Below are 57671 nucleotides of genomic sequence, written 5' to 3' on the forward strand. Positions count from 1 at the left end.
TTCTGGGCGGCGGGCTGAAGGGTTCGCTGGATCTCGCTGCTGCTGGTGGTCTTGATGTGGCGGATGCTGCGGGTATCGCGGCTACGGCGTTGAAGGTGTTCAACCTTCAGGGGTCGGACATGGGGCATGTTGCGGATCTGCTTGCGGCCGGTGCAGGCAAGGCGATGGGTGACGTCTCGGACCTGGGTATGGCTCTTCAGCAGAGCGGTCAGGTGGCTGCGGCTACTGGTTTGACGATTGAGGAGACGACGGCGACCCTGGCGGCGTTCGCGTCTCAGGGCTTGCTTGGGTCGGATGCGGGTACGTCGTTCAAGACGATGTTGCAGCGTCTCACGCCGCAGTCTGCTGAGGCTGCGGCGAAGATGAAGGAACTCGGGTTCACGGCGTTCGATGCGACGGGCAAGTTCGTCGGCATGGAGCAGGTTCAGAAGAACCTTCAGGCGTCGTTGAAGGGTCTGACGGATGAGCAGCGTAACTCTGCTCTGGCGACGATCTTCGGTGCGGATGCTGTGCGTGGCGCGAACGTGCTGTACAACGACGGCATTGTCTCGATTGGGCGGTGGACTGACGCGGTGAACGATCAGGGTTTCGCGGCAGATACTGCCAAGGAACGTATTGACAACCTGATGGGTGACTGGGAGCAGTTCACTGGGGCGTTGGATACGGCCTTCATCAGCATGGGCGAGGGGGCTAATGGACCGCTGCGTGATCTGATCCAGGGTCTTACTGGCCTGGTTGATGGCTTCAACGATCTTCCTGAGGGCGGCAAGCAGGCGGTTCTTTGGGTCGGTCTTGTGACGGCTGGCGTGGGCCTTCTGGGCGGTGGCGCTCTGGTTGCGATCCCCAAGCTTGCGGCTTTGAAGATCGCGTTGGATACGCTGAGTATTACGGGCGCGTCTACTCGTGCTGGCCTGTTGCGATTCGCGTCGTTCTTGACGGGGCCGTGGGGTATCGCGATCGTTGCGGCCACTACTGCGGTGATGGCGTTGACGTCCATGCAGGACAAGTTGCGTACGTCGACTGAGGCTTTCCAGAACGTCATCAAGAACGCGAAGGGTGTGGATGAGCTGTTCAACGCGGCTGATTCCGCGTTGCCGGTGTTCTCGCAGTTGGAGGAAGCGACGAAGGACGCGAAGACGTTCAAGGAGAACCTTGACATCATCGCGCACAACGACTTTCTACGTGGTCTGCGTGGTGAGACAAGCCAGTTGTCTGCATCGTTGACGACGATCGGTGAAGAACTGTCGAAGACGGCTCAGGAGGATGCGCCCGCTGCGGCGAAGTCATTCAAGATGCTGGCCGATCAGATGCAGTTGTCGAAGCATGAGCAGATCGATTTGCTGAATGCGATGAAGCCGTATCGGGATGAGTTGGTGAAGCTCGCCAACGCACAGGACGTTGATGTGACGACCAAGGGCGACCAAATTGACATGAACGCTCTCCTCAGGTTCGCGCTCGACGGTGCCACCACCGCAACAGGCTCAGCTTCCCGCGCAACTCAAGACCTTGAGGCTGCTGCGGCTGAGGCTGTGGGCACTCTCGATGACATGAAGCGTGCTCTGGATGACGTGGCGGGGACGGCCATTTCGATGGCTGAGGCACATGACAGTGCGCTGTCTGCGATCAATGGGCTTGTGGATGCGGCGGCGGCTGAGGGCGTGACCTTGGATGGCACGAACGATGCGTCGATCCGGTTCCGTGACTCTGTCCGTGAGGTGGAGCAGGCGCATCGCGATTCGGCTGCGGCGATCCTCGAGAACGGCGGGACGCTTGCTGCTGCACAGTCTGAGTGGCAGGCGGGCCGCGAGAAGGTCATTGAGATGCGTGTGGCGATGGGGGAGTCGCGGGAGGAAGCAATCAATTGGGCGAATCAGAATCTTGGTTCGGCTGAGCAGGTTGTGGGTGCGATGGCGGATGTGTCTACGGCTGTCAACGCGGTCCCGGATAACAAGAACATCAACATCACGCTGTCTGGTAGTGCGGTGGCGATCTCGCAGATTCAGGCGATCAACGCACAGTTGGACAGTCTGCCGCAGTACAAGGGCATCACGGTTGGTGTGAATGGTGGCGTGTCGGGTCTGGAAACGGGTGGGCTGCTGACGTATAAGCAGTTCGCGAATGGTGGCATGAACTCGGGTATCTATCCGGGTGGTGCGGAGATCCATAAGTTCGCTGAACGGACGTTGCCGTGGGAGGCGTACATCTCGCCTAAGTCGGATCAGCGTCAGCAGAACTATGGGACGTGGATGGAGGTCGGCAACCGACTGGGATTCATGCAGTCTCAGCCCGCATCTACCAACAGTGCACCGATCTACAACCTGACCGGCGACATCTACGGGCAAGACCCTGAAGAGATCGCCCGCGAGGTCAACAAGCAGATCAGCCGTGGCGTCAGGACCGCGGGCATTCGAAAGACAGTAGGTGACTGACCCGAGGTGTACATACACCTCAAGGCCCGTCCTAGCTTCGGCTGGGGCGGGCCTTTCTGCGTTCACGGGGGGTGCACCTCGAGGCCGCAGAGTCCGCAGATAGTCCGCAGAATACTCAATCAGCGCCATTCCCGCCCATCACCAGCCAACAGGAAAACACCTGGTCAAGCATGACCTACGATGTTCGCCAATCATGGCCAATAACCCAGGTTCAGAACCCGGCGTACAGGTCGGCCCATTCGCACCTCTGATGCTGGTCACGCCGGCGTACGCGCGGTAGGTTTCGTCCATGTCCTATCGTGCACTCTCCCGGGTGGCGCTTGTCGCCGGTCTCGCGGTCGTCGCGCTGACGGGATGCACGGCTCCCGAGCCGAAACCTGCTGCACGCACGCCCGCAGCGGTTCAGCCGTCGCCGGCGCCGACAGCCGCCCTCGCGCAGGCTGAGGCAGCCGAGCCCGTCGACACCGGCTCGATCGACGGCGCGGAGGGCGAGCCCGTCTTCCACGAGGACGCGCTCGTCGGCTACGTCGTCACCTACGGCGACATCATGAGCGCGATCGAGCAGAGGTTCGGCGTCGACCGGCTGGCGTCTCTCAACGGCGTCGCCCCCGAGACCATCGCGCCGGGAGACCGCCTGCTTCTGCGCAGGGGCGCCGTCATGCCCGATATCAGCGGATGCATCGAGCGGACGAAGCTGGGATTCCTGGACGGCGGCGGAGTCGACGGGCATTGGGTCTTCTGGACCGGCCCCGAATTGGTCGACCGAGGCGGGAGCGATGGGGCGGCCGGGACTGTCGCGACGGATTCCAGCGGACGCATCGTGTCGTACACAGTCGCAGCCGGCGACGGAGAGTTCGCGATCGGCGACCGGTTCTGCCTGGAACCGTATTCGTTCATGAAGTACAGCGGGCTGGAGTGGCCCGTCGACCCCGGCGACGTGGTGAAGCTGGCGGTGGAGCCGGCCGACCTGTTCGAAGCCGCCCGGTAGGCGAGCGTCACACGGCGAAGGCCCCGCTGCAGCGCAGCGAGGCCTTCATCGTTGATGCGGGGGTGAGTCTCAGTCGCCGGCGAGCGAGGCTGCGCCGATGATGCCCGAGTTGTTGCGGTGGATGGCCGGGACGATCGGCGTGTTGAGCTCGAGGAGCGGCAGGAAGTCGCCGGCGTTCTTCGAGACGCCGCCGCCGACGACGAAGAGGTCGGGGCTGAAGAGGAACTCGATGTGCGTGTAGAAGGCCTGCAGGCGCTCCGCCCACGCCTCCCAGCTGAGTCCTTCGCGCTCGCGCGCCGAGGTGGCGGCCCACGTCTCCACGGAGTCGAACTCGCGGAAGTTCAGGTGCCCGAGCTCGGAATTGGGGATGAGCACGCCGTCGTAGAGCAGGGCGGATCCGATGCCGGTGCCGAGCGTGGTGAGCAGGGTGAGTCCGCGCACGTCGCGCGCCGCGCCGTGCCGCGCCTCGGCGACGCCGGCGGCATCCGCATCGTTCACGAAGACGATGTTGCGGCCGAGCCCATCGCGGAAGAAGCGCTCGGCGTCGAAGTGCAGCCATTCCTTCGAGACGTTGGCGGCGGACAGCGTCTTGCCGCGCTTGACGATCGCGGGGAAGGCGACGCCGAGCGGAAGCGTGGACTCGTGCACGTCGAGCGTCCGGAGCACCGTCTGCACGGCTGTCAGCACATCCTGGGGCGACGCGCCCTCAGGAGTGGGTACGCGCACGCGGTCGGACGCCATGGTCCCGTGCTCGAGGTCGACGATTCCTGCCTTGATACCCGTGCCGCCGATGTCGACGCCGATCGCTTTTGCCATGGTCGCTAGCTTAGCGACAGGCGTCAGCGCCAGTAGGATCGATGACATCACGGGAAGAAGGAGTGCTCATGTCGACTGGCGACGAGAAGTACTGGTACAACCTGGCCACCGGGCAGGTCGAGTTCGGCATGATCTCGCCTTCCGTCGATCGCGTCGGGCCCTTCGACACCGAGGCGGAGGCGGCGAACGCCCCCGCGCTGCTGCGAGAACGCGCCCGTGCCTGGGCGGATGAGGACGCGGCTGAAGACGCCGCCAAGGGCCAGGACGCCGAGTGAGCATGGACAAGCAGCGTGATTTCGTGCTCCGCACGATCGAAGAGCGGGGCGTGAAGTTCGTCCGTCTGTGGTTCACGGATGTGATCGGCACTCTCAAATCGGTCGCGATCGCCCCGGCCGAGGTCGAGGGCGCTTTCGCCGAGGGCATCGGCTTCGACGGGTCTGCCATCGAGGGCCTCACCCGCAGCTATGAGTCGGACCTGCTCGCGCAGCCCGACCCCACGACCTTCCAGATCCTGCCGTGGCGTGGCGAGATCGACCCCACGGCGCGCATGTTCTGCGACATCACGACCCCCGACGGGCGCCCGGCCGTCTCCGACCCGCGCCACGTGCTCAAGCGCACACTCGCGAAGGCCGCAGACGCCGGTTTCACGTTCTACACGCATCCCGAGATCGAGTTCTACCTTCTGAAGTCGTCGTCGTTCGGCCCCGAAGGACCGGTACCCGTCGATTCGGCCGGCTACTTCGACAACGTGCCCGGCGGCACGGCGCACGACTTCCGCCGGCGTTCGGTGCGGATGCTGGAAGACCTCGGCATCTCGGTCGAGTTCAGCCACCACGAGGGCGGTCCCGGCCAGAACGAGATCGATCTGCGGTACGCCGATGCGCTGACAATGGCCGACAACGTCATGACCTTCCGCACCGTCATCAAGGAGGTCGCGATCGAGCAGGGCGTCTATGCGACGTTCATGCCGAAGCCTCTGAGCGGGCACCCGGGCAGCGGCATGCACACGCACATGTCGCTCTTCGAAGGCGAGCGCAACGCCTTCTACGAAGAGGGTGCGAAGTATCAGCTCTCCAAGACCGGGCGCCACTTCATCGCGGGTCTGCTGCGGCATGCCAACGAGATCGCGGCTGTGACCAACCAGTTCGTGAACTCGTACAAGCGGCTCTGGGGCGGAGACGAGGCCCCGAGCTTCGTCACCTGGGGTCACAACAACCGCTCCGCCCTTGTGCGCGTGCCGATGTACAAGCCGAACAAGGGCGGCTCGACGCGTGTCGAGTACCGCGCGCTGGACTCGGCCGTGAACCCGTACCTCGCTTACGCGCTCATGCTCGCGGCCGGCCTGAAGGGCATCGAAGAGGGCTACGAGCTGCCGCCCGAGTCCGAGGACAACGTGTGGCAGATGACCGACGCCGAGCGTCGCGCGCTCGGGTACTCGGCGCTTCCCGCGAGCCTCGACCACGCTCTGGAGTACATGGAGACCTCGGAGCTGGTCGCCGAGACGCTGGGCGAGTCGGTCTTCAACTACGTGCTGCGCAACAAGCGCATGGAGTGGGAGGCCTATCGCGGTCAGGTCACGCCGCTGGAGCTGAAGAACAACCTCGAGCTCCTCTGAGGCGCGCATGGCTCGTTCGGACGAACCCGGCTCGCTCTCTGCCCTGGCGAGACTCGGCTTCGCGGGACTGAGCGAGGCGGCCGGCTCGCTCGACGAGCTGGCGGGCCTGCTCGGTCTCGACCGTGCAGCGCTTCTCGACGGCGCGCAGGCCGCAGACCCCGATGCCGCGGTCGAGGGCATGCTCCGTGTGGCGAGGCGCGACGCCGGTCCGCTCAAGGAGCTGTTCCTCGATGCGGACTCGCGTCTGCGGGCTTGGCGCGTGTTCGGGTCGTCGCCGGGCCTGGCCGGATTTTTCCTGCGGCATCCGTCCGAGCTCTCGGTGCTGTCCGCGCAGAGGGATCGCCTGCCCACCGCGATCGAGCTGCGCGCGCGCCTGCTCGAGGCCGTCGGGGTCGTCGACGGATTCGCCGCCACGGCCGGCGACAGCGCGCTCGTGGCGCTGCGCGTCGCCTATCGACGAGAACTCGCTGGGATCGCCGCGTTCGATGTGAGTCATGAGCGTCCGGTCGACGTGGTGGGCGACGTGGCGGCCGCTCTCGCCGACATCGCGGGGGCGGCCCTCGAGGCGTCTCTCGCCGTCGCGCGCACCCAGGTGCGATCCGCGTTCCCCGGCGAGGAGATCGCGGCGACTCAGCTCGCCGTCATCGGCATGGGCAAGGCGGGAGCGCGCGAGTTGAACTACGTGAGCGACGTCGACGTCATCTTCGTCGGCGGCACTTCGGACGAAGACGCCGTCTCCGAGGCCCGTGCGATCGACATCGCGACCCGCCTGGCCCGCGAGACCATGCGAGGACTGAGCGGCATCGAGGCGGAGCCGCCGCTGTGGGAGGTCGACGCAGCCCTCCGGCCGGAGGGCAAGCAGGGCGCGCTGGTGCGCTCTCTCGCCTCACACCTCGCCTACTACGACCGGTGGGCGAAGAGCTGGGAGTTCCAGGCCCTGCTGAAGGCGCGTCCTCTTGCCGGCGATGCGGCTCTCGGCGCCGCCTACATCGAGGCAGTGCAGCCGAAGGTGTGGTCGAGCGCGGCGCGCGAGAACTTCGTCGACAGCGTGCAGCGGATGCGCGAGCGGGTGATGGAGCACATCGACCCCGAAGACGCGCCGTATCAGCTCAAGCTCGGCGCCGGCGGTCTCCGCGACATCGAGTTCACGGTACAGCTTCTGCAGCTCGTGCACGGACTCACAGACCCTACGATCCGCACCAGAGGAACGCTCGAGAGCATCGACGCCCTCGTCGAAGGCGGCTACATCGGCCGCGCGGAGGCGGCGACTTTCGCAGACGACTATCGCGTGCTCCGGCTCATGGAGCATCGTCTGCAGCTGCGCGAGCTGAGTCGCACCCACCTCATGCCGCGCACGCCGGCAGGACTTCGTGTGCTCGCACGCAGCACGGGCCTCGCCGAATCAGGCGAGGCGATCTGGCAGCGCTGGGAGAGCGTGCGCCGCGAAGTGCGCGAGATCCACATCCGCCTCTTCTACCGTCCGCTGCTCAGCGCGGTCGCGTCGCTGCCTGAAGACGAGCGCACGCTCTCGACCGCGCAGGCGCACGACCGCCTCGCCGCCATCGGCTTCCGGGATCCGACCGGCGCGCTCCGGCACATCGGCGCGCTGACCACGGGCCTCAGCCGCAAGGCGACGATCCAGCGGCATCTCATGCCGGTCATGGTGCGCTGGTTCGCCGACGGCAGCGACCCCGATTACGCGCTCATCGCCTTCCGGAGGATCAGCGAGCGCCTCGGCGACACCCCGTGGTTCCTGAGGATGCTGCGCGACTCCTCGGGTGCCGCGGAGAGCCTGACCAGACTGCTGTCGTCGTCACGGTACATCGGCGAGCTCATGGAGTGGATCCCCGAATCAGTCGCCTGGCTGGACAGCACCGAACTGCTCCGCCCGCGAAGTCGCGCGGCGATAGACGAGGAGGCCCGCGCGATTCAGACCAGGCACGACAGCGTGCAGGGCGCGCTGCGAGCCGTTCGGGCCCTTCGACGGCGAGAGCTGCTGCGGACAGCCATGGGCGCCGTGCTCGACGTCCTCACGATCGAGGAGGTCGCGACCTCTCTCACCGAGATCACCGACGCCACGATTCAGGCGGCGCTGCGGGCGGTCTACCGCGAAGTCGTTCCCCCCGAAGACAGCGCGCTCGACTTCGCCGTGATCGGCATGGGCCGTTTCGGCGGTGCCGAGCTGGGATTCGGATCGGATGCCGACATCCTCTTCGTCTATGACGCGAACGGCGTCGATCCCGAACGCGCGCGGAAGCTCTCGATGCTGATCGTCAACGGGCTGCGCGAGCACCTCAGCGACAATCGGGTGCCTCTCGACCTCGACGCGGACCTGCGCCCTGAGGGACGCAACGGCCCCGTCGTGCGTTCGATCGAGGCGTATGCCGAGTATTACCGGCGCTGGTCGCTTTCGTGGGAGGCGCAGGCACTGCTGCGGGCACGCGGTGTCGCAGGCAGCGCCAAGCTCACGAGCCGGTTCATGGCTCTTGCCGACAGCATCCGCTATCCCGCGGCCATCGACCTGCAGGGCACGCGCGAGATCAAGCGCATCAAGGCGCGCGTCGAGGGGGAGCGGCTTCCGCAGGGAGCTGATCCGCGCCGGCACCTCAAGCTCGGCCCTGGCACGCTGAGCGACGTCGAATGGCTCGTGCAGCTCTTGCAGCTCCAGCATGCGCACGACGTGCCCGCACTGCGGACGACCTCGACCATGGCCGCCCTCGATGCGGCCGTCGAGGCGGAGCTGGTCCCTGCGGCATCCGCCGACCTGCTGCGAGAGGCATGGCGTCTGTCGAGCCGACTGCGATCGGCGATCACGCTGTTCACCGGCCAGACGAGCGACGTGCTGCCCACCGAGCCGCGACAGCTCGACGCCATCGGCATCCTTCTGGGCTATCCCGAGCGTTCTGCCACCGTGCTGGAAGACGACTACCTCGGCGTGACCCGACGAGCCCGAAAGGCGTTCGAGACGCTGTTCTACGGCTGATCACCGGTTTGCGATATCGGCGTCTCTCGCCCAAGCTGGCCACATGACGATCTCTAGACTCGGCGTGATCTGGAACCCTTCGAAGATCGACGAGGAGCAGCTGCGCACAGCGGTCGCCGAATCGATCACCGGCGAGGTTCTGTGGTGGGAGACCAGCGAGGACGACCCCGGTCGGGGCATGGCGGCCGCGGCCGTCGATGAAGGCTGCGACGTGGTCGTCGCGGTCGGCGGCGATGGCACGGTGAGGGCCGTGGCCGAGGTTCTGGCCGGGAGCGGCGTCGCGCTCGGCATCGTGCCGCAGGGAACAGGGAACCTGCTCGCACGGAACCTCGGTGTGCCTCTCGACGATCTGAACGCCGCGCTCGAGCGGGTGCGCGACGGAGAGCCCCGCACGATCGACATCGGCTGGGTCGAGTTCGGCGGGGAGAAGCGCGCATTCACCGTCATGGTCGGCTTCGGGGTCGACGCGCAGATGCTCGTCGAGACGAGCGACGACCTCAAGGACCGCGCCGGCTGGCTGGCGTATGTGGAGGCCATGGGACGCGCGCTCGCTGGCACCGAGATGACCGACATCATGCTGACCCTCGACGACGGCGAGGCGCAGGAGGTCAGGGGACACACCATGATCGTCGGCAACTGCGGGATGCTGCAGGGCGGCATCCGTCTGCTCCCCGACGCGGTGCTCGACGACGGTCAGCTCGATCTGCTCCTCGTGAGCGCAGACGGCGCACTGCAGTGGCTCGACACGGTCCGATCTGTGGTCTGGGACAACGGCATCCGGCGCGTCTTCGGCGGCGTGACCGAAGCGGTGAGCACGGAATCGACCCGCCACGTCGCGGCGCAGACCGTGTCGGTGACCCTGGAGTCTCCTCAGCAGTTCGAGGTCGATGGCGAAGAGGTCGGCGAGGTGTCGTCCTTCGTCGCCAGCGTTCAGCCGGGAGCGCTCATCGTGCGATGACCTCGGGCGGCACCGTCTTGCGGTCCTGGGCGGGGAACAGCACCTTCTGCACGATGATGATGATGCTCGCCGCAACCGGGATCGCCACCAGGGCGCCGGCGATCCCGCCCAGTGCGCCGCCGGCCACCGCCGCGATCACGACGAGGGAGCCGGGTACCGCCACAGCCTTGCTCATGATGCGGGGCGAGAGCACGTATGCCTCGATCTGCATGTAGACGAGGTAGTAGGCGAAGGCGATGATCGCCGTCACCGGGCTCACCACGAGGCAGATCAGGGCGTTGATGATCGACGCCGAGAGCGTGCCGACGAGCGGGATCATCGAGCCGATGAACGCGATGAGCGCGAGGAGCGCGGGCACGGGGGCGCCGATGATCGACAGCATGACAAGGCTCAGGATGCCGTTCACGAGCGCCAGGCTCACCTGCCCGATCACGTAGCGACCGACCGCGCCGGAGACGTCCTCTACGAGGCTGCTGAAGGTGTCGCGCTGGTACGCGGGGACGAAGCGAGCGGCGACCTTCTTCATGCTCCGCAGCGACGCCATGAAGTAGAGGGTCAGGATGAGCACGATCGTGACGCCGGTGAAGCCGCCGGCGATGCCGGTGCCCACCGCGAGCACGCCGCCGCTGATGTTCAGGAGGTTCGTCGGATCCTGCACGAAGGTCAGCGCCGACGCTGCGGCGTCTTCGAAGTTCGCGCCGAACTGAGCTGTGAGGTTCTGGTACCAGTCCGCGTTCTGGATGTCCTCCACCATCTGCGGTCCGTTGTCGATCAGGTTGGAGATCTGCGTGACGAGCACGGGGACGATGGCGAGGATGATGCCCGCGAACAGCAGCAGCACGACGGCGACGACGATCGCGACGGCACCGCCTCTGGGCATCGAGAACCGCCGTTCGAGGAACGTGACGATCGGATCGAGGCCGAGCGCGAGGAACACCGCGAAGCCGATGTACACCAGCACTGTGCCGAGCTGGGTGACGATTCCGCCGACCGTCAGCGCGACCAGCACGCCGAGCGCTCCGAGCAACCCGAAGATGAACGGGTTGATCCGCGCGATCGCGGCGGCGGCCGTGGTCGGCTGCGTCTGCGGGCGCGTTCCCTGATAGGGCTGGACGGCTGTCGTCGGCTCGGGTGTGGTGATCGGTCGACGACGTCGCATCGTGCCCCCTCTGTGTCGGATCGGAACTGTCAGTTGAGCAGGCGCGCGCTCCGGAGTCAAGCCGGTTGCGTCCCGCATCCTCTCGCCCTCATAGCGGACGACGAAGGCCCGCCCCGGTGACCGGAGCGGGCCTTCATGCGGTTCGATCAGACGCCGTAGTACAGCTCGAACTCGAACGGGTGCGGACGCTGTGCCATCGGCAGGATCTCGTTCTCGTACTTGTAGGAGATCCAGGTCTCGATGAGCTCCTCCGTGAACACGCCGCCCTCGAGGAGGAAGGCGTGGTCCTCGCGCAGGGCCTCGAGCGAGTCGAGCAGCGAGTTGGGGACCTGCGGGATGTTCTTGGCCTCCTCGGGCGGCAGCTCGTAGAGGTCCTTGTCGACCGGCTCGTGCGGCTCGATGCGGTTCTTGATGCCGTCGAGGCCGGCCATCAGCTGTGCGGCGAAGGCGAGGTACGGGTTGCCCGAGGCGTCGGGAGCGCGGAACTCGATGCGCTTGGCCTTGGGGTTCGAGCCCGTGATCGGGATGCGGATCGCGGCGGAGCGGTTACCTGCCGAGTAGACCAGGTTGACCGGAGCCTCGAAGCCCTTGACCAGACGGTGGTAGCTGTTCAGGGTCGGGTTCGTGAACGCGAGCAGCGCCGGGGCGTGCGCCAGGATGCCGCCGATGTACCAGCGTGCGATGTCGCTGAGCTGGCCGTAGCCGGCCTCGTCGTAGAAGAGCGGCTTGCCGTCGCTCCACAGCGACTGGTGCGTGTGCATGCCCGAGCCGTTGTCGCCGAAGAGCGGCTTCGGCATGAAGGTCGCGGTCTTGCCCCAGAGGTCTGCGGTGTTCTTGACGATGTACTTGAACTTCAGGATGTCGTCGGCCGCGTGCACCATGGTGTCGAAGCGGTAGTTGATCTCCTGCTGACCGGCGGTGCCGACCTCGTGGTGCGAGCGCTCGAGGATGAATCCGGCGTCGATGAGCTTGAGGGTGATGTCGTCGCGCAGGTCGGCCGTCTTGTCGACGGGGGAGACCGGGAAGTAACCGCCCTTGTACGGGGTCTTGTTGCCGAGGTTGCCGCCCTCTTCCTCACGGCCGGTGTTCCATGCGGCCTCTTCGGAGTCGACCTTGTAGAAGCTCTCACCGGCGGTGACCGAATAGCGGACCTCGTCGAAGATGTAGAACTCGGCCTCGGGGGCGAAGAACGCGGTGTCGGCGATGCCGGTCGACGCGAGGTACTTCTCGGCGTTCTTGGCGACCTGACGCGGGTCCTTCGAGTAGATCTCACCCGTGCGCGGGTTGTAGATGTCGAAGACCATGACCAGCGTGCTCGCCTCGCGGAACGGGTCGACGTACGCGGTCGTCACGTCCGGGATGAGCTGCATGTCGGACTCGTGGATGCTGGCGAAGCCGCGGATCGAGGAGCCGTCGAAGAGCTGACCGTTGACGAAGAAGTCCTCGTCGACCGTCGATGCCGGGATGTTGAAGTGCTGCTGCACACCAGGGAGGTCGGTGAAGCGGATGTCAAGGAACTTGACGTCGTTCTCCTTGATGTAGCTCAGTACCTCGGACGAATCTTTGAACATGGACGACTCCTGTAATGCGGATCGAGGGCTTCACGGCCATTGTGCACAGTACGTGCGGAGGATTTCCCCTTGGTGTCCGCTTTGTTTCGGGCATGTTACGCGCCGGTAGGCTGGAGGGGTGACGGATGCTGTGAACACGTACCCCGGCGAGCGACTCGGTCTTCCCGAGAATGGCCCGGGGAGCATCGCCCGTCCCGGCAGGAGGATCGGCGCTCTCGCGATCGACTGGGCGGCGGCCGTGATCATCTCGATCGCCTTCTTCCAGTACGACTCCCTTGCGACGCTGATCGTGTTCGCGATCGTGCAGATCCTGTTCATCCCCACCGCCGGCGGGAGTCCGGGGCATCGGATCCTGGGAATGCGCGTGGTGCTGTTCTCGGGTCCTGGATGGGTCGGGCTGTGGCGACCGCTCGTGCGCACGCTGCTGCTCGTGCTGGTGATTCCGGCAGTGGTGTGGGATCCGGATCAGCGTGGACTGCACGACAAGGTCGCGGGACTCGTGCTCATCAGGGCGTGAGCCCTCTCGGATGCCGGCCGGCTACTGCGCAGCGGCGCTTGCGGCATCCTTGCCTCGGTTGCGGCGCCGTGCTTCACGAGGAGCCTTGCCTCCGACGAACGAGCGCGCGGGGTCGACAATATAGCCCTGGCGCAGTGCTTCGCGCCCGATCAGCATCCGAAATCCCATCTCGTCGCGATTGCTGAGCGTGACCTCCGCCAGCACCTCGCGGTCGTAGAGGCGGATGAGGAGCTCGACCACGAACCGCTGCTGAGCGTGCCCCGATGAACTGCGCACCTCGCGTCGATCCCGCACCGGGCACTCGACCTCCACCGCGTCGTCCTGGCTGTGCTGCCACGGCTTGACCCAGAATCGGACCCAGTCCTCGCCGTCGCGTTCGAACTCGCGGATGCCGAATGCATGCAGTGAGGAGGTCCGCGCGCCGGTGTCGATCTTCGCCTTCAGCCAGTCGACGCCGAGATCGGGCAGGCTCACCCATTCTCGCCACCCGATAAGAGTGTTTGAATGGGATGTCTTACTCACCCGTACATCCTGGCAGGAAATCTCCGTGAAGATCGCAGTGCTGTCCCGTGCGCCTCAGGCGTACTCCACTCAACGACTACGGTCTGCAGCGCTGCAGCGCGGGCACAACGTGAAGGTGCTGAACACTCTGCGCTTCGCGATCGACCTGACAGCCGATGCTCCCGACCTGCACTACCGCGGTCGCCAGCTCAGCGACTACGACGCGATCCTCCCGCGCATCGGCAACTCGATCACCTACTTCGGCACGGCGGTCGTGCGGCAGTTCGAGCAGATGGACGTCTACACGCCGAACACGGCGAACGGCATCTCGAGCGCGCGAGACAAGCTCCGCGCGAACCAGATCCTCTCCCGCCACAACATCGCGATGCCGCCGACAGCCTTCGTGCGCAATCGCGCCGACGTGCGCCCCGCGATCGAGCGAGTGGGCGGCGCGCCGGTCGTGATCAAGCTGCTCGAGGGCACGCAGGGGATCGGCGTGATCCTCGCGCCTCAGGTCAAGGTCGCCGAGGCGATCATCGAGACTCTGCACTCCACCAAGCAGAACGTGCTCATCCAGAAGTTCATCGCCGAGAGCAGAGGGCGCGACATCCGTGCGCTGGTGGTCGGCGACCGCGTCGTCGCCGCCATGCGCCGTTCTGCGGCGGGCGACGAGTTCCGCTCGAACGTGCATCGCGGCGGCTCGGTCGAAGCGGTCACGCTCGACCCCGTGTACGAGCAGACCGCGGTGCGGGCCGCGCAGATCATGGGCCTGCGGGTGGCGGGCGTCGACATGCTGGAAGGCGAGGATGGTCCTCTCGTCATGGAGGTCAACTCCTCGCCGGGCCTGCAGGGCATCGAACAGGCGACGGGTCTCGATGTGGCCGGTGCGATCATCGACTACATCGCCAACCAGGTGAACTTCCCCGAGATCGATGTGCGCCAGCGCCTGAGCGTCTCCACCGGCTACGGCGTGGCCGAGCTCGTGATCCACGCCGGTGCCGAGCAGGTCGGAAAGCAGCTGGGCGATCTCGGGCTGTGGGACCGCGACATCACTGTGCTGACGCTGCACCGCGGAGTCACCGTCATCCCGAACCCGCGCAAGCACGTTCTGCTCGAGGACGAGGACCGCCTGCTCTGCTTCGGGAAGCTCGACGAGATGCGGTCGATGATTCCGGAGCGCCGCCGCCGCCGTGCCAAGGTGCGCCGGCTCCCGAAGGAGTTCCTCGCCGAGGGATGAGACGGACAAGGGCCGCTCTCCTCGGAGAGCGGCCCTTGTCCGTGTGCGACGACTGATCAGCGCGGACGCTGCGAGCGCACCTTGGTCGGATCGATGCCCTTCGGGATCGGCAGCGAGGAGATCGACTGCGAGACCGAGTCGATTCGGCGGATCACGGCGGCCATCGTGGTCTTGTCGATCGCCTTGGGAAGCTTCTTGATGGTCTTCGCCAGATCGGCGATCGAGACGTCGTCGTCGCCGTGTCCTACGTAGAGCACGGTCACCGGGACGCCGTGAGCGACTCGCGCCGCCTTGCTGCGCTCGTCGTTGACGAGACGGGTGAGCCGGCCGCGGGAGCCTTCGCCGACGACCACGACGCCGCCGCGGCCGACGGTGCGGTAGACGGCGTCCTGCGTCTTCGGGTTGATTCCGACGGGAGCCTCGGAGGCCTGCCAGTTTCGGCCGAGGCTCGTGCTCAGCACATGGCCGGTGGCGCCCGGCATCCCGTCGATCTTCTGGTACATGGCAGACGTCGACAGCCGGGTCATCAGGAACATCGAGGCGAGGACGCCGAGCATGAGACCCGAGACGCCCCAGAGGACCATGGTCCAGACGTTCACCGGGGGAATGAACGCGCCGATGAGAAGGCCGATCAGCACGCCGCCGATGAGCATGGCGATCTGCGCCCAGGGGAGCCAGGGGTAGATCTCGCGGGTGAACGTGAAGAGGGACTTGATCTGGGAGAAGAACCCAGGACGCTTCTCAGGTTCAGACGTACGGTTTGCCATACCTACCAGCCTACCGATTCCCGCTCCCCGGCGATGTCTCGTTCGCGTCGGGCGGATTCGACTCTCCCTGCACATTTCGGAGTTCGGGGGAATCGATTCACATCGGCGTCTTTCGGGCTCCGGTGGCGCTTCGGATGCGCTGTCATGGAGGCATGACACAGACGGAAGGCAGCGGCACCGCCCTGATACCCGGTGCGCACCGGATCATCAGGGCGCTCGGGGTCGACGAGGGGCCGTTCCGCGGGATTCTCGTCACGGCGGGTGAGGCCGTTGCCGTGATGACGGATGCCGAGGTCCTGAGCGGATGGGCGGGCTGGCGCTATGCGGGCAAAGACCATGTCGCGGGTCCGCTCGATCTGGTTCGTCGTGCCGACGGTCATGACGTCCTGCTTCCGTGGTGCACGGAGAGCGTCGACGCCTTTCTGGGGCGGCGCGCCGCAATCGAGGCCCCTCTCGCCGCGGGGGAGGCGAGCACTCTCGTCGTGAGTCTGCTCCGGGGAGTGGGCGAAGTGGCCGACGAGGCCGATCACGGGCGCTGGTGGCTCACCGACGGCGGGAGGCCGGTGTTCGTGGTCGGAGCAGGCGGCGACGTGCGGGACGAGGCCGCAGCGATCGTCGGCAGGCTGCACCGCGAGGGGACCGATCGGGCGCTGGGGCGCCTGCTCGCCGCGGTGCGCGACGGGTTGGCCGAGGGGAAGGCCCGCCCGCAGATGTCTGCGACGCAGCTCGAGCGATGGGAGGCCGAGCTCTTCGAGATGGCCGCGCCGCGGGCGCTCGACACCGCTGTGCATGCTCCGGAGCGTGTGCGCGGGATCGAGATGCTCCGCGACGACGGTCGGCGCCCGCCCGCGACCCGGCGGGCGGCGCGTGGCGGTGGACGGCGGGGCGGGCTCGGCGAGCGGCTACGGTCGGAGCTCGCGGATGCCGCTGAGCGCGTGCATCGCGGCCTGCAGGTGCTGTCCGCCAGGGGTCGGCGGCGTGACCGTGACGGACCCCGGCCGGCGCCTGGCACGTCGTCCTCATCGTCCCGAGGCAGGATCGCGATCGCTGGCGCCGCTGCGGTCGCTGTGATCGCCGGCGGACTGCTGTGGCCTGGGGGAGCCACGGGGGAGGCGCCGCCATCGGCCCCTGCGTCCGCACGCTCGGCACCCGAAGCCGGGCAGGGCTCCGCCGCGCCGTCCGCGAACCCGAACGCGGAGCGACCGGGGGAGCCCGTGGAGTCGACGGAGCCTGCGAAAGAGACCGAGGGCCAGGGAGACCCCGACGATCCCGTCGGGGCTACGAAGGCGCTGCTCGACGCCGTCCTGGTCTGCGCGTCCCAGGAGGATCTCCTCTGCGAGGGAGCCGTGGCGAACGGTTCGGCGGGAGTCGTGGAGGCGCTGCGCGCCCCGCTGTCGGCGTCGCACCCGCCGGTCGCCGAGCTTGTCGACGCCTACGGCGACATCGCTGTGATCAGGCTCTCACCGGCAGACGCAGGCTCTGAGGAGGCAACCGGCGAACTCATGCTCGTGCTCGTGCGCATGAAAGACGAATGGCTGGTCCGCGACGTCTACGGCGTCGCGGACCAGCCAGGTTGATCGTGTCGTCAGGCTCCCAGCACCGCTGCGAAGTCCGCGGCCTCCAGACGGGCCTTGACGGCGCCGAGGAAGCGTGCGGCGTCCGCACCGTCGATGATCCGGTGATCGTAGGAGATCGCGAGGAACACGTAGGAGCGCACGGCGATCGCATCCGCACCGTCGACCGTGACCACACCGGGGCGCTTGAACACCGTGCCGGTGCCGAGAATCGCCGACTGGGGCAGGAACACGAGCGGAGTGTCGAACAGCGCGCCACGCGAACCGGTGTTGGTCACCGTGAACGTGCCGCCGGCCAGCTCATCGGGCTTCAGCTTGTTGTCGCGAGTGCGCGCCGCGAGATCGGCGATCTCGTGCGCGAGCTGAGCGAGGTTCTTGCCGGCTGCGTCGCGGACGACCGGGGTGAGCAGGCCACGCTCGGTGTCGACCGCGATCGAGATGTTCTCGGATGCGGGATAGACGATGCTGTCGCCGTCGACCGTCGCGTTGATGATCGGGAACGCCTGCAGCGCCTCGGCGGCGGCCAGTGTGAAGAACGGCAGGAACGACAGCTTGTCGCCCGTCTTCTGCTGGAACGAGACCTTCACGCTGTCGCGGTATGCCGCGAGGGCCGTGACGTCGACCTCGACGAACGTCGTCAGCTGAGCCGTCTGCTGCATGGATGCGACGGCACGCTCCGCGACGACCTTACGCAGACGCGACATCTTCTGAGTCGTGCCGCGCAGCGGCGAAACCTCGAGCGCGGGGGCGGCCTGGGCGGCCGCCGCTGCCGCGGGAGAGGCAGCGGTCGTGGCGGCGTTCAGGACGTCCTCCTTGCGGATGCGTCCTCCCACGCCTGTTCCCTTGACCGTGCTGAGGTCGACGCCCTGCTGGGTAGCGAGGCGACGCACGAGCGGGGTCACGTACAGGTTGTCGCTGTCAGCTGCCGGGGCAGGAGCTGCCGCCGGAGCTGCAGCGGGTGCCGCGGCGGCCGGAGCCGGAGCAGCAGCAGGTGCGGCGGCCGGAGCCGGAGCAGCGGTCGGAGCCGGAGCGGCAGCAGCCGGAGCCGGAGCAGCAGCGGGTGCAGGCGCGGACTCGGCGGCAGGTGCCTGCTCAGCGGTCGGCGCGGGCTCCGCGGCAGGAGCGGCAGCGGGAGCCGCGCCCGATCCGACCCGAGCGAGGACGGCGCCGACTTCAACGGTCTCATCTTCGCCCGCGACGATCTCCTGCAGGACGCCGGCGACCGGCGACGGGATCTCGGTGTCGACCTTGTCGGTCGAGATCTCGAGCAGAGCCTCGTCGACCGCCACGGTGTCGCCGACCTGCTTGAGCCAGCGAGTCACGGTGCCCTCGGTCACGCTCTCGCCGAGTTCGGGGAGCACGATGTCGGTCGCGTCGCCGCCTGCGGCCGGAGCTGCCTCGGCTGCGGGAGCAGCAGGCTCGGCCGGGGCCTCGGCTGCCGGGGCCGGCGCAGCCGGCTCGGGCGCTGCTTCTGCGGCAGGCGCAGCGGCGGCGGGCGCATCTGCCGCAGGGGCGGTGCTGCTGCCGTCGCCGATGCGGGCGAGCAGGGCTCCGACCTCGACGGTCTCGTCCTCGGCGACCAGGATCTCCTCGATCACACCGGTGACGGGCGACGGGATCTCGGTGTCGACCTTGTCGGTCGAGATCTCGAGCAGGCCCTCGTCCGCCTGCACTGTGTCACCGACCTGCTTCAGCCAGCGGGTGACCGTACCCTCTGTGACGCTCTCACCGAGAGCGGGGAGGACCACGGATGTGCTCATGACGGAGTCTCCTTCAAGATGTTGTATGACGCGTGTCTAGCTTAGTGAACTGCGCACCGATTGGTGCTCAGAGGGCGTGAAGCGGCTTTCCGGCCAGCGCCAGGAACGCCTCGCCGAGCGCTTCGCTCTGCGTGGGGTGCGCATGGATCAGCGGAGCGATGTCCTCGGGATGCGCCTCCCACACGACGGCCAGCTGGCCCTCGGTGATGAGCTCTCCCACACGGTCGCCGAGCAGGTGCACGCCGAGGACGGGGCCATCCTTCAGCCGCACGACCTTGACGAGGCCGCCGGTGCCGATGATCTCGCTCTTGCCGTTGCCGGCGAGGTTGTACTCGTAGGAGACGACGGCATCCGCGCCGAGCGCAGCGACCGCCGACTCCTCGCTCAGGCCGACAGACGCGACCTCCGGGCTCGAGTAGGTGACCTTCGGGATCTGCGAGTCCGGGATGGTCACCGGCGAGAGGCCGGCGATGCGCTCGGCCACGGCGATGCCCTGCTGGAAACCGCGGTGCGCGAGCTGGAGACCCGGGACGATGTCGCCCACGGCCCAGATGCCGGGCACACCGGTGCGGAGGTTCTGGTCGACGGTGACGAAGCCGCGGTCAAGCGCGACGCCCGCCTCTTCGAAGCCGAGGTCAGCGGTGACCGGCCCGCGGCCGACGGCCACGAGCAGGTAGTCGGCGGTGAACTCCTTGCCGTCCTCGAGGGTGACCGTGACGGAGGTGTCGTCCTGCACGGCCGAGGCGAAGCGGATGCCGAGGGAGTACTGGATGCCGCGTCGGCGGAACGCCCGCTCGAGTCCCTTGCTGAGCACGACGTCCTCATTGGGGACCAGGTGCGGCAGCGCTTCGATGATCGTGACCTCTGCGCCGAAGGAGCGCCACACGCTCGCGAACTCGACGCCGATGACCCCGCCGCCGAGGATGAGTACCCGCTCGGGGATCACATCGAGCGACAGCGCCTGCTCGCTGGTGAGGATGCGTCCGCCGATGTCGAGACCGGGAAGCGTGCGACTGTACGAGCCCGTCGCGAGGATGACGTCGGAGCCGACGTACACGTCGTCGCCCACGCTCACCGAGCGGTCGGGGTTGAGTCGGCCCATGCCCGCGACGGTCGTGATGCCGCGCGCTTTGACCAGCCCCTCCAGACCCTTGAACTTCTTCGCGACGATGCCCTCGCGGTAGGCGCGCACGCCCACGGGATCGATGCCTTCGAGCGTGGCGGTGATGCCGACGTGCGCGGCGTCGCGGACGTGCTCGGCGACCTCGGCCGCGTGCAGCAGAGCCTTGGTCGGGATGCAGCCCCGATGCAGGCAGGTGCCGCCGACCTTGTCCTTCTCGATGAGAGCGACGGACTTGCCGAGTTCGCTGGCGCGGAGGGCGGCGGCGTAGCCGCCGCTGCCGCCACCCAGGACGACGATGTCGAAGGTGTGGGTTGTCATGGTCATGCCTCCTGGTGGGATGCGTCGGCGAAGGCGATGATCGATCGGACCATCGCCCCCGTGGGGCCCTTCTCGATGAAGCCGTAGGGTGCGCCGCTGTGCTCGCTGGAGCCGGCGATGTCGAGATGCACCCACGAGATGCGCGGCGCGTCCGCGGCATCCGATGTGCGACCGATGAAGCGTCGCAGGAACAAGCCCGCATATGAGGCGCCGCCCATGCGGTCGCCCATGTTCGCGTTCTGCAGGTCGGCGATGGGGGAGTCCATGAGGTCCTCCATGTGCTCGGGCAGCGGCATGTGCCACACGAGCTCGTCGCTCGACGACGCGGCGGCGAGGAACTCTGCGACCGTCTCATCGTCGCCGAACACGCCGGTGTGGCGGTGCCCGAGGGCGGCGATGATCGCGCCGGTCAGCGTCGCGACGTCGATGATCACGTCGGGGTGCTCACGGCTGGCCGCGACGAGTCCGTCGGCCAGCACCAGACGGCCCTCGGCATCCGTGTTCGTGACCTCGACAGTCGTGCCATCGAGCATGCGCAGGACGTCACCGGGGCGGATGGCCCGGCCCGACGGCATGTTGTCGGTGATGCAGAGCCATGCCGTCACGCGAACCGGGAGGCGGAGGGCCGCGATCGCACGAAGGGCGGCCAGAGCGGTCGCCGCTCCTGCCATGTCGAACTTCATTCCGACCATGGATGCCGCGGGCTTCAGCGACAGTCCACCGGTGTCGAACGTGATGCCCTTGCCGACGAGCGCGATGTGGCGCTGCGGATTCGCAGGGGAGTAGTCCAGGCGCACGAGACGCGGCGGACGGTCGGACCCCTGTCCGACGCCGAGGATGCCGCCGAAGCCTTGTTCGGCGAGCGCCTTCTCGTCGAGGATCTCGACCGACACGTCGAGGTCGGCGACGCTGTCTGCGGCGCTCTGCGCGAGCTGCTCGGGGCTCTGCCACTCCGCGGGGACGTTCACCAGGTCTTTCACGAGCGCGACGGCTTCGCCGACGGCTGTCGCACGCGCCACCGTGCTGTCGTCGATATCCGCGTGCAGCACGACCGCTCGTGCGCGCGGCTTGGGCGGGTCGGCCTTGTAGCCGTCGAACCGGTGACCGCCCAGCACGGCGCCCTCGGCAGCGGCATCCGCGAACTCCTCGAGGCCCGGCGCGAGCGTCAGCGAGACGGTCTCGAATCCGGTCAGGGTGCGCAGCGCTGCGCCGACCGCGTTGCGCACCGCCTCGGCCGTCGGGGACCCACCGACGCCGACCACGGCGAGCGGCAGGGAGGTCACCTCGGGCGCGTAGACGCGTGCGAAGGCCGATGCGGCGCCCGTGAACCCGATGGCCGCGAGGCTCTCGGCGAGGCCGGGGTAGGAGGCCACGGATCCGGTCGAGTCGGCGATGTCGGGCACGACGAGCACTGCGGCATCTGCAGCGCTTCCGGGGAAAGAGTCAGTGGTGCGTGAGAGCGCGGGAAGCGTCATGTCTCCATCCTAGAGAGCCTGCGCGCGGCGGCCGGCCGGAGGAGGCCGTGGCGTGTTCGCTGTCAGCAAGACCTCCGCCGCCCTCACGGGCGACACGGCTCGTAGCATGGAAGCATGCCCCACCCTTCAGACATCCACGAACGAGTAGCGAACGCCCCGGCCGTGCCGCACGGGCTTCCGCTCGTCGTTCTGCTGACCGGATTCACCGACGCGGGCAGCGCAGTGTCTGGGCTCATCGACCACCTGCGCGACAGCGCCGACCTGCAGCCCGTCGTCGTGTTCGACAATGATGCGCTTCTCGACTACCGAGCCCGCCGTCCCGTGATCTCCTTCGACCAGGATCACCTGACGGAGTTCCGTCCCCAGCGGCTCGAGCTCTCGCTCGGCACCGACGCGCTGGGCCAGAAGTTCCTGCTGCTCGCCGGATACGAGCCCGACTTCCTCTGGAATCAGTTCGCGCGCGTGGTGCTCGAGCTCGCCGACGAGTACGAGGTGTCGGGCTTGAACTGGGTGCACTCGATCGCGATGCCGGTGCCGCACACCCGCCCCATCGGGACGACGGTCAGCGGCAACCGGCGAGAGCTCACCGTGGCGCACTCGGTCTGGCGGCCGCGCACTCAGGTTCCCGCGACGGCAGGGCACCTGCTCGAGTTCCGCTTCGCCGAGCGCGGCGACCGGGTGGTCGGCTTCGTTCTGCTCGTTCCTCACTATCTGGCCGAGACGGAGAACCCGGATGCCGTGATCACGGCGGCCGAGCGACTCATGGCATCCACCGGCCTCGTGCTGATGCTCGACGAGGTGCGCGCCCGGCGTGAGGACTACCTGGCCCGCGTGGACGAGCAGGTCATCGGCAACGACGAGCTGCAGCAGATGGTGCTGGGTCTCGAGCGCCGCTACGACGCCTACATGGCCGGCCGCGACCCGGAGGACGGCTCGTACGACGAGGGCGGATTCAACGAGCGCGACCTTCCCAGTGCCGACGAGCTCGCAGCCGAGCTCGAGCGCTACCTCGCCTCGCGCCCCTCCGGCGATGACGACAAGCCGGGGCGCGGCTGAGCTTCGAGGCCAACACGGCGCGAATGCACCCGCACCCGCTCAGGTGTGCGATACTAGGTGTCTGACCCGTTGTCAATCAGTCTTTTCGAAGACCGGACTTGACAAGGGTCTTACTAGTGTCCGAAAGTCCCGGGGCGATGCAGCTGCCCCGTGAAAGGCGAAACGTGACTCCTGCCACGACAAACAAATCCCGGACGAAGAAGACCGCCGACGCCCCCGAGACCGACGAGCAGATCGACGCGGTCGAGGAGAAGGCCGTACCCAAGACGGCAGCCCAGCGTGCGGCCGCGAAGCGCGCTCCCGTCAAGAAGAAGAAGTCCGACGACATCGTCGAAGACGACGATGCACCCGCCGCGCCGGCCGACGAGGCCGACGACGAGGAGGACGACGCCAAGCCGAAGTTCACCGAACCCCTGCCGACGGGTGCGATCGTCATCTCGTCGAACGACGACGAAGACGTCCCGGTCTACTCCACGCAGATCACGGGCGCCACGGCCGACCCCGTCAAGGACTACCTGAAGCAGATCGGAAAGGTCGCGCTCCTGAACGCGGCCGAAGAGGTCGAGCTCGCGATGCGCATCGAGGCGGGCCTGTTCGCCGAAGAGAAGCTGTCGACCATGACGGCGGCCGAGAAGACCAGTCAGCTGGGCCTCGACCTGCAGTGGGTCGCACGAGACGGACAGCGTGCGAAGAGCCACCTTCTGGGCGCGAACCTGCGTCTGGTGGTGTCGCTCGCCAAGCGCTACACCGGCCGTGGCATGCAGTTCCTCGACCTGATCCAGGAGGGGAACCTGGGCCTCATCCGTGCGGTCGAGAAGTTCGACTACACCAAGGGCTTCAAGTTCTCCACGTACGCCACATGGTGGATCCGTCAGGCGATCACGCGCGCCATGGCCGACCAGGCCCGCACCATCCGCATCCCCGTGCACATGGTCGAGGTCATCAACAAGCTCGCGCGCGTGCAGCGTCAGATGCTGCAGGACCTCGGTCGCGAACCCACTCCTGAGGAGCTCAGCCGCGAGCTCGACATGACGCCCGAGAAGGTCGTCGAGGTGCAGAAGTACGGCCGCGAGCCCATCTCGCTGCACACGCCTCTCGGTGAGGACGGCGACAGCGAGTTCGGAGACCTCATCGAGGACACCGAGGCTGTCGTGCCCGCCGACGCGGTGGGCTTCACCATGCTGCAGCGCCAGCTCGAGCAGCTGCTCGACTCGCTCTCCGAGCGAGAGGCCGGCGTGATCCGGATGCGCTTCGGACTGGGCGACGGTCAGCCCAAGACGCTCGATCAGATCGGCGACACCTTCGGCGTGACGCGTGAGCGCATCCGCCAGATCGAGTCGAAGACGATGGCGAAGCTGCGTCACCCGAGCCGGTCGCAGTCGCTGCGGGACTACCTCGAATGATGTCGGGCGCACCTCAGGCGCGCTCGGCAGGCATCCGCTACGTCTTCCCCGTTCTCGCGGGCAAGCTCGCGCGGTTCGCCACGCGTCTGCGCGGCGGTGGGTCGGCGTTCCCCGGATACCTGACCAACCGGCTCGCGCCGACGCTGCTGCCCACGCTCGCCGGGCAGTTCCGCTACGGCGTGGTCTTCGTGCTCGGCTCGAACGGCAAGACCACGACCACGCACATGATCAGCGAGGTGCTGCGTGCGCACGGGCTGCGGGTCTTCACGAACCCGACGGGGGCGAACCTCCCGCAGGGCGTGACGAGCGCGCTGCTGGCGGATGCGACTCTCACCGGCCGCATCAAGGCCGATGTCGCGGTGCTCGAGATCGACGAGGGCTACGCGGCCGACCTGGCAGACCGGCTGTCGCCGTCGGTGATCCTGTCGCTCAACGTCCAGGTCGACCAGCTGTACCGCTTCTACGAGACCGAGCGCGTCGCCGACATGATGCTCGAGGCGTCGAAGCGCGCGTCCGCGCACGTCGTCGTCAACCGCGACGACCCCTATCTCAGCAAGATCGATGTGGGCGCAATGCGCGGCGAGGTGTCGTTCTTCGGCGTCTCCGGCGAACTGGTCGCCGCGTCGGCGCACGGCCTCGCCAACGCGGCCGACACGCGCAGCGGCAACGCGGGGATCCTCGATCACGATGCGTTCGCCGAGGTCGTCAGCACTGAGGGTCGCAAGGTCGTCGTGCGCGTCGACGGCACGGATGCCGCGATCACGCTTCCCGCACGGGGTCTGCATTACGCAGCCGACGCCGCCGCCGCGCTGGCCGTGGCCGCGCGTGTCCTCGGCGCCGAGTTCGCTGTGGAGAAGGCCGCGAACGGCTTCGCGAAGATGGCTCCGGCGTACGGACGCGGCGAGGTCATCCCGCTGCGCCGCGACCCTGAGGGCGAACAGGTCGAGTTCGTGATGTTCAAGAACGCGCCGAGCCTGCAGATGAACCTCGACGCGCTCGAGGCCACGCCCGAGCGCGCCCTGATCGCGATCGACGAAGGCACCCCCGATGTGTCGTGGCTCTACGACGTCGACTTCGATGTGCTCAAGCGCATCGACGTCGTCACGGGCGAGAAGGCCTACCAGCTCGCGCTGAGCCTCGAGCACGCCGGTGTCGAGATCGGCGTGGTCGAGCCCGACATGGAGAAGGCTGTCGCGCTCATGCGCGCGCTCGCCCCGTCGTCGTCCGGCACTCAGACGTGGTTCGTCAACTACGAGCTGATGATGATCGGGCGCCGGCTTCTCGGCCACGGAGACCAGGAGATCGCGCGCCGATGACCGACGCAGTCCGTATCGTTCAGCTCTACCCCGTCGAGCTCGGGATCACCGGCGACCGCGGCAACGTCCGCGCCCTGCAGGTGCGACTCGAGCGCGCCGGCGTCCCTGTCGAGGTCACGCGCGTCGGCATCGGAGAGGCGATCCCGGCGGATGCCGACATCCTCGTCTTCGGGAACGGCCCGCTCTCGGCCATGCGCCTCGTCGTTGACGATCTGCGCGCGCGATCCGCGGAGCTCGAGGCCTTCGTCGCCTCTGGCCGCTCGCTCTTCTCCATCGGCGCCTCGGCAGAGCTGCTCAGCCAGGGAGTCGACCTGCTCGACGGCGACACGCTCGAAGGTCTCGGTCTCTTCCCGTTCCGCGTCGCACGCACTCGTGAGCGCAACGTCGGCTACATCATCGCCGATACCCCCGACGGCCGGGTCATCGGCTTCGAGGATCACGCATCGCGGTGGGCCCTGGGAGCGGATGCCGAGGTCTACGGCACCGTCGTGGCCGGCAGGGGCAGTTTCGCCCACGGTGAGGGCTCCGGCGAGATCGTCCGGCGCGACCAGGCGTTCGCGTCGAACGTGCAGGGTCCGGCGCTGCCGTTGAACCCGCAGTGGACCGACGCGATCCTCACAGCGGCGACCGCTCGTCGGGGGATCGAGTGGTCGGCCGGCGATGCGCACGCGCACTTGAACGAGTACGCCGAAGGCGCTCGCACGACGATCGAGCGCCTCGTCCACAGCAAGGACTTCCGCACGATCGGACTCTGATGCTCCCCAGCAGCGCGCTTCCTCGCGCGGTGATCTCCCGGTCGGCGCTCACCGCTGCCGCCGCAGTCGCCGCCGCGGCTGGCGGGCGTATCGCGGATCTCCGCCATGATGCGTGGGGCCACGGCATCCTCGCGGTCGCGCAGGCGGCGCGGGCTGCGGGGATCGACAGGGTGCTGGTCGACTCGCCGAGCGAGGCCGAGGCGCTGAGCCTCGAAGGGATCGACGCGGTCGTCGGCGTGACCCCTGACGTCAATTCGATGCTGCTGTACGGGTTGCCTGACGCCGACGGTGTTCTGGCCAGCCAGCCGGTCATGCGGCTCTCTGGCCGCGTGATGTCGACCAAGCAGCTGAACCCCGGTGACGCCGTCTCCTACGGCTACACGTATCGGGCCTCCGAGCACACGGTGGTCGCTCTCGTCACGGGCGGTTACGCCCAGGGAATCGTCCGCGCGCTCGGAAACAACGCGCACGTCGAGGTCGAGGGCGTCGAGCGCCCGATCATCGGCAGGGTCGCGATGGACGTGTGCGTGGTCGACCTGCAGGGTCATGAGGCGCCGGTCGGTGCCGACGTCACCTACTTCGGCGGCAAGGGCCCCGCGGCTCCGGCACTTTCGCGATGGAGCGTCGTCACGGGGCTCACGGTCGCCGAACTCGTGGCGGTCGCCGGTGCGCATGCGCAGAGGGAGTGGGAAGCATGACCCGTCCGGAACTCCGACTGAGCAGCAGTCAGCTCGCCACGAACATCGAGGCGGTGCGCGAGCGCATCGCGCCCTCGGCTCTGATGCTGGTGATGAAGGACGACGCCTACGGGCACGGGATCACATGGACCGTCGAGACGGCTGAGCGAGCCGGAGTCGAGTGGTTCGGAAGCTACGATGTCGCGGGTGGTCTGGAGATCAGGCGCGTGCTCGAACGGCCGGCGCACGTGTTCGCATGGGCGACGTCGACCGACTCCGAGATCGATGAGGCGCTGCTGCAGCAGATCGACCTGGGCGTCGGGACAGCCGAGTATCTCGCGCGCATCATCGCCAGGGCAGATATTCTCGGCATCCGAGCCCGCGTCCACCTGAAGATCGACACCGGACTGCACCGCAACGGCATCCTCGTCGAGGACTGGCCCTCCGTCATGCAGATCGCCCGCGAAGCCGAGGCGCACGGCGCGATCGAGCTGGTCGGGGTATGGAGCCACCTCGCGGAGGCGAGTGACCCGGAGGACGACGACGCCCAGCGACTGTTCCTGCAGGCGGTCCAGGAGGCCGCGGAGTCGGGGCCGACGCCGCCCTGGCAGCACCTGACGGCGTCTGCTGCGTCGTGGTGGCGTCCGGAGCTTCGCGGCACGCTGTCGCGCATCGGGGCGTTCTGCTACGGCATCCGCTCAGCCGACGGCCCGGACCTCGAGGGCGTGCGTCCTGTCGCCGAGTTGACGGCGACCGTGATCGATCGGACCGAGGCAGGAGCCGTCGTCGCCATCGGCTCCTTCGACGGACTTCCGTCGACGCTCGCGGGCATGCCCGTGGGTACCGAGCATGGTGTGGGGACGCTGTCGTCCATCGACCTGACGACGGGTGTCGTCTCCGGCGTGGAGCTCTCGATCGGCGATCGGGTCTGGTGCTTCGGCGCCGGGGTGCATGGTGAGGAGACGGCGACCACGCTCGCGGAGCGCATAGGCACTGTGGGCGAGGAGATCCTCACTCGGCTCACCGCACGGGTGCGCCGAGTGATCGTCGACTGACACCTCGAAGGGCCGAGCCTCGAGAAGGGCTGGGCTCCGAGAAGCTCAGGCCTCGATCAGCCGCGCGGTCTCGTCGTGCCAGCTGGTGGCGACGCTGCGGAGCTTCTCTTCGTACTTGCGGCCGTGGTGCGCGCAGAAGAGCATCTCGGTGCCGTTGACCTCGGCGGCGATGTACGCCTGCGCTCCGCAGGAATCGCAGCGGTCCATGGCGGTCAGCCGGTACTCGACGGCGGAGGCCTCACGTTCGGTCGTTGCATTCATCTCGGTGCCTCCTTGAGTATCGGGTTCACTGTCAGGACTTGATCAATACAACCACGCAGAACCTGGGTGCATGCCCGGATCTCGGCGTGTTTCGCTCAGCGCGTACGCGCGGGGGCCCAGGTGAACCCGTCGGGGGAGTGTCTGCGGGGTGCGGCCGGGTGTGGCGAATAGACTCGGAGATTGTGACAGCCGAGTATTCCGCCCATCATCTCCAGGTTCTTGAGGGGCTCGAGGCCGTCCGCAAGCGACCAGGCATGTACATCGGGTCGAACGGCTCGCCGGGCCTCATGCACTGCCTCTGGGAGATCATCGACAACTCCGTCGACGAGGCCGTCGCCGGCAACGGCTCGAAGATCGACATCATCCTGCATTCCGACGGGAGCGTCGAGGTGCACGACCGCGGTCGCGGCATCCCCGTCGACGTCGAGCCGCGCACCGGGTTGACGGGTGTCGAGGTGGTCTTCACCAAGCTCCACGCCGGCGGCAAGTTCGGTGGCGGCTCCTATGCGGCATCCGGCGGCCTGCACGGCGTCGGCGCGTCCGTCGTCAACGCGCTGTCCGAGCGTCTCGATGTCGAAGTGGATCGCGGCGGCAAGACCTACGCCATGTCGTTCCGGCGCGGTGAGCCGGGCATCTTCGATGACAAGGGTGGCGAGAAGCGCCCGGACGCTCCCTTCACGCCGTTCCAGGAGAACAGCGAGCTGCGCATCGTCGGCAAGGCTCCGCGAGGGGTGACCGGAACCCGTATCCGCTACTGGGCGGATCGTCAGATCTTCACGAAAGACGCCGCGTTCCAGCTGGGTGAGCTCGAGACGCGTGCGCGTCAGACCGCGTTCCTCGTCCCGGGACTCGAACTCGTCGTCCGCGACCAGCGTGCGGAAGACCCTGCCACCGGCGCAGGCGTCAACGAGACGTCGTATCACTACGAGGGCGGGATCTCGGAGTTCGTCGAGTACCTCGCCTCCGACGCGCCCGTCACCGACACCTGGCGCATCCAGGGCGAGGGGACGTTCAAGGAGACGGTGCCCGTCCTGCAGCCCGACGGGCACATGGTCTCCACCGAGGTCGAGCGGGTCTGCGGTGTCGACATCGCGATGCGCTGGGGCACGGGGTACGAGACCACGACCCGGTCCTTCGTCAACATCATCTCCACGCCCAAGGGCGGAACCCATCAGCAGGGCTTCGAGCAGGAGCTCCTGAAGGTGCTGCGCTCGCAGGTCGAGCAGAACGCCCGTCGGCTCAAGGTCGGCAACGACAAGCTCGAGAAGGACGACGTGCTGGCAGGGCTCACCGCCGTGCTCACGGTGAACGTCCCCGAGCCGCAGTTCGAGGGTCAGACCAAAGAGGTCCTCGGCACACCGGCCGTGCGTCAGATCGTCGCCCAGGTGCTGCGCAGGGATCTGGGCGAGCGCTTCAGCTCCACCAAGCGCGACGACAAGAGCCAGGCGACCCAGCTGCTCGACAAGATCGTCGCCGAGATGAAGGCCCGCGTGTCGGCGCGTGCACACAAGGAGACGCAGCGGCGCAAGAACGCCCTCGAGTCCTCGACGCTGCCGACCAAGCTCGTCGACTGCCGCACGAACGACGTCGATCGCAGCGAACTGTTCATCGTCGAGGGCGACTCGGCGCTCGGCACCGCGAAGAACGCGCGCAACAGCGAGTTCCAGGCGCTGCTGCCCATTCGCGGCAAGATCCTCAACGTGCAGAAGGCCTCGGTGGGCGACATGCTCTCCAACGCCGAGTGCGCGTCGATCATCCAGGTGATCGGCGCGGGATCGGGACGCAGCTTCGACATCGGCGCCGCGCGCTACGGCAAGGTGATCCTGATGAGCGACGCCGACGTCGACGGCGCGCACATCCGCACCCTCCTGCTGACGCTGTTCTTCCGCTACATGCGCCCTTTGATCGAGGAGGGGCGCGTCTTCGCGGCTGTTCCTCCGCTGCATCGCGTGATCGTGATGAACCCCGGCTCGAAGCCGAACGAGACGATCTACACCTACAGCGAGCAGGAGATGCACGCCCTGCTGGCGAAGCTCAAGAAGGCCGGCAAGCGCTGGCACGAGCCCATCCAGCGGTACAAGGGACTCGGCGAGATGGATGCCGAGCAGCTGGCATCGACGACGATGGACCGCGGCGGCCGCCTGCTGCGTCGGGTGCGCATGGAGGATGCCGAGGCAGCGGGCCGCGTCTTCGAACTGCTGATGGGCAACGAGGTGGCACCTCGGCGCGAGTTCATCATCGACTCCGCCGGCAACCTCTCGCGCGAGTCGATCGACGCCTGAGCACCCGGCGGGTGCGCCGCGGCCTGCGTGTACTGCGGATGCCCGAAGGGCGTCCTGTCAGGATGGGACGATGATCGCGATCGTCTCGGCACCGTCGAACCTGGGGCTGCGCCCGCCGCAGCGCGGCGCTGTTCCTGGCACGGCGAAGGCACCGGAAGCGCTTCGCGACGCCGGGCTGCACGCGGCTCTCGCACCGCACGGCGCGCTAGAGGCCGGTGCTGTGCTGCCCGGCCGATACCTCGACGACGAACGACGTCCTGCCGGTACGGTGCGCAATCAGGATGCCGTTGTCGATCACGCCCGTCGTCTGGCGCATCGCCTGGTTTCGCTGCGCCGCGAGGGGCACTCGCCCCTTGTGCTCGGCGGCGACTGCAGTCTCCTGCTCGCGGCCGGACTCGCCTCCAAGGTCAGCGGCGGAGCAGGTCTCGTGCACGTCGACGGCCACACGGACTTCCGGCATCCGGGTAACAGCGACTCCTTCGGCGCGCTCGCGGGCGAGGATCTCGCCGCGGCGATCGGCAGGCACGTTCCCGCTGTGGCGGACATCGACGGGCTCGGCCCGTACTTCGACGCCGCGCGCACGGCCCATGTCGGGTGCCGACGCGAAGACGAGGAGCTCGACGAGGTCTCCGATGCGATCGCACTCACGATTCCGGCCGACGACATCATCCTGTATGGGGCGGCCCGGGCTGCCTCGCGCATTCTCACCGCACCGGGCCTCGATCGGGGCTTCTGGCTGCAGGTCGACGTCGACGTGCTCGACCCCGCGCATATGCCGGCGGTCGACAGCCCCGACCCTGGGGGTCTGTCCCCGCAGGAGCTCACCGACTTCCTGCGTGCGGTCGCGCCCAGGGCGTGGGGCGCCTCCGTGACGGTGTTCGACCCCGACCTCGACCCAGACGGGACGCACGCGCGCACGATCGCCGCCATCGTCGCTGAGGGGCTCGTGCGCCTCGGTGAGGAGTCCGCGGCGCCCTCCGAGTGATCGGGAGGCCGTGCCGCGAGATCAGACGATGGTGCGGCCGATGGAGCCGATCACGCCCTCGATCGGCTGTCCTGATGCGTCACGACGTGCGCCGGCCTCTGGGAGCTTGCGCACCGCACCCGTCGGATCGACCGCGAGAGCCGGAGCAGGCCCGACCCAGGCGACGGTCAGACGATCCTCGCCCTTCAGGAACGCGTGAGCCCTGACTCCGCCCGTGGCTCGGCCCTTGGCGGGATACTCCGCGAACGCTGAGACCTTTGCACGCCCGGGGTCGGTGCCCGGCAGCGCGCTCTCCGCGCCCGAGACGGTGGCGACAACGGCATCCGTCTCCGGCGTCACCACGCCGAAGAACAGCACCGTGGCGCCTGCGCCGAGCTTGATGCCGGCCATACCGGCGGCCGGGGCGCCCTGCGGCCGGACAGCGGATGCCGCGAACCGCAGCAGCTGCGCATCGGTCGTGATGAACACGAGCTCCGCGTCGTCGGACGCCTCCGCGGCGCCGACGACGCTGTCGCCGGCCTTCATGCCGATCACCTCGAGCTCTGGCCTTACAGGCAGAGCCGAGGGCACGATGCGCTTCACGGTGCCCTGAGCGGTGCCCAGCGCGACGGGGGTGTCGCTGTCGAACCGCACGAAGCCGACGATGCGCTCACCGCGCGTGGTGATGCCGAGATAGTCGCGCAGCGGAGCCCCCGCGGCGAGCTGCACGGAGCTCGAGGGCACGGAAGGCAGGTCGACGGGCGAGAACCGCACCACGCGACCGAGACTGGTCAGCGCACCGAGCTCGGCGCGGACCGTCGTCTCGACGGTCGCGAGGATCGCGTCGTGCTTGCTGCGACGCGCGGGTGCGCTCAGCTCCTGGCCCTCGGCGAGATCCACGCGCACGGCGCGTCCGGTGGTCGACAGCACGAGAACCGTCGGCGCATCGGCGATCTGCAGGTCGGGGGCGCCCTTCGCCGCGCGGGGCTTCGGCGGGGCGGCGTTCATGAGCAGGGTTCGGCGAGGGGTTCCGTAGGCCTCGGCCACGGCGTCGAGCTCGGCGGCCACCGCAGAGCGCAGTCGCGCAGGGCTCCCGAGCAGCTCTTTCAGCGCGGCGATGTCGGCGAGCAGGGCGTCGCGCTCGGCCTCCAGTTCGATGCGCGAGAACCTCGTGAGACGCCGCAGACGCAGCTCGAGAATGTACTCGGCCTGCAGCTCGCTGAGGTCGAACACCGAGCGCAGACGCGCGCGAGCCTGCTCCGAATCATCGGACGAGCGGATGACCTGGATGACCTCGTCGATGTCGAGGATCGCGATGAGCAGGCCCTCGACCAGATGCAGACGCTCTTCACGGCGCGCGAGCCGATAGCGGCTTCGCCGCGTGATGACCTCGAGACGGTGCATCACGTAGACGCTGAGCATCTCTTTGAGGCCGAGCGTTCTCGGCTGTCCGTCGACGAGGGCGACGTTGTTGATGCTGAACGAGTCCTCCAGTGGAGTCAGCCGGTAGAGCTGCTCGAGAACCGCGTTCGGGTCGAAGCCCGTCTTGATGCCGATCGAGACGCGCAGTCCGTGGTTGCGGTCGGTGAGGTCGGTGACGTCGCTGATGCCCTGCAGCTTCTTCGACTGGACCGCGTCGCGGATCTTCTCGATGAGTCGCTCGGGTCCCACCATGTAGGGAAGCTCAGACACGATGATGCCCGTACGGCGCGGCCCGATCTGCTCGACCGAGACCTTGCCGCGCACCTTGAGCGCGCCGCGGCCGGTCGTGTAGGCGTCCTTGACGCCGTCGAGACCCATGAGGATGCCGCCGGAGGGGAAATCGGGGCCCGGTACGAACTCCATGAGCTCTTCGGTTGTGGCATCGGGGTTCTCGAGCAGGTGAGTCGCGGCCGCGACGACCTCGATGAGGTTGTGCGGCGCCATGTTGGTCGCCATGCCCACGGCGATGCCGCTGGCACCGTTGACGAGGAGGTTCGGGAACGCCGCGGGGAGCACGGCGGGCTGCTGGAACTGGCCGTCGTAGTTCGGGATGAAGTCGACGACGTCCTCGTCGAGGTTCTCGGTGAGCGCCATAGCAGGCGACGCCAGTCGGGCCTCGGTGTACCGGGCGGCGGCGGGCCCGTCATCCAGCGAGCCGAAGTTGCCGTGGCCGTCGACCAGGGGCACCCGCAGCGCCCAGTCCTGCGCGAGGCGCACCAGGGCGTCGTAGATCGCGGAATCGCCGTGCGGATGCAGCTTTCCCATCACCTCGCCGACGACGCGCGCGCTCTTCACATGCCCGCGGTCCGGTCGGAGGCCCATCTCGGCCATCTGGTACAGGATGCGGCGCTGTACGGGCTTGAGCCCGTCGCGCGCATCGGGCAGGGCACGCGAGTAGATCACCGAGTACGCGTACTCGAGGAACGATCCCTGCATCTCGCTCTCGAGGTCGATGTCCTGGATTCGCTCCGGGGCGAGCTCGGGCGGCGGGGTTTTCGGCATGGACTTCCTGAAGGGCACGGGGAGCCTGTGACAGACTGGCTCGGATGTCCCTCATGCTACCGTCCGAGTCACCCACGGCCCGGAGCGTCGTCGGGGTGGCGGAGGACCTGTTCGCCGCACTCCGCGGCGAATCCGCGACGCTGCCGCGAGCGGAGTCCGTCGTGCTCGTGCTGATCGACGGGCTCGGCGCGATCAGCCTGCGCGCGCACGCGGGGCATGCGAGGGCGCTGACTGCGGGTATGGCCAAGAAGGACGTCGCCACCTCGGTGTTCCCCTCCACGACGGCGGCGGCGCTCACCAGCATCCTGACGGGGGCCTGGCCGGGCGAGCACGGGCTCGTCGGCTACAGCGTGCTCGACAGGTCGCGGGGCGTCATGGTCAACCAGCTGTCCGGGTGGGAGAGCGCAGGCGTCGATCCGGCATCCTGGCAGGTCGCCCCGACTGTGTTCGAGAAGGCGGCAGCCCAGGGGCGTCAGGCGTTCGCGGTCGGTGTCGCCGCATATGCGGGCAGCGGATTCAGCCGAGCGACCCTGCGCGGCGCAGAGTTCGTCTCGGCGGCTTCGCCTGGCGACCGCGTGGCGGCCGCGTACGACCTCGCCGAGCGGCATCCCGGCTCGCTGGTGTACTGCTACCTGCCTGAAGTCGACAAGGCCGGACACCGGCACGGAATCGCATCCCGGCAGTGGGTCTCGGCTCTCGAGGACGTCGATGCCGCACTCGCCCGTCGCGTGCCTCCGGGTGTCGGAGTGATCGTGACCTCCGACCACGGAATGGTAGACGTCCCGGCGCACAAGCAGTTCGTGCTCGAGGCCGAGCATCTCGCGGGAGTCGGCCACATCGGCGGCGAACCGCGGATGCTGCATGTCTACCTCGACCCCGACGCGGACGCCGATGGAGTCCTGGCGCGCTGGCGTGGGGACCTCGCCGGGGCGGCCGATGTAGGCACCCGTGCCGAGGCGATCGCCTCAGGCCTGTTCGGCGCGCACGTGACGGATGCTGCGGCGTCGCGCATCGGCGACCTGCTCGTCGTGTCGCGGGGCAACGGTGCCGTGTACGACGGCACGGCGCCGGATCAGCGCAGCAGAGGCATGGTCGGGCAGCACGGCGGGATCACGCCAGAAGAGCGTCAGGTGCCGGTCCTCCGCTTCGGGGCCTTTGCCCGCTGAACCTGCGGCTCGATCGATCGGCCGTGACGGTCGACCGCGCGCGAGGTCTTACTCGTCGGTGCGCGCGCCGAAGACGATCTCGTCCCACGACGGCATGGCGTTGCGGCGCCGACGGCGACCGTTGTCGGGCGCGGGCTCCGGTGCGGGAGCGGGTTCCGGCTCGTCGTCCTGATCGCTCTCGAGCGCATCGAAGAGCGCGATGGGGCTCACCTCTTCAGGCTCGTCCCGATCGTCGATGTCGATGATGGGCGAGCTCTCACGCTGGCCGCGACGGCGGCGCAGCGCCTCAAGGAGGTCTGCCGTCTCCGGGCTCGTGGTCTGCGACTCCGGGGCGCGCTTGATCGCGGCATCCTGGACCGCTGAGCCCGACCGCTCAGGCGTCGACGGGTCTTCGCTGTCGGCCTCGGGGGCCGGCACCAGACGAGGACCGAACGCGCCGGAGTCGAAGCGGCTGTCGTCCTTGTAGGGCGAGGTGGTGCGCTCGGCGTCGACGGCCCGCAAGCGGGGGATGAGACCCTCGGGAAGAGAGCCCTGTCGTGACAGCTGGGTGGCGTCGGCATTCAGGGGAGCCAGTGCGCTGCGTCGCGGATCGAAGCTCCATCGCGCGTCGTGCTCGACCTCGTTCGCCGTGAACTCGAGCTTGACGATCCAGCCGCTGTCATCCTTCCAGCTCGCCCAGCGCTCCGCCGTGGCCTCGAGATCGGCCAGCTTCGCCCGGATGGCGGTGCCGAACGTCGGCTGCGCGTCGGGCTCGACCTCGCTGCCGATGAGGACGGGGACGGCGAGAGCCTGCCCGATGATGTGCTCGCGCTCGGCGAGCACCGGACCTTCGAAGCGGATGACGTCGTCGACACCGATCCCGAGGAGTTCGGCGACCTCGGGTGCTGTGAGGCCGGCGCGGATCTGCGCCTGGATGTCGCGCGGACTTGCGGCGAGCTTCTGCGTGACTGGCTCGCCCTGACGCGTGGCGCGACGGATCTCGCGGTGCAGCACGTCGTCGATGGGCAGCGCGAAACGCGTGCCGGATTCGGTCGCGAGTACGAGGACTCCTGCTTCTGTGCCGACGATGGTGACGTTTTCCATGCGAATGCCCCTCAGGAATGGGTGTCCGACCATGGTGTCACGCCGGTTACACAGCAGGCGGGAATACCCTGGGCGTGCCGTCAGTTTGCTCAGTCGCACCCGGCGACATTTGCGAAATCTCTCGCGGTCGTGCAAACTATGGCCGCCGAACCCTGCGGCACAACCCCCCACCACTCGCACCATGAAAGTGGAGACCTACCCAATGGCAACCGATTACGACGCTCCGCGAAAGAGTGAAGACGACTCCGAGTCGATCGAAGCCCTCAAGGAGCGTGTGCCGGACAAGCTGTCAGGCTCGTCCGGCGATGAGGACTCGGACAACCCGTCCAGCTTCGATCTTCCCGGTGCCGATCTGTCCGACCTCGAGCTCGACGTCGTCGTGCTGCCCGCGCAGGATGACGAGTTCACCTGCATGAGCTGCTTCCTGGTGAAGCACCGCTCGCAGCTCGACCACGAGGGCGCTTCCGGCCCGATCTGCAAGGAGTGCGCTGCCTGATCGCAGCGTCGATGCACGCGTCACGCGCCCAGAACCGCACGGTTCCGGGCGCGTCGTCGTTTCCGCCCGAGGCCTGGCCCTGTCGGTCCGGCGGGAGATCAGGCGCCGCGGGCTGCGCGGATCGCGGCGGCGAGGCGGTCGGGTGTGCGCGACGAGATCGTCCACGAGTCCACCGGGTCGTCGGCATCCGTGTTCGGCACGACGACGATCCCGTCGATGCCTCCGCGGATCAGGTGCCAGCCTCGCGCCGGCAGAAGCGGACCGCGGGCCTGGCGGGCTTCGTCGCCCGTGAGCACCACGGGTTCGCCGAGGAACCTCGCGTCGATGTGCGCGCGGCCCGCACGCAGCACGGTGCCGTCGACCGCGACCACGGGAGTCAGCCAGACGAACATCGTGACCAGAGCGGCCGATACCGCCGCTCCCGCGACGAGGGCGATCGTGGAGCCGACCGGCACGAACACCAGAGACACCATGGGGCCGGCGAGCGCGACGGTCACCAGAAGCCGGAGGCTCGGCGACAGCCGCTCGCGATAAAGCGGACGTGTCTCAGCGGTGCGGATCTGCATTAGCCTCATGGGGTGACTGAATCGGTTGACGTCCCCATTATCGCCCCTGTGCTCGATGGAATCGCCGTCGTGCCCGGCTACGCACACCCCGGAGACGCCGGCGCCGACCTCGTCGCCGCCGAGGCCGTGCACCTGGAGCCGGGGGAGCGGGCGCTCGTCGCGACCGGCGTCCGCATCGCCCTGCCGGAGGGATTCGCGGCGTTCGTCGTTCCCCGCAGCGGCCTCGCCGCCAAGCACGGCATCTCGATCGTGAACTCGCCCGGGACCGTCGACGCCGGCTACCGCGGCGAGATCAAGGTGAGTCTGGTCAACACGGACATTCGCAGCGCGTACGATGTCGCCGTCGGCGATCGCATCGCGCAGCTGATCATCATGCCGGTGACCCGCGCCACGTTCATCCCCGTCGAGGAGCTGCCGGAGAGCACTCGCGGCGAGGGCGGATTCGGCTCCACCGGATACCAGGCAGCACCCCACCAGTAACGAAGCAGGACAAAGCTGATGACTGACAACAACGCCACACCTTCGAAGTCGGCACCTGAGAACCGCGCGACCGAAGGGCCGTTGGACGACTCCGAGGCGAACCCGGTTCGCCCGTACATCGATCTCGGCGGGATCAAGATCCTTCCGCGCGAGGGGCTGAACCTGCGTCTCGAGGTCGAGGAGCAGACCAAGCGCATCGTCGCGGTCGGTCTCGACTATGCCGACTCCTCGCTCCAGGTGCAGCCCTTCGCGGCGCCGCGCTCCGGGGGTCTCTGGGACGAGACTCGTGTGCAGCTGCGCGACCAGGTCAAGGCGCAGGGCGGACGGGTGGAGGAGCGCGAGGGCCCGCTCGGCAAAGAGCTCCTCGCCGAAGTCCCGGCATCCGCCAACGAGGGCTCCGAGCTCCGCCTCGCGCGCTTCGTCGGCGTCGACGGGCCGCGATGGTTCCTGCGCGGGGTGATCGGGGGAGCTGCGGCATCCGATCTGGAGGCCGCGGCCAAGGTAGAAGACCTGTTCCGCTCGATCGTGGTCGTCCGCGGCGGGGCGCCCATGCCGCCTCGCGACCTGATCCCGCTGAAGATGCCGGCGACGCCGGGATCCGCGTGAGCACGCCTGAACCCGACGCCGAGCGCGAGCCGTCAGCATCCGAGATCCTCGGTGCGGCCCTCGGCGGCGCCGCGCGCAGGGCAGGCATCGATCCGGATGCCGATGTGTCGACCGGCCGCATGGTCTGGGGCGTCATCGGCGGATGGCGCGGCATCGTGGAGTCGGTGCTGCCGCTTCTCGCGTTCATCGTCACCTACACCGTCAGCAGCAACCTGATCCTCGCGCTGATCCTGTCGGTGGGCTCCGCGGCGATCTTCACGATCATCCGCCTGGTGATGAAGTCGCCGCCGGTCGCCGCGCTGTCCGGTCTTGTCGCGGCGGTCGTCGCCGCCGGGCTGCCGCTGTTCACCGGCCGCGCCGCAGACCAGTTCGTCGTCGGCTTCATCACGAACATCGCATACGGCACCGCGTTCCTCGTGTCAGCCGCGGTGCGCTGGCCCCTGATCGGCGTGGTTGTCGGATTCCTGATGGGCGAGGGCGTCTCCTGGCGTACCGACCCGCGCAAGCGCCGGACGTTCTTCTGGCTCTCCGTCGCGTGGGCGCTGCTGTTCCTCGCCCGGCTCGGCGTGCAGCTGCCCTTCTACTTCTCGGGAGACGTGGCGACGCTCGGCACGGTCAAGATCGTCATGGGCATCCCGTTCTTCGCCGTTCTCCTGGCCACGACGTGGATCGTCGCCAGGCGTCTCTATCCTCGCGAGTCGGATGCCGGAGACGCCCGGCGGTCGTGATAGATTTATCTTGATATCAAGATAAATTGCAGGCTTCCCCCCACGGCCCCGCGGGAGCAGACTGGTTAGGTCTGCCTTGCTAGCCGACCGGGCTCGCTGGCGAGCAAGATGGAGGCGCCTGTCGCTCCCATCCGAATAGAAGGAGACGGATTCGTGTCCACGGTGAACAGCTTCGGTGCCAAGAGCACCCTGACGGTCGGCAGCACCGACTACGAGATCTTCCGCATCGACACGGTGCCCGGTTTCGACAAGCTCCCCTTCAGTCTCAAGGTCCTCCTCGAGAACCTGCTTCGCACCGAGGACGGCGCGAACGTGACCAAGGCGCAGATCGAGGCCCTCGGATCGTGGGATGCCGCGGCCGAGCCGAACACCGAGATCCAGTTCACGCCGGCGCGCGTGGTCATGCAGGACTTCACGGGCGTTCCCTGCATCGTCGACCTCGCCACGATGCGCGAGGCAGTGACGGCGCTCGGCGGCGACGCGAACAAGATCAACCCGCTCTCGCCCGCCGAGATGGTGATCGACCACTCGGTCATCGCCGACCTCTTCGGCACCGAGAACGCACTCGAGCGCAACGTCGAGATCGAGTACGAGCGCAACGGCGAGCGGTACCAGTTCCTCCGCTGGGGCCAGACGGCCTTCCAGGACTTCAAGGTCGTTCCCCCGGGAACCGGCATCGTGCACCAGGTGAACATCGAGCACCTGGCGAAGGTCATCTACGACCGCGACGTCGACGGCGTCCTGCGGGCGTACCCCGACACCTGCGTCGGCACCGACTCGCACACCACGATGGTCAACGGCCTCGGCGTGCTGGGCTGGGGCGTCGGCGGCATCGAGGCCGAGGCGGCCATGCTCGGCCAGCCCGTGTCCATGCTCATCCCGCGTGTCGTGGGCTTCAAGCTCACCGGCGAGATCCCCGCAGGCGTGACGGCGACCGACGTCGTCCTCACGATCACCGACCTGCTGCGCAAGCACGGCGTGGTCGGCAAGTTCGTCGAGTTCTACGGCGAGGGCGTGGCATCCGTGCCGCTGGCCAACCGCGCCACCATCGGCAACATGTCGCCGGAGTTCGGCTCGACCGCCGCGATCTTCCCGATCGACGACGTCACGCTCGACTACCTGCGCCTCACCGGCCGCAGCGAAGAGGCCGTCGCCCTCGTCGAGGCGTACGCCAAGGAGCAGTCGCTGTGGCACGACGCGACTCGCGAGCCGATCTTCAGCGAGTACCTCGAACTCGATCTCGGCACGGTCGTCCCGTCGATCGCCGGGCCGAAGCGCCCGCAGGACCGCATCCTGCTCTCCGAGGCGAAGAACCAGTTCGAGAAGGACATCCTGAACTACGCCAGCATCGACGAGGACACCGTCGAGGTCGAGGGCACGTTCCCGGCATCCGACCCCGGCACCACCCCCGGTGTCGAGAAGGAGCACGTCGCGCAGGATGGCGTCTCGCACCAGCACGAGGGCCAGCACGCCGAGTCGATGCTGCTCTTCAGCGGTGGTCCGCACCCGGCGTCCAAGCCGGTCGAGGTCTCGACCCCCGAGGGCCAGCGCTACATGCTCGACAACGGCGCCGTGACGCTCGCCGCCATCACGTCGTGCACCAACACCTCGAACCCGTCGGTCATGATCGCCGCCGGCCTTCTCGCCCGCAAGGCGCGTGAGAAGGGCCTGAAGCAGAAGCCGTGGGTGAAGACCACTCTCGGCCCCGGCTCGAAGGTCGTCACCGACTACTACGAGAAGTCGGGTCTCGACAAGGATCTCGAGGGTCTCGGCTTCTACACCGTCGGCTACGGCTGCACGATCTGCATCGGCAACTCGGGTCCGCTCATCGACGAGGTCTCGGCCGCCGTCAACGAGCACGACCTCGCCGTGACCGCGGTGCTCTCCGGAAACCGCAACTTCGAGGGCCGCATCAGCCCCGACGTCAAGATGAACTACCTCGCGAGCCCGCCGCTCGTCGTGGCCTACGCTCTCGCAGGATCGATGCACTTCGACTTCGAGACCGACGCGCTCGGCAAGGATGCGGACGGCAACGAGGTGTTCCTGAAGGACATCTGGCCCGCGCCCGACGAGGTGCAGGAGATCATCGACTCGTCGATCTCGCGCGACCAGTTCATCAAGCAGTACGCGACCGTGTTCGACGGAGACGACCGCTGGCGCAACCTGCCCACGCCGACGGGCCCGGTCTTCGAGTGGGACGAGAACTCGACCTACGTGCGCAAGGCCCCGTACTTCGACGGCATGGAGGCGACCCCTGCCCCGGTGACGGACATCAGTGGAGCTCGCGTGCTCGCAGCGCTCGGCGACTCGGTCACCACCGACCACATCTCGCCCGCCGGCAACATCAAGGCCGGAACGCCCGCCGCTCAGTACCTCACCGAGCACGGCGTCGCGCAGAAGGACTTCAACTCCTACGGCTCGCGCCGCGGAAACCACGAGGTGATGATCCGAGGCACCTTCGCCAACATCCGCCTGAAGAACGCACTCGTCAAGGCCGTCAACGGCGGACAGCAGATCGAGGGCGGCTACACGCGCGACTTCACGAAGCCCGAGGGCCCGCAGTCCTTCATCTACGACGCGTCGATGAACTATCAGGCGCAGGGCACCCCGCTGGTCATCTTCGGCGGCAAGGAGTACGGCTCCGGCTCGTCGCGCGACTGGGCGGCGAAGGGGACCAACCTCCTCGGTGTGAAGGCTGTCATCACCGAGAGCTTCGAGCGCATCCACCGCTCGAACCTCATCGGCATGGGCGTGGTCCCGCTGCAGTTCCCCGCCGGCGAGAGCTGGGAGTCGCTGGGCCTTGACGGCACCGAGGTCGTCTCGATCTCGGGTCTCGAGGAGCTCAACAACGGCGTCACCCCGAAGACCGTGCACGTCACGGCGACGCCGAGCGAGCACTCGCCCGAGGGCAAGCAGCCGATCGAGTTCGACGCCGTGGTGCGCATCGACACCCCCGGTGAGGCGGACTACTACCGCAACGGCGGCATCCTGCAGTACGTTCTGCGTTCGCTGGTCTGATCAGCGACACACCGACAGCGCCCCGTCCGGTTTCGACCGGGCGGGGCGCTGTCGTGCGCGGACGGGCATGTCAAGGGTGCCCCGCTCACGGGGCTTTCCCCGCCACGCGCGATAGGATCGCAGAGGCGCCCGAACCGGAAATCGGATGCCGCGCACGGAGCCTGTGAGGAGGCGCAGATGCCCATTCTTCCGAGCATCTCAGGTCCCCGAGATCTGGACGGACTGTCCACAGACCAGCTGACCGAGCTCGCCGGGGAGATCCGCGAGTTCCTCGTCGAGAACGTCTCCCGCACCGGGGGGCACCTCGGACCGAATCTCGGCGTCGTCGAGCTCACGATCGCGCTGCACCGCGTGTTCTCGTCGCCCGATGACCCGTTCATCTTCGATACCGGTCACCAGTCCTACGTGCACAAGCTCCTCACGGGGCGACAGGACTTCTCGGGCCTTCGTGTCCGTGGCGGTCTCGCGGGCTATCCGCAGCGGAGCGAGAGCCCGCACGACGTCGTCGAGTCCTCGCACGCGTCGAGCTCCCTGAGCTGGGCTGACGGCATCAGCCGCGCACTGACGGCCACCGGCCGCGCCGACCGGCACGTGGTGGCCGTGGTCGGCGACGGCGCCCTCACCGGCGGCATGACCTGGGAGGCGCTCAACAACATCTCCGATGACAACGACCGCAACCTCGTGATCGTGGTCAACGACAACGGCCGCTCCTACGCCCCGACGATCGGAGGCATGTCGAGGTACCTGAACCGTGTGCGCACCGCCGCGGCATACAAGGACCTGCATCGCAAGTCCGATCGGCTGTTCCGCGCGCTCGGACCGGTCGGCCGCGCCGTGTTCCGCGGAGTGCGCGGAGGCACCCACGGGTTCCTCTCGCGGTTCACGAACAACGAGGCCCTGTATTCCAACCTCGACATCAAGTACCTCGGCCCGGTGGACGGCCACGATCTTCCGGCTCTCCTCGAGACGCTCGAGCTGGCGAAGTCCTACGGCGCCCCCGTCATCGTGCACGCGATCACGGAGAAGGGGCGCGGCTACCAGCCCGCCCGGGATGACGAGGCCGACCAGTTCCATGCGGTCAACCGCATCGATCCGACGACCGGCGAGCCGCTCTCGAGCAGCGGCCGCGGCTGGACCGACGTGTTCTCCGAGGCGCTCGTCGCCGTGGGGGAGCGCGATCCGAAGGTCATCGCCATGACCGCGGCGATGCTGCGCCCCACGGGCCTTGCGCCGTTCGCCGAGCGGTTCCCTGACCGTGTGTACGACGTGGGGATCGCCGAGCAGCACGCGGTGGCATCCGCCGCCGGTCTCGCGTTCGGCGGCCTGCATCCGGTCGTCGCGCTGTACGCGACCTTCATGAACCGCGCCTTCGACCAGGTGCTCATGGATGTCGCCCTCCATCGCGCGGGTGTCACCTTCGTCCTCGATCGGGCGGGTGTCACGGGTCCCGACGGACCGAGCCATCACGGCATGTGGGACCTGGCGATGCTGCAGATCGTGCCCCACATCCGCATCGCCGCGCCCCGCGACGGCACGCGTCTGGCAGAGGCCCTGGACGAGGCCGTCCTCATCGACGACGCGCCCACCGTCATCCGCTTCCCGAAGGGCGAGGTCGCGCATGATCTCCCCGCGATCGAGCGGCTGGACGACGGTGTCGACGTGCTCGCCCGAGGCGAGACGGAGGACGTGCTCATCGTCGGCATCGGTCCCTTCGCCGCCCTCGGGATGGAGGTGGCCCGCCGGCTCCGGGCGCAGGGGATCGGCGCCACCGTGATCGACCCGCGTTGGGCCATCCCGGTGCAGCCGTCCGTCGTCGAGCTCGCAGCGCATCACCGTCTCGTGATCACGCTCGAGGACGGCATCCGCGTCGGCGGCATCGGCACGAGGGTGCGCCAGGTGCTCCGCGAGGCGGGGATCGACACGGCGGTCGACGAGCTCGGACTGCCTGACGAGTTCATCGACCACGCGTCTCGCGACCAGGTGCTTGCGGATGCCGGACTCACCGCCTCGAAGATCGCGCAAGACGTCGTCGCACAGGTGCTCGGTACCCGCATCCCGGTCGCACGCAACGCGGGGGAGACCGGCGCGATCGACCTGCCGCTGCACGAGCGGCGCTGAGGGCTTCAGTTCAACGCGTGCAGGGCGGCGACCGCCTGCGCGCCGCGATCGGCGTCGCGCAGTGCGGTCGAGAGCAGGTAGCCGTCGGTCAGCGCGTCGCCTGTGACCATCACGCGCACGAGCTCCACGCCGCAGGCGCGGCGGACCTCATCGGCGCTGGCCGCGATCACACGCGTATTGATCTCGTCGTTGTGGGGCAGTTCAGGGCCGTCGAGTCCCCGGATCACGTCTCTGAGGGCCGCGCCGACGATGTTCGAGGCGCGCTCCTTGACGTTCACGACGTCGAGCTCGAAGACGCGAAGATCTCGCCCGGTCGGGATCGGGCGCCATTCAAACGACGCGTGCACCCGGTGCTGGTGACCGGTGGCTCCACTCATGTCCCGTGCCGGCAGGTCGGTGGCGCGGCAGCGCACGTCGATCAGGCGGTACCAGTAGAACAGAGGGAAGGCCCCGTGCGAACCGGGGTCGAGTACGACGACCTCGCCGACGGCTCCGCCGCGGTTGGTGGGACGCCGCTGCGGCCGGTTGCGGATGATCGGCTTGCCGTTGCGCGTGCGGATCGCCGCCCAGCCCTCGTCGACCGTGACGATGAACAGCTTCAGCATGGCGGGGACGATCAGAAGGATCGTGAGCACGGCGGTTCCGGTCTTCAGCAGACCCGACAGACCCTTGCCGCCCAGCATCGTGAGGATCATCTCCATGCCACCACTGTGCCGCCTCCGTCGCCCCTGCGGCGACCGGGAAGCCACCCGTCCGCGTGTGTTCATGCGCTGTTCCACACGCGTTCCCCGCGCCGCCGCGAGACGGATACGCTGCGGCTCGTGCCGAAGCGCGTCAGCATCTGCGCCGTCTCATGCGACGAGAAAGGGACGCACCTCCGTCGTGCGACGGACGGTGCGTCCCCTCGGAGACAGACGCGACTAGCGCTGTTCGATGCCGCGGATCTGCGGGGTGTGGAACGAGCCGCCGAAGGCGCGCTCCGAGGCTCCCTCCCGGTCGAGGTACGGCGATGCGCCGCCGTCGATGAACGGCCATCCGGCGCCCAGGATCAGGCACAGGTCGATGTCCTCGACCTCGGGCACCACGCCCTCGTCGAGCATGAGCTTGATCTCGGTCGCGAGACCGTCCTGCACGCGCTGCAGGATCGTCGCCGCCGACGCCGGAGACTTCCCGACGGCGGGCTTGATGACCTTCTCCGCCTGCTTCGTCCAGCCGGTGACCCGACCGCCCTTGTCCTTCTCGACGACGGCATCCAGTGAGGCGAGCTCATGGAAGTTCTCGTTCGCGTAGAAGCGATCCGGGAACGCCTTCACCATGGTGTCCTGCACGTGCGCGGCGACCTTCCAGCCGACGAGGTCGATGAGCTGGAACGGCCCCATCGGCAGGCCCAGCGGCGCGAAGGCCTTCTCGACCTCGGCGACCGGAGTGCCCTCGTAGACGGCGCGCGCCGCCTCGCCCATGACCTTGGCCAGCAGCCGGTTCACGACGAAGCCGGGAGCATCGGCGGTCAGCACGGCGTTCTTGCCCAGGCCCTTCGCGACCACGAAGGCGGTCGACAGGGCGGCGTCGACCGTCGCCGGCGTCTTCACGATCTCGATCAGCGGCATCACCGCGACCGGGTTGAAGAAGTGGAAGCCGACCAGACGCTCGGGGTGCGCGAGCTTCGAGCCGATCTCCTCGACCGACAGCGATGAGGTGTTGGTCGCGAGGATCGCGTCCTCCGCGATGATCTTCTCGATCTCGCCGAACACCTGCTGCTTGACCCCGACCTCCTCGAAGACGGCTTCGATCACGAAGTCGCAGTCGGCGTACAGGCTCTTGTCGGTCGTGCCGGTTACGAGGCCGCGCAGCTTGTTCGCCGAGTCGGCATCCAGCCTTCCCTTGGCCTCGAGCTTGCCGATCTCGTCGTGGATGTACGCGACGCCCTTGTCGACGCGCGCCTGATCGAGGTCGGTGATGAGCACCGGCACCTGCAGCTTGCGCACGAAGAGGAGCGCGAACTGGCTGGCCATGAGACCTGCGCCGATGATGCCGACCTTCGTCACCTTCTTCGCAAGCGCCTTGTCCGGCGCACCGACGGGACGCTTGGCGCGCTTCTGAACGAGGTCGAACGCATACATGGATGCCGCGAACTGATCCCCTGTGACGAGCTCGGCGAGAGCCTCGTCCTCCCGCGCGAATGCCTCCGCCTTGGTGCCGCTCTTCGCCTTGTCGAGCAGCTCCAGGGCGGCGTACGGCGACTTCGGGACGGTGCCGATCTTCGACTCCAGCATGCCGCGGGCCATCTTGATCGCGATCGGCCACTTGGTGAGGCGCTCGATCTTGCCCGGCTCGTTCTTGCGCTCGACCTTCTTGCCGCCGAGCACCGCATCGGCCCAGGCGAGTGAGTTCTCGAGGTAGTTCGCGGCGGGGAAGATCGCGTCGACGATGCCCAGATCGAACGCCTGCTGCGGCTTGAGCATGCGGTTCTGCTTGAGCGGGTTGGAGATCACGACCTCGAGCGCGTTCTCGATGCCGATCAGGTTCGGCAGCAGGTACGCACCACCCCAGCCGGGGATGATGCCGAGGAAGACCTCGGGGAGGGCGATCGCCGCTGCGGAGGCGTCGACCGTGCGGTAGGTCGAGTTCAGAGCGATCTCGAGTCCGCCGCCGAGAGCCAGGCCGTTCACGAACGCGAACGACGGGACGCCGAGCTCGGAGAGCTTGCCGAGGACCTTGTGGCCCAGTTGCGCGATCAGCCTTGCGTTGTCGCGCGAACCGACCTTGCTGATGTCAGAGAGGTCGGCACCGGCGGCCAGGATGTACTGCTTGCCCGTGATCCCGACGGCCTGGATCTCTCCGGCGGACGCGCGGGCCTTGAGGGCATCCAGGGTCTGACCGAGCTCCGTGAGGGTGGCCGGGCCCAGCGTGTTGGGGCGCGTGTGGTCGCGGCCGTTGTCGAGCGTGATGAGAGCGAGCACCTTGCCGGACGCGAGACGGATGTCGCGAACGGGGGAGTGCGTGACGACCTCGCCCTCGGTGAGTGCCTGGATAGGGGAGAAGTCGACGTCTTCGTATGCCATTACTTCTTCTTCTTTCCGTCGAAGTGCGGGTTCTCCCAGATCACGGATCCGCCCTGACCGAGGCCGACGCACATCGCAGTCAGGCCGTAGCGGACGTCGGGTCGCTCGGCGAACTGCGCCGCGAGCTGGATCATCAGACGGACGCCGGACGCTGCGAGCGGATGCCCGAGCGCTATCGCGCCGCCCCACTGGTTGACGCGGGGGTCGTCATCTGCGATGCCGAAGTGATCGAGCAGCGAGATCACCTGGATGGCGAACGCCTCGTTGAGCTCGAACAGGCCGATGTCCTCGATGGTGAGGCCGGCTTTCTTCAGCGCCTTCTCGGTCGACGGGATCGGGCCGATGCCCATGATCTCCGGCTGCACGCCGGCGAACGCGAACGAGACCATGCGCATCTTCGGGGCCAGCCCGAACTCCTTCACGGCGCCGCCGCCCGCGAGCAGGGACATCGTCGCGCCATCGGTGAGGGGCGACGAGGTGCCCGCGGTGACGCGGCCGTGCGGACGGAACGGCGTCTTGAGCGCGGCGAGGTCCTCCATGGTGGTCTGAGGACGACGGCCCTCATCCTCCGTGGCCAGGCCCCATGCGCCCTCCGCGTCCTTGATCGCAACCGACACGAGGTCGGGCTGGATCTTCCCGGCGTCGTACGCGGCCTGCACCTTGTGCTGGCTGAGCATGCCGAAGCGGTCGGAGCGCTCCTTGGTGAGGTGCGGGAAACGGTCGAAGATGCGCTCGGCCGTGACGCCCATGTTGAGAGCGCCGGGGTCGACCATCTTCTCCGCGACGAAGCGCGGGTTGGGGTCGGCGTTGCCGCCGATCGGGTGGTGACCCATGTGCTCCACGCCGCCGGCGAGGGCGAAGTCGTACATCCCGACGCCGATCGACGCGGCCATGGTCGTGACGCTCGTCATCGCGCCGGCGCACATGCGCTCGACGGCGAGGCCCGGCACGGTCTGCGGCAGCCCCGCGAGGATCGCCACGGAGCGTCCGAGCGTGAGGCCCTGGTCTCCGGTCTGCGAGGTCGCGGCGATCGCGACGTCATCGATCCGGTCGGCCGGTACAGCCGAGTTGCGTTCCATCAGGCCGATGGTCGCCTTCACGGCGAGGTCATCTGCGCGGGTGTTCCAGTACATGCCTTTTTCGCCGGCGCGCCCGAAGGGGGTGCGCACTCCATCGACGAAGAAGACGTCCGAGATCTCGGCCACTCTGCCTCCAAGTTTGTGCGGTGCCCTCAGTCTAAGAAGGCCTCCGAAACGGGAGGAATCGGTTGGGTCGAACCTACGAAGCGGGCGCGGGAGCCTCGTCAGGTGATTGCGCCGCCTCTACAAAGGCGTCGGCGATCTTCTGTGCAGTCTGTGCAATCTGCCACGGGCGTGCGCCCAGCGCCGCGAGTGCGGCACCGATCTCTTCGGGGGTCGTGCCGGGCAGATCCCAGCAGACGCGACGCAGGTACTCGGGTGTCAGCAGATTCTCGGTCGGCATCCCGAGTTCCGCGGCGATCCCCTCGACCACGGGACGCGCGGCCTTCAGCCGGGCATCCGCCTCCGGATTGCGGTCCGCCCATGCGCGGGGCGGAGGGAGCGCGTCGCTCGGGACCCGCTCACGAGGAAGCTCCTCCGTCGCACGGCCGTCGACGATCGCCTGCCACCAGCGATCGATCTGCGTGCGGCTGGCGCGCCCCTGGAACTCCTTGATGCCCGCGAGAGCCGACTTGCTCTGGGGGTTGCCGAGAACGGCGGCGACGAGCGACCGATCAGGGACGAGCCTGCCGGGGGAGACGTCCTGCTCCTGCGCGAAGGCCTCGCGTGCGCGCCACAGCTCTCGCGCGACGGCGAGGTTGCGGGAGCCGCGAACCTGGTGAAGGCCGCTCAGACGCCGCCACGGGTCTTCGCGAGGAGGCTTCGGCGGGCGACTCAGCGTCGCGGCGAACTCCTCGGCGGCGAACTCGGCCTTGCCCTGCTCGTCGAGCTCGGCGATCAGCGCCTCCTGCACGTCGATCAGGTGCAGGACGTCGAGGGCGGCGTATTCGAGCCAGGCAGCGGGAAGCGGACGCGTGGACCAGTCCGCGGCGGAATGCTCCTTCTTCAGAACGATCCCCAGTGTGTCCTCCACCACTGCTCCCAGCCCGACCCGCTCATGGCCGAGGAGGCGGGATGCGAGTTCGGTGTCGAAGATCGTCGCAGGTTCCAGGCCGAGCTCCCGCAGCGACGGAAGGTCCTGGCTCGCGGCGTGGAAGACCCACTGCGCGCTACCGATCGCTTCCTGGAGCGGCGAGAAATCGCCGATCGCGGGCGGGTCGAAGAGAAAGACGCCGGCATCGCGACGGAAGACCTGAACCAGATATGCGCGCTGGGAGTAGCGGAACCCGGATGCACGTTCGACGTCGACGGCCACGGAACCCGTCCCGTCTGCGAGTGCGGCACAGGCCGCGAGGAACTCCTCGGCATCCGAGATCACGGAGTATTCAGTCACGTGCAGCCTTTCGCGCGCCGATCACGGCGATGCCCTCGGAACCGGGCGGAAGACCCGCCAGCATTCCGACCAGCTCGGCCCATGCCTCGACGTGCGGTCGGAAGGGGCCCTCTGGTGTCCAGGACGCCCGCAATTCTATCTGGGCGCCGTCGCCTTCCACGGCGAGGCCGCCGAATCCCTTCGAGAGGGTCTTGGTCGAGGTGCCGGATGCCGAGTGGTACGCGGCATTCCGCGAGTCGAGCGCATCGATCAGCCAGGACCAGGCGACGTCCGCCAAGAGAGGGTCGGTGCCGATCTCGGTCTCCAGCGGCGCCTGTGCGAAGAGCACGATGCGCCAGGTTCCGTCCCATGCGGCCGGGCCCTCCGGATCGTGCAGCAGGACGAACCGTCCGGTGCCGTACACCGACTCGCCGTCGTCGCCGGGGCGGACATCCGCCGCGAGCGCGATCGCGTACGGCGCCAGCCCCTGTGGTGTGGGTATCTCGCGGACCGTGATGTCGGCGCGGAAGACGGTCTCACGAAGCTCCGCCGCGGCGGCCTCGAACTCGCTCCCGGCATCGGGGTGTCCTGTCACGGCAACAGGCTAGAGTCAGGAAGCGATGAAGAGTCTCAGGCACGCCGTTGCGCTCCTTGTCCCCGGGCTTCTGGCCTTCGGGGCGGCCATCGCCGCCCTGCTCGTGTTCGGAACGGCTCGCAGGGTGGTGAGCGTGGGCAAGCGAGTGCCCGACGTCGTGATCCGCTCGGTCGACACGGGCGCTCAGACGATCGAGCTGCAGCGCACGCTCGACACCGAGCTGCCAGGCCGCTACGGGCTGTTCACGACCGGAACCTACGGCTACGTGAAGCTGGGAGCCGTGCTGAGCGCCGATGCCACGACAGTGCGACGCAAGCTGCTCACGCAGATAGAGCCGGGCGCCAAGGTCGATCGGGACGCTCTGTTCAGCGGCTGGTACTACTCGACTCCGAGCGAACTCCACCTGCCCTCCGAGAACGTGCTGATCGGTTCGCCCGCCGGCCCGTGCCCCGCGTGGTTCTTCCCCGGGTCCTCCTCGACGTGGGTGATCCAGGTGCACGGACGCGGCACGATGCGTGCCGAGTGCCTGCGGGCGGTGCCGGTGCTTCACGCAGCCGGCCTGCCCAACCTCGTGGTGTCCTATCGCAACGACGGCGAGGCGCCGCGCAGCCGAGCCGGCGCCTACGCGCTGGGTGCGGCCGAATGGCGAGACGTCGACGCAGCGATCTCCTACGCTCTGCGACACGGTTCCGAGAACGTCATCCTGATGGGCTGGTCCATGGGCGGTGCGATCGCGCTGCAGACGGCTGTCAACTCGGCGAACCGCGATCGCATCCTGGGCCTCATCCTGGAGTCGCCGGTGGTCGACTGGCGCACCGTCCTGCGATTCCAGGCGCGGGAGACCGGGCTGCGCGCGCCACTGCCGGCTCTCGCGATGAGCGCGCTCGAAGTGCCGCTGATGGCGCGGCTCAGCGGCGCAGACGAGGCGATCTCCTTCGACCGGCTCGACATGGTCGCACGCGCAGAGGAGCTCTCCGCGCCGATCCTGATCCTGCACAGCGACGACGACGGCTTCGTGCCCTCGGACGCCTCGCACGCCCTGCAGCTGGCGCGCCCTGATCTGGTCACGATGCCGCACTTCACCGTCGCTCGGCACACCAAGATCTGGAACTACGACCAGAACGCCTGGACCGCCGCGATCGAGGAGTGGCTGAAGGAGCAGGGGCTCAGCGCTTCTGCATGACCTGGTTCTTCGCCCGCATCAGCATTCCGGTCATGCCGCCGATGCGCAGCGGAGAGACGGCCCTCGTCAGCCCGATCGTCTGCGGATAGTCGGACGGGATCGCGAGAACCTCGTCAGGGGTGAGACCCGTGATGCCCTGGACGAGGATGCTGGCGAAGCCGCGCGTCGTGGGTGCCTCGGCAGGCGCGGTGGCGTGCATCGTGACGATGCCGTCCTGGATCTCCAGATGGATGTACACCGGAGACTGGCATTCGGCGACGCGTTCGTACATCTCCGGGTGGGCCGCGACCTCGTCGGATACCGGAGGCAGTTCGTCGGCGAACTCCAGAAGGAGCAGCAGACGATCGGCCTCGGGGGTCTCCAGGAACGTGTCGCGGATCTCGGCGAGGGAGTCAGGAACGTGCGCGGTGCTCATCCCTGCCATTGTCACACGGTCAGAGCGAGCCGGGTTCGGCGCCCGTGACGATCGGCACGCGCACGGCGCTGCCCCATTCGGTCCACGAACCGTCGTAGTTGCGCACGTTCTCGAACCCCAGCAGGTGCTTCAGCACGAACCAGGTGTGGCTCGAGCGCTCGCCGATCCGGCAGTAGGCGATCACGGAGTCGCCCTCGCCGAGGCCGGCTCCGTCGCGGTAGATCTCCTCGAGCTCGGCCCGCGGCTTGAACCCGCCGTCCTCTGCCACTGCCTTGCCCCAGGGCACCGACTGCGCCGTGGGGATGTGGCCGGCGCGGAGCGCGCCCTCTTCGGGATAGGCGGGGGCGGTGGTGCGCTCACCGGTGTACTCCTCGGGCGAGCGGACGTCGATGAGCGGGTTGCCGAGGTGCGCGAGGACGTCTTCCTTGTAGGCGCGGATGACCGAATCGTCGCGCTCGATCACGGGATACCGGGTCTCGGGACGGTTCGCCGGCTCCCGGGTGAGCTCACGGCCCTCGGCGATCCAGCGATCGCGGCCGCCGTCGAGCAGACGCACATCCTGGTGGCCGAACAGCGAGAACACCCACAGTGCATACGCCGCCCACCAGTTGTTCTTGTCGCCGTAGATGACGATGGTGTCGTCGCGCGAGATGCCCTTGCGGCTGAGGAGTGCGGCGAAGCCCTCTCCATCGACGTAGTCGCGCACGACCGGGTCGTTGAGCTCGGTGTGCCAGTCGACCTTGACGGCGCCGGGGATATGGCCGGTCTCGTAGAGCAGCACGTCTTCATCGGACTCCACCACGACCAGGCCAGGCGTGCCGAGGTTCGCGGCGAGCCATTCGGTCGTGACCAGCCGTCCGGGCTCGGCATACTCGGCGAACTTGGCGGAAGACGGATCGAACTCGATGGCCACAGGGATCTCCTCAGACGGTGAGCGCGCGCCGAAGCCGGCGCGCTGACGGCGTAGTGTTGAGCCGTCCCTTTCGACGATAGATCCCCGCTGCACCCCCGGCACCGGATTCGTAAGACTTCGACACAGGAAAATCCGATGACTGACACCGCGAGCAGCCCCCGCGTCGTGCACCTGACCGAGCGCCAGCCGACCGTCACCGGTCCGGAGATGCTGGCGAGTCTGGTGCCCCCGCCCCAGTTCGACGGCGCCACGTTCGACAGTTATCGCGCGGATGCCGCCTACCCCTCGCAGGAGGAGGCGAAGGAGACCCTGATCAGATTCGCCGGGCGGGGTGCGCCGGCGAAGCGCGGCGGGCTCTTCAGCCGCGCGAAGAAGGAGCCCGACGTCAAGCCGGGTGTGTATCTCGACGGCGGGTTCGGGGTCGGCAAGACGCACCTGCTCGCCTCGATCTACCATGCCATGCCTGCACGCCGGAAGTACTTCGGCTCGTTCATCGAGTACACCGCACTCGTGGGTGCGCTGGGTTACAAGAACACGGTCGACCTGCTCAAGGGCGCGGATCTGCTCTGCATCGACGAGTTCGAGCTCGATGACCCGGGCGACACGATGGTGATGACCCGGCTGCTCGGGGAGCTCGTCCCCACGGGGACCCGGCTCGCCGCCACGTCGAACACGCCGCCGAACGCGCTGGGGGAGGGACGCTTCGCCGCACAGGACTTCCTCCGCGAGATCCACGCGATGTCCGACAGCTTCCAGACGCTTCGCATCGACGGCGTCGACTTCCGTCAGCGTGCGCTCGACGGGCACGCCGTGGTGTCCACGCCGGAGGAGTACGAGAGCGCGATCGAGGCGGGCGCTGCTCGCGGCACGGCATCCGACGATTCCTTCTCCGCGGTGATCGCTCATCTCGCTCAGGTGCATCCCTCGCGCTATCTCCGGGTGATCGCGGGCATCGGACTGGTCGGGCTGCGCGATGTGAGCGTGCTGACGGACCAGTCCGAAGCGCTGCGATTCGTCGCCTTCGTCGACCGCGTGTACGACGCGCAGATCCCGATCGTGGCCACCGGCGTCAGTCTCGACCAGGTCTTCGCGGAGGAGATGCTCGGGGGCGGCTACCGCAAGAAGTACCTGCGCGCGATCTCGCGACTGAACGCTCTCACGCACGCTGAACGCTGAATGTGCGGGCTGTGTAACGCGATGTTCACACGAACGGCCCCGCTGTAACCTCGGCGCAACAAACTTCACGCTTTCCGGAAATCGGGCATCGCCACACTGAAGCTCACAGTTTCCCGAATGTGAGGTTTACACATGGATGCACCCGGCAACATCTCCTGGGCGATCACAGCCACAGCCCTTGTGCTGCTGATGACCCCGGGCGTCGCCTTCTTCTACGGAGGACTCGTCAAGGCAAAGAGCGTCGTCAGCATGATGATGATGAGCTTCGGATCGATCGGTCTTGTCGCGGTCCTCTGGATCCTCTTCGGCTTCTCGATGAGCGCGGTGGAGAGCCCGGCCCAGTTCGCCGGCAACCCCTTCGCCGACTTCGGCCTGTCGAACCTCGCAGCCGGTGACGGCTCGAACGTCGCCCTGCTGGGCGTTGCGTACGGCGCAACCTTCGCGATCATCACGGTCGCACTGATCTCCGGCGCCATCGCCGACCGCGCGAAGTTCGGATCCTGGCTGATCTTCGCGGGCGTGTTCGCCACGGTCGGCTACTTCCCCGTCGCGGCCTGGGTCTGGGGCGGCGGCTGGATCATGAACCTCGGCACGACCCTCTTCGGCGAGGACAGCGGCGTCGGCGTCATCGACTACGCGGGCGGCACCGCAGTGCACATCAACGCGGGTGCGGCAGCTCTCGCTCTCGCCATCGTCCTCGGCAAGCGCATCGGCTTCCAGAAGGGCATCCTCAAGCCCCACAACGTTCCCCTCACGCTTCTCGGCGCGGCCCTGCTGTGGTTCGGCTGGTTCGGCTTCAACGCCGGTGCGGAGTGGCTCGCCGAGGACATGGGCGGCGTGGGCCTGATCGGTCTGAACACGCTGGGCGCCACCGCGGCTGCCATCCTCGGCTGGATCCTCGTGGAGCGCATCAAGGACGGCAAGGCGACCTCGGTCGGTGCGGCATCGGGTGCGGTCGCAGGTCTCGTCGCGATCACCCCGGCGTGCGCCAACCTCACCCCGGGCTGGTCGCTGCTGCTCGGCGCACTCGCCGGCGTGCTGTGCGCGGTCGCCGTCGAGCTGAAGTTCCGCCTCGGATTCGACGACTCGCTCGACGTGGTCGGCATCCACCTCGTCGGCGGACTCTTCGGAACCCTGTACCTCGGCCTGTTCGCGACGGGCACCGGCCTGTTCGTCGGCGGTGACATCCGTCAGCTCGCTGTGCAGGCGATCGCGGCGTTCGGAGTGCTGATCTACTCCTTCGTGGTCTCGTTCATCATCGGCTTCGCGATCGAGAAGACGATCGGGTTCCGTATCACGAACGAGGACGAGATCGCCGGTGTCGACCTGGTCGTGCACGGCGAAGAGGGATACGCCCTCGTCGACTGAGCAACCCGTTTCGCGAGCGCCCCGGCCCCGGTGAAGGGTCGGGGCGCTCGTGCGCGCGGCGGCTAGGGTGATGGCGTGGCCAAACCGAATCGCGTCGTGTCGGCGCTCCTCGACATCCTGCTGTCGATCGTCCGTTCAGGGCGAACACCCGAGCGGGCCGGGACACCCGATCGGCCGCACGCGCGGATTCGCAGGGGATCAACGTCAGATGCCGTCGCCGACCCCGGTCGCATCGCCGGCACGGCCACGGTGCGCATCGAGCCCGGCAGCATCCGCGATCTGCGCATCGAATACTCGCCCGACCGCGACGGAGCTCCCGACGCGGGTGAGATCGTCTGGACCTGGGTCCCGTACGAGGAGAACGATGGCCGGGGCAAAGACCGCCCCGTCCTCGTGATCGGCCGCCAGTCAGCCGATCGGGTCTACGCCGTCAGGATGACCAGCAAGGCGCACGAGCGCGATCGCGATTTCCTCTCGATCGGCAGCGGTTCGTGGGATTCGCAGGGGCGGGAGTCCTGGGTCGACATCGAGCAGCTGTACAGCGTGCACGAGAAGGGCCTGCGCCGCGAGGCGGCCGTTCTCGACAGGAGCCGGTACGGCAGCGTCGCCCGCGCCCTCAGCGGGCGGTACGGCTGGTCAGCTGCGGGCTGAGCGCAGGGAGGGCCTGCAGCACCATCTCGACCAGCTCGCTCGTCGGCCGGGTGAGGGGATCGGTGGCCGGCACGCCGAGATCGAGCTCGATCTCGTCGATCGCCTCAGCGAGCTGCGCGTCCGTCAGGTTCTCGTGGTTGACGGTGATGCCGATCACCCGTGTGTCTGCGAACGCCTCGATCAGGGCGACCTCGCTGGAGACGGACGGCATGGGGATCATCGGGAAATCACTGAGCACGCGCCTGCCCGGCGCATGCTGCACGATCACGGCCTCGGGGCGGCTGCCTCGGAGGATGTGAGCGGACGTGAGGTAAGCGGGATGGCTGAGCGCCCCCTGTCCTTCGACGACGATCACGTCGGGATCCTCGCCCTCGAATGCCGCGACGACCTGATCCTCGACCTCTCCTGAGCAGAACTGGGGAACGAGCGCGTCGAGCGCGACGCCGTAGCGCCCTCCCTGGATGATCGTGGTCTGTCCGGTGCCGACCAGCACGGCGCGGATGCCGTGCGTGTTGAGCGCCTGGACCAGAAGCGTCGCGGTGGTGCGCTTGCCGATGGCTCCATCGGTTCCGAGCACGGCGATGCGGGGGCAGGTGACATCGAAGATCCGCCCGGAGAAGAGATGGAGGTCCTTGGTGCTGCGCGGCCGACGCACATCGGTGATCGTCACACCGGCGATGAGCGCGGCGGCGACGAACTCGTCGTCATCGCCGAGGAACTCGTGCAGGCCGCTGATGATGTTCATGCCGTGGGCGATTCCGTCGAGCAGCACCGTGCGCTGGGCCGCGGAGAGCAGGCCGTCGGCTGGCGCGACACCGCAGATCAGGTAATCCGGCACATGCCCGGCGTCGACGATCGACTGGGCGAGGTTCGCCAGGATCGGGATGCCGTTCGGCACGCCGTCGAGGAGCATGCCGGCGTCCTGGAACGCGTGGACGCTGTCGATGACGCTGAGCATCTCGTATCTCTCAGAGTGTCGGACGAGGCCGTTGGCGGTCTTTCCGTCCTGCTCGCCGAACTGCCCTTCGCAGTACACGACTGCGGTGGTGCCGGCGGGGCGGACGGGCAGCTCGCGGGAGCTGAGGGGGCGGGGGACGGGCATGGCGTGCTCCTAGGATCACCCAGAGGAGGCGACGGAGAACGAAATGGCCGATGCGGCCCGTTGGTCGACGAGAAGTCTTCCCTGACGTCGGCGAGATGCCGACACGCTCACCGTAGCAGTGCAGGCTGAGACGACGCCGCGAGGGCCGGTTGCGCATCCGGGCGCCGGAGATGGCCGTCCAATCCGGATTCGCGCGGGCTCCGAACGATGTGTGAGCCGCTCTTGCGCGGCGTACCCAAGGAGGAATCATGCGCTTCATCCCCACCAAGGTCCATGGTGCTCTCGACTACATCGTCGGAGTCGCGCTGATCGCGGCGCCGTGGCTGTTCGGTTTCGCCGGCGTCGGCGGAGCCGCCGTGATCATCCCGATCGTGCTCGGTGTCGGTCTCATCGTCTACAGCCTGTTCACCAGGTACGAATGGGGACCGTTCGGACTGATCCCGATGCCCG

Annotated in this window: 49 protein-coding genes (2 of these 49 only partly in view); 29 read left to right on the plus strand and 20 right to left on the minus strand. The window is 67.8% G+C overall.

Going from position 1 to position 57671, the window contains the following annotated elements:
• Together RS84_RS18760 and RS84_RS14210 are read left to right on the plus strand one after the other, a co-directional pair.
• Window positions 1-2429: the 3' portion of a phage tail tape measure protein gene (locus RS84_RS18760; RefSeq protein WP_052676382.1), read on the plus strand. It extends 385 nt beyond the left edge of the window; 2429 of the gene's 2814 nt are visible here — the last part of the coding sequence; its start codon lies off the left edge, out of view; its stop codon occupies window positions 2427-2429.
• A gap of 289 nt (window positions 2430-2718) precedes the next feature.
• Window positions 2719-3417, plus strand: coding sequence for a LysM peptidoglycan-binding domain-containing protein (locus RS84_RS14210; RefSeq protein ID WP_045258455.1), 699 nt, complete (start codon window positions 2719-2721; stop codon window positions 3415-3417).
• A 69-nt stretch (window positions 3418-3486) separates the two neighbouring features.
• On the opposite strand, the gene ppgK is transcribed toward RS84_RS14210, so the two are convergent.
• Entirely contained in the window at window positions 3487-4233 is a 747-nt protein-coding gene (gene ppgK / locus RS84_RS14215) for a polyphosphate--glucose phosphotransferase (protein WP_045258456.1), read from the minus strand.
• A 68-nt stretch (window positions 4234-4301) separates the two neighbouring features.
• Here ppgK and RS84_RS14220 point away from each other — a divergent pair, with 68 nt between their 5' ends.
• Genes RS84_RS14220 through RS84_RS14235 form a run of 4 tightly spaced genes read left to right on the plus strand, consistent with a single transcriptional unit; the run spans window position 4302 to window position 9789 of the window.
• Window positions 4302-4508 (plus strand): hypothetical protein, encoded by a 207-nt coding sequence (locus RS84_RS14220; RefSeq protein WP_045258457.1) that lies wholly within the window; start codon window positions 4302-4304, stop codon window positions 4506-4508.
• 2 nt (window positions 4509-4510) lie between these two features.
• Window positions 4511-5848, plus strand: coding sequence for a type I glutamate--ammonia ligase (gene glnA, locus RS84_RS14225; protein WP_045258458.1), 1338 nt, complete (start codon window positions 4511-4513; stop codon window positions 5846-5848).
• A gap of 7 nt (window positions 5849-5855) precedes the next feature.
• Complete coding sequence (locus RS84_RS14230) at window positions 5856-8831, plus strand: bifunctional [glutamine synthetase] adenylyltransferase/[glutamine synthetase]-adenylyl-L-tyrosine phosphorylase (RefSeq protein ID WP_045258459.1); 2976 nt, start codon at window positions 5856-5858, stop codon at window positions 8829-8831.
• A 43-nt stretch (window positions 8832-8874) separates the two neighbouring features.
• Window positions 8875-9789, plus strand: coding sequence for a diacylglycerol/lipid kinase family protein (locus tag RS84_RS14235; protein ID WP_045258460.1), 915 nt, complete (start codon window positions 8875-8877; stop codon window positions 9787-9789).
• On the opposite strand, the gene RS84_RS14240 is transcribed toward RS84_RS14235, so the two are convergent.
• Entirely contained in the window at window positions 9776-10948 is a 1173-nt protein-coding gene (locus tag RS84_RS14240) for an AI-2E family transporter (protein ID WP_045258461.1), read from the minus strand. The two genes, RS84_RS14235 and RS84_RS14240, sit on opposite strands and share 14 nt — an antisense overlap.
• A gap of 146 nt (window positions 10949-11094) precedes the next feature.
• Window positions 11095-12519 carry a type I glutamate--ammonia ligase gene (gene glnA / locus RS84_RS14245; protein WP_045258462.1) on the minus strand — a complete coding sequence of 475 codons (1425 nt, stop codon included), beginning with the start codon at window positions 12517-12519 and terminating at the stop codon, window positions 11095-11097.
• 118 nt (window positions 12520-12637) lie between these two features.
• On the opposite strand from glnA (RS84_RS14245), the gene RS84_RS14250 reads away from it, so the two are divergent.
• On the plus strand, window positions 12638-13036 hold the full coding sequence (locus RS84_RS14250; RefSeq protein WP_045258463.1) for an RDD family protein: 399 nt from the start codon (window positions 12638-12640) through the stop codon (window positions 13034-13036).
• A 21-nt stretch (window positions 13037-13057) separates the two neighbouring features.
• Here the strand turns inward: RS84_RS14250 and RS84_RS14255 are convergent, their stop codons facing one another.
• The gene (locus RS84_RS14255; protein WP_045258464.1) at window positions 13058-13558 is read right to left on the minus strand and encodes an ATP-dependent zinc protease; all 501 of its coding nucleotides are present in this window, start codon (window positions 13556-13558) and stop codon (window positions 13058-13060) included.
• Between the two features lie 25 nt (window positions 13559-13583).
• Between RS84_RS14255 and rimK the strand changes: the two genes are divergently transcribed.
• Window positions 13584-14774, plus strand: coding sequence for a 30S ribosomal protein S6--L-glutamate ligase (rimK, locus tag RS84_RS14260; RefSeq protein WP_045258465.1), 1191 nt, complete (start codon window positions 13584-13586; stop codon window positions 14772-14774).
• 56 nt (window positions 14775-14830) lie between these two features.
• Here rimK and RS84_RS14265 read toward each other — a convergent pair whose 3' ends face one another.
• Window positions 14831-15541 carry a DUF4191 family protein gene (locus tag RS84_RS14265; RefSeq protein WP_045258466.1) on the minus strand — a complete coding sequence of 237 codons (711 nt, stop codon included), beginning with the start codon at window positions 15539-15541 and terminating at the stop codon, window positions 14831-14833.
• A gap of 152 nt (window positions 15542-15693) precedes the next feature.
• On the opposite strand from RS84_RS14265, the gene RS84_RS14270 reads away from it, so the two are divergent.
• On the plus strand, window positions 15694-17118 hold the full coding sequence (locus RS84_RS14270) for a hypothetical protein (RefSeq protein WP_045258467.1): 1425 nt from the start codon (window positions 15694-15696) through the stop codon (window positions 17116-17118).
• Window positions 17119-17126: 8 nt separating this feature from the next.
• Here the strand turns inward: RS84_RS14270 and sucB are convergent, their stop codons facing one another.
• The 3 genes from sucB to RS84_RS14285 all read right to left on the minus strand — a co-directional run bounded on the left by sucB (window position 17127) and on the right by RS84_RS14285 (window position 21791).
• Window positions 17127-18875, minus strand: a complete 1749-nt coding sequence (gene sucB, locus RS84_RS14275; RefSeq protein WP_045258468.1) for a 2-oxoglutarate dehydrogenase, E2 component, dihydrolipoamide succinyltransferase — start codon at window positions 18873-18875, stop codon at window positions 17127-17129.
• A gap of 67 nt (window positions 18876-18942) precedes the next feature.
• The gene (gene lpdA, locus RS84_RS14280; RefSeq protein WP_045258469.1) at window positions 18943-20316 is read right to left on the minus strand and encodes a dihydrolipoyl dehydrogenase; all 1374 of its coding nucleotides are present in this window, start codon (window positions 20314-20316) and stop codon (window positions 18943-18945) included.
• Window positions 20317-20318: 2 nt separating this feature from the next.
• Entirely contained in the window at window positions 20319-21791 is a 1473-nt protein-coding gene (locus RS84_RS14285; protein WP_045258470.1) for a leucyl aminopeptidase, read from the minus strand.
• Between the two features lie 114 nt (window positions 21792-21905).
• On the opposite strand from RS84_RS14285, the gene RS84_RS14290 reads away from it, so the two are divergent.
• The 6 genes from RS84_RS14290 (at window position 21906) to RS84_RS14315 (ending at window position 28053) form a co-directional block, all read left to right on the plus strand.
• Complete coding sequence (locus RS84_RS14290; protein WP_045258471.1) at window positions 21906-22847, plus strand: proteasome assembly chaperone family protein; 942 nt, start codon at window positions 21906-21908, stop codon at window positions 22845-22847.
• A 164-nt stretch (window positions 22848-23011) separates the two neighbouring features.
• Window positions 23012-24250, plus strand: coding sequence for an RNA polymerase sigma factor (locus RS84_RS14295; RefSeq protein WP_152641846.1), 1239 nt, complete (start codon window positions 23012-23014; stop codon window positions 24248-24250).
• On the plus strand, window positions 24250-25566 hold the full coding sequence (locus RS84_RS14300) for a MurT ligase domain-containing protein (RefSeq protein WP_052676383.1): 1317 nt from the start codon (window positions 24250-24252) through the stop codon (window positions 25564-25566). Before RS84_RS14295 ends, RS84_RS14300 begins: the two co-directional genes overlap by 1 nt.
• A complete protein-coding gene (locus RS84_RS14305; RefSeq protein WP_052676384.1) occupies window positions 25563-26321 on the plus strand; it encodes a type 1 glutamine amidotransferase in 759 nt (252 codons plus the stop codon). Before RS84_RS14300 ends, RS84_RS14305 begins: the two co-directional genes overlap by 4 nt.
• On the plus strand, window positions 26321-27019 hold the full coding sequence (locus RS84_RS14310) for an alanine racemase (protein ID WP_045258473.1): 699 nt from the start codon (window positions 26321-26323) through the stop codon (window positions 27017-27019). Before RS84_RS14305 ends, RS84_RS14310 begins: the two co-directional genes overlap by 1 nt.
• On the plus strand, window positions 27016-28053 hold the full coding sequence (locus tag RS84_RS14315) for an alanine racemase (RefSeq protein ID WP_045258474.1): 1038 nt from the start codon (window positions 27016-27018) through the stop codon (window positions 28051-28053). The genes RS84_RS14310 and RS84_RS14315 overlap by 4 nt, the downstream gene beginning before the upstream one ends.
• Window positions 28054-28098: 45 nt before the next feature.
• Here the strand turns inward: RS84_RS14315 and RS84_RS14320 are convergent, their stop codons facing one another.
• Window positions 28099-28314, minus strand: coding sequence for a hypothetical protein (locus RS84_RS14320; protein ID WP_045258475.1), 216 nt, complete (start codon window positions 28312-28314; stop codon window positions 28099-28101).
• A 182-nt stretch (window positions 28315-28496) separates the two neighbouring features.
• On the opposite strand from RS84_RS14320, the gene RS84_RS14325 reads away from it, so the two are divergent.
• Together RS84_RS14325 and RS84_RS14330 are read left to right on the plus strand one after the other, a co-directional pair.
• A complete protein-coding gene (locus RS84_RS14325; protein WP_082062202.1) occupies window positions 28497-30596 on the plus strand; it encodes a DNA topoisomerase IV subunit B in 2100 nt (699 codons plus the stop codon).
• A 70-nt stretch (window positions 30597-30666) separates the two neighbouring features.
• Window positions 30667-31581 carry an arginase family protein gene (locus RS84_RS14330; RefSeq protein WP_082062203.1) on the plus strand — a complete coding sequence of 305 codons (915 nt, stop codon included), beginning with the start codon at window positions 30667-30669 and terminating at the stop codon, window positions 31579-31581.
• Window positions 31582-31602: 21 nt separating this feature from the next.
• Here RS84_RS14330 and RS84_RS14335 read toward each other — a convergent pair whose 3' ends face one another.
• The gene (locus tag RS84_RS14335; RefSeq protein ID WP_045258476.1) at window positions 31603-34044 is read right to left on the minus strand and encodes a DNA topoisomerase (ATP-hydrolyzing) subunit A; all 2442 of its coding nucleotides are present in this window, start codon (window positions 34042-34044) and stop codon (window positions 31603-31605) included.
• Window positions 34045-34088: 44 nt separating this feature from the next.
• On the opposite strand from RS84_RS14335, the gene RS84_RS14340 reads away from it, so the two are divergent.
• Window positions 34089-35210 (plus strand): alkaline phosphatase family protein, encoded by a 1122-nt coding sequence (locus tag RS84_RS14340; RefSeq protein ID WP_045258477.1) that lies wholly within the window; start codon window positions 34089-34091, stop codon window positions 35208-35210.
• A gap of 48 nt (window positions 35211-35258) precedes the next feature.
• Here the strand turns inward: RS84_RS14340 and sepH are convergent, their stop codons facing one another.
• Window positions 35259-36293, minus strand: coding sequence for a septation protein SepH (gene sepH / locus RS84_RS14345; protein ID WP_045258478.1), 1035 nt, complete (start codon window positions 36291-36293; stop codon window positions 35259-35261).
• Between the two features lie 202 nt (window positions 36294-36495).
• Here sepH and RS84_RS14350 point away from each other — a divergent pair, with 202 nt between their 5' ends.
• On the plus strand, window positions 36496-36789 hold the full coding sequence (locus RS84_RS14350) for a DUF4193 domain-containing protein (RefSeq protein WP_045258479.1): 294 nt from the start codon (window positions 36496-36498) through the stop codon (window positions 36787-36789).
• 98 nt (window positions 36790-36887) lie between these two features.
• Here the strand turns inward: RS84_RS14350 and RS84_RS14355 are convergent, their stop codons facing one another.
• The gene (locus RS84_RS14355; RefSeq protein WP_235281501.1) at window positions 36888-37364 is read right to left on the minus strand and encodes a DUF3093 family protein; all 477 of its coding nucleotides are present in this window, start codon (window positions 37362-37364) and stop codon (window positions 36888-36890) included.
• A gap of 3 nt (window positions 37365-37367) precedes the next feature.
• Between RS84_RS14355 and dut the strand changes: the two genes are divergently transcribed.
• The 5 genes from dut (at window position 37368) to dxs (ending at window position 44305) form a co-directional block, all read left to right on the plus strand.
• Window positions 37368-37835 (plus strand): dUTP diphosphatase, encoded by a 468-nt coding sequence (gene dut, locus RS84_RS14360; RefSeq protein WP_045258481.1) that lies wholly within the window; start codon window positions 37368-37370, stop codon window positions 37833-37835.
• Between the two features lie 18 nt (window positions 37836-37853).
• Window positions 37854-38441 carry a DUF3710 domain-containing protein gene (locus RS84_RS14365; protein WP_045258482.1) on the plus strand — a complete coding sequence of 196 codons (588 nt, stop codon included), beginning with the start codon at window positions 37854-37856 and terminating at the stop codon, window positions 38439-38441.
• Window positions 38438-39169, plus strand: coding sequence for a DUF3159 domain-containing protein (locus RS84_RS14370; RefSeq protein ID WP_045258483.1), 732 nt, complete (start codon window positions 38438-38440; stop codon window positions 39167-39169). The genes RS84_RS14365 and RS84_RS14370 overlap by 4 nt, the downstream gene beginning before the upstream one ends.
• Window positions 39170-39277: 108 nt before the next feature.
• Window positions 39278-42187, plus strand: coding sequence for an aconitate hydratase (locus RS84_RS14375; protein WP_200892025.1), 2910 nt, complete (start codon window positions 39278-39280; stop codon window positions 42185-42187).
• 177 nt (window positions 42188-42364) lie between these two features.
• Window positions 42365-44305, plus strand: coding sequence for a 1-deoxy-D-xylulose-5-phosphate synthase (gene dxs / locus RS84_RS14380; protein ID WP_045258485.1), 1941 nt, complete (start codon window positions 42365-42367; stop codon window positions 44303-44305).
• 5 nt (window positions 44306-44310) lie between these two features.
• On the opposite strand, the gene RS84_RS14385 is transcribed toward dxs, so the two are convergent.
• The 5 genes from RS84_RS14385 to RS84_RS14405 form a co-directional block, all read right to left on the minus strand.
• Window positions 44311-45006, minus strand: a complete 696-nt coding sequence (locus tag RS84_RS14385; RefSeq protein ID WP_045258486.1) for an SPFH domain-containing protein — start codon at window positions 45004-45006, stop codon at window positions 44311-44313.
• A gap of 219 nt (window positions 45007-45225) precedes the next feature.
• Window positions 45226-47367, minus strand: coding sequence for a 3-hydroxyacyl-CoA dehydrogenase NAD-binding domain-containing protein (locus RS84_RS14390; protein WP_045258487.1), 2142 nt, complete (start codon window positions 47365-47367; stop codon window positions 45226-45228).
• On the minus strand, window positions 47367-48572 hold the full coding sequence (locus tag RS84_RS14395) for a thiolase family protein (protein ID WP_045258488.1): 1206 nt from the start codon (window positions 48570-48572) through the stop codon (window positions 47367-47369). The genes RS84_RS14390 and RS84_RS14395 overlap by 1 nt, the downstream gene beginning before the upstream one ends.
• Window positions 48573-48645: 73 nt before the next feature.
• Complete coding sequence (locus tag RS84_RS14400; protein ID WP_045258489.1) at window positions 48646-49839, minus strand: HRDC domain-containing protein; 1194 nt, start codon at window positions 49837-49839, stop codon at window positions 48646-48648.
• Complete coding sequence (locus RS84_RS14405) at window positions 49832-50413, minus strand: DUF3000 domain-containing protein (protein ID WP_045258490.1); 582 nt, start codon at window positions 50411-50413, stop codon at window positions 49832-49834. The genes RS84_RS14400 and RS84_RS14405 overlap by 8 nt, the downstream gene beginning before the upstream one ends.
• A gap of 25 nt (window positions 50414-50438) precedes the next feature.
• Between RS84_RS14405 and RS84_RS14410 the strand changes: the two genes are divergently transcribed.
• Entirely contained in the window at window positions 50439-51596 is a 1158-nt protein-coding gene (locus RS84_RS14410; protein ID WP_045258491.1) for an alpha/beta hydrolase, read from the plus strand.
• On the opposite strand, the gene RS84_RS14415 is transcribed toward RS84_RS14410, so the two are convergent.
• On the minus strand, window positions 51580-52011 hold the full coding sequence (locus RS84_RS14415) for a SufE family protein (RefSeq protein WP_045258492.1): 432 nt from the start codon (window positions 52009-52011) through the stop codon (window positions 51580-51582). The two genes, RS84_RS14410 and RS84_RS14415, sit on opposite strands and share 17 nt — an antisense overlap.
• A gap of 19 nt (window positions 52012-52030) precedes the next feature.
• A complete protein-coding gene (locus tag RS84_RS14420; RefSeq protein ID WP_045258493.1) occupies window positions 52031-52924 on the minus strand; it encodes a sulfurtransferase in 894 nt (297 codons plus the stop codon).
• Between the two features lie 135 nt (window positions 52925-53059).
• Here RS84_RS14420 and zapE point away from each other — a divergent pair, with 135 nt between their 5' ends.
• The 3 genes from zapE (at window position 53060) to RS84_RS14435 (ending at window position 56119) form a co-directional block, all read left to right on the plus strand.
• The gene (gene zapE, locus RS84_RS14425) at window positions 53060-54100 is read left to right on the plus strand and encodes a cell division protein ZapE (protein WP_045258494.1); all 1041 of its coding nucleotides are present in this window, start codon (window positions 53060-53062) and stop codon (window positions 54098-54100) included.
• A 132-nt stretch (window positions 54101-54232) separates the two neighbouring features.
• On the plus strand, window positions 54233-55468 hold the full coding sequence (locus RS84_RS14430; RefSeq protein ID WP_045258495.1) for an ammonium transporter: 1236 nt from the start codon (window positions 54233-54235) through the stop codon (window positions 55466-55468).
• Window positions 55469-55543: 75 nt separating this feature from the next.
• On the plus strand, window positions 55544-56119 hold the full coding sequence (locus tag RS84_RS14435; protein WP_082062204.1) for a type II toxin-antitoxin system PemK/MazF family toxin: 576 nt from the start codon (window positions 55544-55546) through the stop codon (window positions 56117-56119).
• Here the strand turns inward: RS84_RS14435 and RS84_RS14440 are convergent.
• Window positions 56085-57221 (minus strand): DUF1611 domain-containing protein, encoded by a 1137-nt coding sequence (locus RS84_RS14440; RefSeq protein WP_045258496.1) that lies wholly within the window; start codon window positions 57219-57221, stop codon window positions 56085-56087. The genes RS84_RS14435 and RS84_RS14440 overlap by 35 nt on opposite strands.
• 248 nt (window positions 57222-57469) lie before the next feature.
• Here RS84_RS14440 and RS84_RS14445 point away from each other — a divergent pair, with 248 nt between their 5' ends.
• A protein-coding gene (locus RS84_RS14445) for an SPW repeat domain-containing protein (protein WP_045258497.1) crosses the window boundary here: on the plus strand, window positions 57470-57671 show its 5' portion. It continues 185 nt past the right edge of the window; only the first 202 of its 387 coding nucleotides appear in the window; it begins with the start codon at window positions 57470-57472; its stop codon lies beyond the right edge, outside the window.

This window comes from Microbacterium hydrocarbonoxydans (assembly GCF_000956475.1).
Lineage (GTDB): Bacteria > Actinomycetota > Actinomycetes > Actinomycetales > Microbacteriaceae > Microbacterium > Microbacterium hydrocarbonoxydans_A.

Bases quoted from the DNA above. Each gene is read 5' to 3' on its own strand.
- RS84_RS14335 (WP_045258476.1), bottom strand. From the start codon at position 34,044: ATGCCGAAAACCCCGCCGCCCGAGCTCGCCCCGGAGCGAATCCAGGAC.
- RS84_RS14210 (WP_045258455.1), top strand. From the start codon at position 2,719: ATGTCCTATCGTGCACTCTCCCGGGTGGCGCTTGTCGCCGGTCTCGCG.
- RS84_RS14430 (WP_045258495.1), top strand. From the start codon at position 54,233: ATGGATGCACCCGGCAACATCTCCTGGGCGATCACAGCCACAGCCCTT.
- RS84_RS14270 (WP_045258467.1), top strand. From the start codon at position 15,694: ATGACACAGACGGAAGGCAGCGGCACCGCCCTGATACCCGGTGCGCAC.
- RS84_RS14350 (WP_045258479.1), top strand. From the start codon at position 36,496: ATGGCAACCGATTACGACGCTCCGCGAAAGAGTGAAGACGACTCCGAG.
- RS84_RS14330 (WP_082062203.1), top strand. From the start codon at position 30,667: ATGATCGCGATCGTCTCGGCACCGTCGAACCTGGGGCTGCGCCCGCCG.
- RS84_RS14355 (WP_235281501.1), bottom strand. From the start codon at position 37,364: ATGAGGCTAATGCAGATCCGCACCGCTGAGACACGTCCGCTTTATCGC.
- dxs (WP_045258485.1), top strand. From the start codon at position 42,365: ATGCCCATTCTTCCGAGCATCTCAGGTCCCCGAGATCTGGACGGACTG.
- lpdA (WP_045258469.1), bottom strand. From the start codon at position 20,316: ATGACAACCCACACCTTCGACATCGTCGTCCTGGGTGGCGGCAGCGGC.
- RS84_RS14385 (WP_045258486.1), bottom strand. From the start codon at position 45,006: ATGGAGATGATCCTCACGATGCTGGGCGGCAAGGGTCTGTCGGGTCTG.
- RS84_RS14315 (WP_045258474.1), top strand. From the start codon at position 27,016: ATGACCCGTCCGGAACTCCGACTGAGCAGCAGTCAGCTCGCCACGAAC.
- RS84_RS14390 (WP_045258487.1), bottom strand. From the start codon at position 47,367: ATGGCATACGAAGACGTCGACTTCTCCCCTATCCAGGCACTCACCGAG.
- RS84_RS14220 (WP_045258457.1), top strand. From the start codon at position 4,302: ATGTCGACTGGCGACGAGAAGTACTGGTACAACCTGGCCACCGGGCAG.
- RS84_RS14375 (WP_200892025.1), top strand. From the start codon at position 39,278: ATGGAGGCGCCTGTCGCTCCCATCCGAATAGAAGGAGACGGATTCGTG.
- RS84_RS14410 (WP_045258491.1), top strand. From the start codon at position 50,439: ATGAAGAGTCTCAGGCACGCCGTTGCGCTCCTTGTCCCCGGGCTTCTG.
- zapE (WP_045258494.1), top strand. From the start codon at position 53,060: ATGACTGACACCGCGAGCAGCCCCCGCGTCGTGCACCTGACCGAGCGC.
- ppgK (WP_045258456.1), bottom strand. From the start codon at position 4,233: ATGGCAAAAGCGATCGGCGTCGACATCGGCGGCACGGGTATCAAGGCA.
- RS84_RS14230 (WP_045258459.1), top strand. From the start codon at position 5,856: ATGGCTCGTTCGGACGAACCCGGCTCGCTCTCTGCCCTGGCGAGACTC.
- RS84_RS14290 (WP_045258471.1), top strand. From the start codon at position 21,906: ATGCCCCACCCTTCAGACATCCACGAACGAGTAGCGAACGCCCCGGCC.
- RS84_RS14415 (WP_045258492.1), bottom strand. From the start codon at position 52,011: ATGAGCACCGCGCACGTTCCTGACTCCCTCGCCGAGATCCGCGACACG.
- RS84_RS14365 (WP_045258482.1), top strand. From the start codon at position 37,854: ATGACTGACAACAACGCCACACCTTCGAAGTCGGCACCTGAGAACCGC.
- glnA (WP_045258462.1), bottom strand. From the start codon at position 12,519: ATGTTCAAAGATTCGTCCGAGGTACTGAGCTACATCAAGGAGAACGAC.
- RS84_RS14440 (WP_045258496.1), bottom strand. From the start codon at position 57,221: ATGCCCGTCCCCCGCCCCCTCAGCTCCCGCGAGCTGCCCGTCCGCCCC.
- RS84_RS14240 (WP_045258461.1), bottom strand. From the start codon at position 10,948: ATGCGACGTCGTCGACCGATCACCACACCCGAGCCGACGACAGCCGTC.
- RS84_RS14265 (WP_045258466.1), bottom strand. From the start codon at position 15,541: ATGGCAAACCGTACGTCTGAACCTGAGAAGCGTCCTGGGTTCTTCTCC.
- sepH (WP_045258478.1), bottom strand. From the start codon at position 36,293: ATGGAAAACGTCACCATCGTCGGCACAGAAGCAGGAGTCCTCGTACTC.
- RS84_RS14340 (WP_045258477.1), top strand. From the start codon at position 34,089: ATGTCCCTCATGCTACCGTCCGAGTCACCCACGGCCCGGAGCGTCGTC.
- RS84_RS14235 (WP_045258460.1), top strand. From the start codon at position 8,875: ATGACGATCTCTAGACTCGGCGTGATCTGGAACCCTTCGAAGATCGAC.
- sucB (WP_045258468.1), bottom strand. From the start codon at position 18,875: ATGAGCACATCCGTGGTCCTCCCCGCTCTCGGTGAGAGCGTCACAGAG.
- RS84_RS14305 (WP_052676384.1), top strand. From the start codon at position 25,563: ATGACCGACGCAGTCCGTATCGTTCAGCTCTACCCCGTCGAGCTCGGG.
- RS84_RS14285 (WP_045258470.1), bottom strand. From the start codon at position 21,791: ATGACGCTTCCCGCGCTCTCACGCACCACTGACTCTTTCCCCGGAAGC.
- RS84_RS14310 (WP_045258473.1), top strand. From the start codon at position 26,321: ATGCTCCCCAGCAGCGCGCTTCCTCGCGCGGTGATCTCCCGGTCGGCG.
- RS84_RS14320 (WP_045258475.1), bottom strand. From the start codon at position 28,314: ATGAATGCAACGACCGAACGTGAGGCCTCCGCCGTCGAGTACCGGCTG.
- RS84_RS14300 (WP_052676383.1), top strand. From the start codon at position 24,250: ATGTCGGGCGCACCTCAGGCGCGCTCGGCAGGCATCCGCTACGTCTTC.
- glnA (WP_045258458.1), top strand. From the start codon at position 4,511: ATGGACAAGCAGCGTGATTTCGTGCTCCGCACGATCGAAGAGCGGGGC.